The sequence below is a fragment of the Streptococcus sp. HSISS3 genome (assembly GCF_000448605.1).
GTDB lineage: Bacteria > Bacillota > Bacilli > Lactobacillales > Streptococcaceae > Streptococcus > Streptococcus raffinosi.
Genome location: NZ_CM002130.1, coordinates 635,073 through 682,176, shown reverse-complemented (window position 1 = coordinate 682,176; position 47,104 = coordinate 635,073). Strand labels below are relative to the sequence as shown.

36 protein-coding genes and 7 pseudogenes are annotated in these 47,104 nt (G+C 39.4%); 8 read left to right on the top strand and 35 right to left on the bottom strand.

Annotated features, from left to right (window positions below; translation table 11 throughout):
* Together HSISS3_RS03335 and HSISS3_RS03330 are read left to right on the top strand one after the other, a co-directional pair.
* Window positions 1-1,718: pseudogene (locus tag HSISS3_RS03335) on the top strand (glucosyl transferase); the annotation flags it as partial.
* A gap of 137 nt (window positions 1,719-1,855) precedes the next feature.
* Window positions 1,856-2,337, top strand: a pseudogene (locus tag HSISS3_RS03330) (glutathione peroxidase).
* A 104-nt stretch (window positions 2,338-2,441) separates the two neighbouring features.
* Here the strand turns inward: HSISS3_RS03330 and HSISS3_RS03325 are convergent.
* The 10 genes and pseudogenes from HSISS3_RS03325 to HSISS3_RS03280 all read right to left on the bottom strand — a co-directional run bounded on the left by HSISS3_RS03325 (window position 2,442) and on the right by HSISS3_RS03280 (window position 10,525).
* Entirely contained in the window at window positions 2,442-2,702 is a 261-nt protein-coding gene (locus HSISS3_RS03325) for a SemiSWEET family transporter (protein WP_002888017.1), read from the bottom strand.
* Between the two features lie 330 nt (window positions 2,703-3,032).
* Window positions 3,033-3,956, bottom strand: coding sequence for an aldo/keto reductase (locus HSISS3_RS03320; RefSeq protein ID WP_021151682.1), 924 nt, complete (start codon window positions 3,954-3,956; stop codon window positions 3,033-3,035).
* A gap of 266 nt (window positions 3,957-4,222) precedes the next feature.
* A complete protein-coding gene (locus HSISS3_RS03315; protein ID WP_002885273.1) occupies window positions 4,223-5,026 on the bottom strand; it encodes a DUF3169 family protein in 804 nt (267 codons plus the stop codon).
* The gene (locus tag HSISS3_RS03310) at window positions 5,023-5,232 is read right to left on the bottom strand and encodes a helix-turn-helix transcriptional regulator (protein ID WP_002885361.1); all 210 of its coding nucleotides are present in this window, start codon (window positions 5,230-5,232) and stop codon (window positions 5,023-5,025) included. The genes HSISS3_RS03315 and HSISS3_RS03310 overlap by 4 nt, the downstream gene beginning before the upstream one ends.
* A 5-nt stretch (window positions 5,233-5,237) precedes the next feature.
* Complete coding sequence (locus HSISS3_RS03305; RefSeq protein WP_042771794.1) at window positions 5,238-5,552, bottom strand: hypothetical protein; 315 nt, start codon at window positions 5,550-5,552, stop codon at window positions 5,238-5,240.
* A 490-nt stretch (window positions 5,553-6,042) separates the two neighbouring features.
* Window positions 6,043-6,645, bottom strand: coding sequence for a nitroreductase family protein (locus HSISS3_RS03300; protein ID WP_021147244.1), 603 nt, complete (start codon window positions 6,643-6,645; stop codon window positions 6,043-6,045).
* A 119-nt stretch (window positions 6,646-6,764) separates the two neighbouring features.
* A complete protein-coding gene (locus HSISS3_RS03295; protein ID WP_021151680.1) occupies window positions 6,765-7,625 on the bottom strand; it encodes a VOC family protein in 861 nt (286 codons plus the stop codon).
* Window positions 7,626-7,758: 133 nt separating this feature from the next.
* Entirely contained in the window at window positions 7,759-8,208 is a 450-nt protein-coding gene (locus tag HSISS3_RS03290; protein ID WP_021151679.1) for an Rrf2 family transcriptional regulator, read from the bottom strand.
* Between the two features lie 175 nt (window positions 8,209-8,383).
* Window positions 8,384-9,247, bottom strand: a complete 864-nt coding sequence (locus HSISS3_RS03285) for an alpha/beta hydrolase (protein ID WP_021151678.1) — start codon at window positions 9,245-9,247, stop codon at window positions 8,384-8,386.
* Window positions 9,234-10,525, bottom strand: a pseudogene (locus HSISS3_RS03280) (PTS sugar transporter subunit IIC). Before HSISS3_RS03280 ends, HSISS3_RS03285 begins: the two are co-directional and overlap by 14 nt.
* Before the next feature lie 249 nt (window positions 10,526-10,774).
* Between HSISS3_RS03280 and HSISS3_RS03275 the strand changes: the two are divergent.
* On the top strand, window positions 10,775-11,695 hold the full coding sequence (locus HSISS3_RS03275) for an ABC transporter ATP-binding protein (RefSeq protein ID WP_021151675.1): 921 nt from the start codon (window positions 10,775-10,777) through the stop codon (window positions 11,693-11,695).
* Between the two features lie 4 nt (window positions 11,696-11,699).
* Window positions 11,700-12,455: an ABC transporter permease gene (locus HSISS3_RS03270; protein WP_021151674.1), complete on the top strand. Its 756-nt coding sequence runs from the start codon at window positions 11,700-11,702 to the stop codon at window positions 12,453-12,455.
* A 46-nt stretch (window positions 12,456-12,501) separates the two neighbouring features.
* Here HSISS3_RS03270 and tnpA read toward each other — a convergent pair.
* The 17 genes and pseudogenes from tnpA to HSISS3_RS03190 all read right to left on the bottom strand — a co-directional run.
* A pseudogene (gene tnpA / locus HSISS3_RS03265) lies at window positions 12,502-12,834 on the bottom strand (IS200/IS605 family transposase); the annotation flags it as partial.
* Between the two features lie 284 nt (window positions 12,835-13,118).
* Complete coding sequence (locus tag HSISS3_RS12285; protein WP_021151673.1) at window positions 13,119-13,832, bottom strand: Spy0128 family protein; 714 nt, start codon at window positions 13,830-13,832, stop codon at window positions 13,119-13,121.
* A 36-nt stretch (window positions 13,833-13,868) separates the two neighbouring features.
* Window positions 13,869-16,586 (bottom strand): Spy0128 family protein, encoded by a 2,718-nt coding sequence (locus HSISS3_RS03260; protein ID WP_021151672.1) that lies wholly within the window; start codon window positions 16,584-16,586, stop codon window positions 13,869-13,871.
* 1,070 nt (window positions 16,587-17,656) lie between these two features.
* On the bottom strand, window positions 17,657-18,532 hold the full coding sequence (locus tag HSISS3_RS03255; RefSeq protein ID WP_021151671.1) for a sensor histidine kinase: 876 nt from the start codon (window positions 18,530-18,532) through the stop codon (window positions 17,657-17,659).
* Window positions 18,532-19,215, bottom strand: coding sequence for a response regulator transcription factor (locus HSISS3_RS03250; RefSeq protein ID WP_021151670.1), 684 nt, complete (start codon window positions 19,213-19,215; stop codon window positions 18,532-18,534). The genes HSISS3_RS03255 and HSISS3_RS03250 overlap by 1 nt, the downstream gene beginning before the upstream one ends.
* 163 nt (window positions 19,216-19,378) lie before the next feature.
* Window positions 19,379-20,010: pseudogene (locus HSISS3_RS03245) on the bottom strand (nitroreductase family protein).
* Window positions 20,011-20,101: 91 nt separating this feature from the next.
* Window positions 20,102-20,787: pseudogene (locus HSISS3_RS03240) on the bottom strand (YoaK family protein).
* 139 nt (window positions 20,788-20,926) lie between these two features.
* The gene (locus tag HSISS3_RS03235) at window positions 20,927-21,181 is read right to left on the bottom strand and encodes a type II toxin-antitoxin system RelE family toxin (protein WP_021151667.1); all 255 of its coding nucleotides are present in this window, start codon (window positions 21,179-21,181) and stop codon (window positions 20,927-20,929) included.
* Complete coding sequence (locus tag HSISS3_RS03230) at window positions 21,171-21,386, bottom strand: type II toxin-antitoxin system RelB family antitoxin (protein WP_008535010.1); 216 nt, start codon at window positions 21,384-21,386, stop codon at window positions 21,171-21,173. Before HSISS3_RS03230 ends, HSISS3_RS03235 begins: the two co-directional genes overlap by 11 nt.
* 134 nt (window positions 21,387-21,520) lie before the next feature.
* Entirely contained in the window at window positions 21,521-22,363 is an 843-nt protein-coding gene (locus tag HSISS3_RS03225) for an aldo/keto reductase (RefSeq protein ID WP_021151666.1), read from the bottom strand.
* Between the two features lie 93 nt (window positions 22,364-22,456).
* A complete protein-coding gene (locus HSISS3_RS03220) occupies window positions 22,457-23,623 on the bottom strand; it encodes a hypothetical protein (RefSeq protein WP_021151665.1) in 1,167 nt (388 codons plus the stop codon).
* Between the two features lie 492 nt (window positions 23,624-24,115).
* Window positions 24,116-27,133, bottom strand: a complete 3,018-nt coding sequence (locus HSISS3_RS03215; protein ID WP_021151664.1) for a glycoside hydrolase family 2 TIM barrel-domain containing protein — start codon at window positions 27,131-27,133, stop codon at window positions 24,116-24,118.
* A gap of 3 nt (window positions 27,134-27,136) precedes the next feature.
* Window positions 27,137-29,041 (bottom strand): PTS sugar transporter subunit IIA, encoded by a 1,905-nt coding sequence (locus tag HSISS3_RS03210; protein ID WP_021151663.1) that lies wholly within the window; start codon window positions 29,039-29,041, stop codon window positions 27,137-27,139.
* Window positions 29,042-29,152: 111 nt separating this feature from the next.
* Complete coding sequence (locus HSISS3_RS03205) at window positions 29,153-30,199, bottom strand: aldose epimerase family protein (RefSeq protein WP_021151662.1); 1,047 nt, start codon at window positions 30,197-30,199, stop codon at window positions 29,153-29,155.
* Window positions 30,200-30,267: 68 nt separating this feature from the next.
* A complete protein-coding gene (galE, locus tag HSISS3_RS03200) occupies window positions 30,268-31,269 on the bottom strand; it encodes a UDP-glucose 4-epimerase GalE (RefSeq protein ID WP_002888050.1) in 1,002 nt (333 codons plus the stop codon).
* Between the two features lie 29 nt (window positions 31,270-31,298).
* A complete protein-coding gene (gene galT, locus HSISS3_RS03195) occupies window positions 31,299-32,780 on the bottom strand; it encodes a UDP-glucose--hexose-1-phosphate uridylyltransferase (RefSeq protein WP_042771791.1) in 1,482 nt (493 codons plus the stop codon).
* Between the two features lie 19 nt (window positions 32,781-32,799).
* The gene (locus HSISS3_RS03190; protein ID WP_014634733.1) at window positions 32,800-33,966 is read right to left on the bottom strand and encodes a galactokinase; all 1,167 of its coding nucleotides are present in this window, start codon (window positions 33,964-33,966) and stop codon (window positions 32,800-32,802) included.
* Window positions 33,967-34,105: 139 nt separating this feature from the next.
* Here HSISS3_RS03190 and HSISS3_RS03185 point away from each other — a divergent pair, with 139 nt between their 5' ends.
* Window positions 34,106-35,101, top strand: coding sequence for a LacI family DNA-binding transcriptional regulator (locus tag HSISS3_RS03185; protein ID WP_014634734.1), 996 nt, complete (start codon window positions 34,106-34,108; stop codon window positions 35,099-35,101).
* Window positions 35,102-35,333: 232 nt separating this feature from the next.
* Here HSISS3_RS03185 and HSISS3_RS03180 read toward each other — a convergent pair whose 3' ends face one another.
* Window positions 35,334-37,499, bottom strand: a complete 2,166-nt coding sequence (locus HSISS3_RS03180; RefSeq protein WP_021151660.1) for an alpha-galactosidase — start codon at window positions 37,497-37,499, stop codon at window positions 35,334-35,336.
* A gap of 105 nt (window positions 37,500-37,604) precedes the next feature.
* Between HSISS3_RS03180 and HSISS3_RS03175 the strand changes: the two genes are divergently transcribed.
* Window positions 37,605-38,426 (top strand): AraC family transcriptional regulator, encoded by an 822-nt coding sequence (locus HSISS3_RS03175; RefSeq protein WP_021151659.1) that lies wholly within the window; start codon window positions 37,605-37,607, stop codon window positions 38,424-38,426.
* A gap of 233 nt (window positions 38,427-38,659) precedes the next feature.
* Complete coding sequence (locus tag HSISS3_RS03170; protein WP_021151658.1) at window positions 38,660-40,144, top strand: DUF1846 domain-containing protein; 1,485 nt, start codon at window positions 38,660-38,662, stop codon at window positions 40,142-40,144.
* 225 nt (window positions 40,145-40,369) lie between these two features.
* On the opposite strand, the gene HSISS3_RS03165 is transcribed toward HSISS3_RS03170, so the two are convergent.
* The 6 genes from HSISS3_RS03165 to dhaK form a co-directional block, all read right to left on the bottom strand.
* The gene (locus HSISS3_RS03165; protein ID WP_021151656.1) at window positions 40,370-40,714 is read right to left on the bottom strand and encodes a hypothetical protein; all 345 of its coding nucleotides are present in this window, start codon (window positions 40,712-40,714) and stop codon (window positions 40,370-40,372) included.
* A 302-nt stretch (window positions 40,715-41,016) separates the two neighbouring features.
* The gene (locus HSISS3_RS03160) at window positions 41,017-42,108 is read right to left on the bottom strand and encodes a glycerol dehydrogenase (protein WP_021143902.1); all 1,092 of its coding nucleotides are present in this window, start codon (window positions 42,106-42,108) and stop codon (window positions 41,017-41,019) included.
* A 143-nt stretch (window positions 42,109-42,251) separates the two neighbouring features.
* Window positions 42,252-43,235 carry a Gfo/Idh/MocA family protein gene (locus HSISS3_RS03155; RefSeq protein ID WP_021151655.1) on the bottom strand — a complete coding sequence of 328 codons (984 nt, stop codon included), beginning with the start codon at window positions 43,233-43,235 and terminating at the stop codon, window positions 42,252-42,254.
* Between the two features lie 14 nt (window positions 43,236-43,249).
* Complete coding sequence (gene dhaM / locus HSISS3_RS03150; RefSeq protein WP_002885319.1) at window positions 43,250-43,624, bottom strand: dihydroxyacetone kinase phosphoryl donor subunit DhaM; 375 nt, start codon at window positions 43,622-43,624, stop codon at window positions 43,250-43,252.
* Window positions 43,625-43,627: 3 nt separating this feature from the next.
* Entirely contained in the window at window positions 43,628-44,203 is a 576-nt protein-coding gene (gene dhaL, locus HSISS3_RS03145) for a dihydroxyacetone kinase subunit DhaL (protein WP_002885240.1), read from the bottom strand.
* A gap of 31 nt (window positions 44,204-44,234) precedes the next feature.
* Entirely contained in the window at window positions 44,235-45,224 is a 990-nt protein-coding gene (gene dhaK, locus HSISS3_RS03140) for a dihydroxyacetone kinase subunit DhaK (protein WP_021151654.1), read from the bottom strand.
* A 328-nt stretch (window positions 45,225-45,552) separates the two neighbouring features.
* Here dhaK and HSISS3_RS03135 point away from each other — a divergent pair, with 328 nt between their 5' ends.
* Window positions 45,553-46,812 (top strand): threonine/serine exporter family protein, encoded by a 1,260-nt coding sequence (locus tag HSISS3_RS03135; RefSeq protein WP_021151653.1) that lies wholly within the window; start codon window positions 45,553-45,555, stop codon window positions 46,810-46,812.
* Here HSISS3_RS03135 and HSISS3_RS03130 read toward each other — a convergent pair.
* Window positions 46,778-47,104 (bottom strand): annotated as a pseudogene (locus tag HSISS3_RS03130) (hypothetical protein); the annotation flags it as partial. The gene HSISS3_RS03135 and the pseudogene HSISS3_RS03130 sit on opposite strands and share 35 nt — an antisense overlap.

Here is a 47,104-nt window from a genome sequence, read left to right as displayed (position 1 = left end):
ATAGAGACGATGCTTGGTACTATTTCGGAGCTGATGGTAAAGCCGTGTCTGGTTTCCAAACCATTAACGGACAGAACCTATATTTCTACGAATATGGTGTCCAAGCCAAGGGACAACTGGTTACTGTTGACGGCAAAACCTACTACTTCGACCCAAATACAGGTGAAAAGTGGGTTAATCGTTCACTTACCTTAAACGGTACGGTCTATAACTTTGACAATAATGGTGTGGCGACGACTAAAGCTGACCAAACCACAAATCGAAACCAATTTGTTAAAGGTACCGATCAAGAATGGTACTACTACGATGCTAATGGTAAAAAAGTCACTGGTTTCCAAACTATTAACAAGGACCTCTACTTCTTTAACGAGAAAGGCCAACAAGTTCGAGGAGGTATTTTCAACCTAGGTGATAACTACTACGTCGCCAACAAAGATACTGGTGCTATCCTTCGCAATGCCTTTTATCACGATACATCAACTGGACCTTATGGCAACTTCTCTGAAAACATCTACTACGCTGGCAATGATGGTGCCTTCAAGACAGGCTGGTTAGAAGTCAACGGTAATCGTTACTACGCTAGCGACTATTCTGATGACGACACCCCTAAAGGAAACCTCTACACAGGAGTTATCAACTCTCAACTATTTAGCCCAGATGGGAAACTCTTGACAAACGGTCTCTATCCTGAGTTCAAGCGTACTGGTGAAAATGCTTATGACCTTGAAGGTGTCTATGTCACAGATACTGACGGTAATATCAAAGAAGGTCCTTATCAGTATGATGGCAAGATTCTTGGATCAAAATATAGTAGCGTCCGCCAATCACAATGGTCAACTTTTGACGAATGGGATATTCTTAATGGACACCTCTACCATTTCGACTCAACACCTATGACCTTCACAGCACCAAATGGTCAAAAAGTGACCACAAACGTTGCCATTGCAACAACCAACAAGTCCCTTACCTATCGTGGTGTAACCTTTAATTTTGATGCCAAGGGTATTGACGCGACAAAAGAAAAAGCCATCCACTTTGACCAATTGCAGACAGATCCTAGCGGCACAAGTTATCTCTATGAAAATGGCCAAAAGGTCACTGGCTTGAAGACCTTTGATGACGTCTGTTACTATTTCTATGACGATGGCCATCAAGCCAAAGGTACTGAGGTCGCAATCAACAATAATGTTTACCAATTTGACCAATTGACTGGTATCATGACACGCAACGCCTTTTCAAAATCATACAACTACGAAGGTTCTCCACGTTTTCCATACTACCCAACACGCTACTATGGCAATGACGGAGCTGCTCTGACAGGTTGGCAAACCATCAACGGCAAGGACTACTACTTCCGAGATAGCGGAAACCTTGAAACAGGACGTTTTATCATCGGGGACAGAGCTTATAATGCTGATGACAATGGCGTGGTTGCTGATCGCAAGGGTGAACCAGCTTATCGCAATCGTATTGTCTACGATAAGGGCGACAACTATTATTACAATGACAAAGGTGAGAAAGTTACCGGCTTCCAAGAAGTTGACGGCAAGGTCCTCTACTTCGACGCTGAAGGCAAACAAGTCCTAGGACGCTTTGTCACAGTTGATAATTACACCTACTATTTAGACCCTAAAACAGGTGAAAGATACACTAACCGCTCTGTCCTCATCGACGGTAAACTCTATACCTTCGATAAAGATGGACATGTGGTGTCTTAAGATGAGATGAAACCTGAAACCGAGACGAAAGTCTTGGTTTTTTGGTGGGGAAATGCTAAAAGCTCTACTGTAAGAGTACATTTCTTATGTCTCTATTTTTGCTATAATAGTCTCAAACAAATAAAAGGAGATTTTCTATGACATCCTTATACGATTTTACAGTTTCAGATCAAGCTGACCAACCCGTGTCTCTCAAAGACTATAAGGGCAAGGTCGTCTTAATCGTCAATACAGCAACAGGATGTGGTTTGACGCCACAATATCAGGGCTTGCAGGAACTTTATGACAAATACAAAGACCAAGGATTCGAGATTCTTGATTTTCCTTGTAATCAGTTTATGGGTCAGGCACCAGGTAGTGCTGAAGAAATCAATAGCTTTTGCACCCTCAATTACCAGACGACTTTTCCCCGTTTTGCCAAAATCAAGGTCAATGGTAAGGAAGCTGAGCCACTTTTTGAGTGGCTTAAAAAGAAAAATCTGGACCACTTGGAGCTAGAATTGAATGGAACTTTGCTAAGTTTCTGATTAACCGTGAAGGACAAGTCGTCGAACGCTTTTCTTCCAAAACAGACCCTCTAAAAATGGAAGATGCTATCAAAGTTCTTCTTAATAACTAAACAAAAAACGAGAGTAAAACCAAACGACAATCACTGACTGTCGCTAGTTCTGCTCTCGTTTTCTGCGTTAAGAAAAATAGTATAAAAAGAAATTTCGCTTTATTTTAGAACAAAGCTGTCAATGCTGTAATCAATCCAAAGATGATACCTGGCGCATTCGCAGCAGCAAGGGGAAGGTCACGTTCTTTTTTAAAGAGACCATAGTAAACCCAAAGGCTACAGTTGATTGCAGCTACCAAAGGTTGGATAAAGTTTCCTTTATGACCAGACAAATTGTCCATGATTTGTGGCACGTAAGATACGTACATCATTACTGACATAAAGGTTGCCACCCAACCAAGGGTTTTCATTTGTTTATCTGACATTTTGATTCTCCTCTTTCATAAAAAATTCACTCTGTCCTTTAGACCTGTGAGAATGGTCTCAGGACGTGTTTCAATCCTTTAAAATTAAAACATGGTCTATCTTACGCTACCAGAGCAGAGAATGCAAGGATTATGGGACAATGTTAATAAGATGTAAACTATCACAAGATTGTGATTGGTCACAATCTTGTGATAGTGGATCTGGTCTCTTATGTAGCGTTTGCATAAAAAAAGACCTCAAAAAGTAAGTCTTGTCAAGAAAAAACTGAAGACCACAAAACAAAAAACCAGACTACCGATAAGAGTGTAATCTGGTTTGATAACAAGATTCTAAGGCAAATCATTTCCTGCAGCTAGGTAGATTTGGTACCATTCCTTGCGCGTTAGGGTAACTTCTGCTGCTTTCCCTGCTTCAAGGACATGTTGTGGCTTGGTCGTTCCAATGACTGCCTGCATCTTACCTGGATAGCGAAGGACCCAAGCAAGGGCGATAGCTGTCGGAGTGACTTGGTATTTTTTCGCCAAGTCTTTGAGGACGTGATTGAGGTCCGCAAACTCTTCATTGCCGACAAAATTTCCCTTGAAATAGCCATGCTGGAGGACAGACCAGGCCTGAATCACCGTATCGTATAAGCGACAATACTCAAAGACACTGCCATCTCTCACGGCTGCTTTTGACCCTTCCATATTGACATGAAAACCAGCTTCAAAGCTCGGTGTAAAGGCTGCACTCAACTGCAACTGGTTGATCTTGAGAGGGTGTTTGACTGCCGTTTTGAGCAATTCCATCATCATAGGATTTTGATTGGATACCCCAAAATGACGGACCTTGCCAGCTTGCTCCAAGTGATTAAAGGCTTCTGCCACTTCTTCAGGCTCCATGAGGGCATCCGGTCGGTGAAGGAGAAGACTATCTAAGCGTTCAATCTGCAAACGCTCGAGGATGCCATCAACGGAGTCCAAAATATAGTCCTTAGAAAAATCAAAATAGGTAAAGCCATCTTTTCGAATTCCACACTTAGACTGGATCCACATCTGGTCCCGAAGATCAGGACGACGTTTGAGGACCTTACCAAGGAGCTGCTCACACTTACCATTTCCATAAATATCCGCCAGATCAAATGTGTTAATTCCAATCGACAGGGCTGCCTCTACCAAGGCCTCCACCTCATCTTCGCTCAATTCGCTAATACGCATCATCCCAAGGATAATCGTTGACAAACGCTCATTTTCAGCAAAATCAATATACTTCATCTCTGCCTCCTTTTCTGTATCTCTATTGTAGTGAAAAGGGTTTCAAAAATCAATTGAGAATTAAAAGGCCCTCAGCATCAACTGAGGGCTTAGATAATAAACGATTGCTAAGGGAAAGTTTGATAATCTCCCATAATACCTAAGATTAAAGACTGATAACACACCCATTGATTCTATATAAGGAAATGAAAGATAAGATTTTCAATAAGAAGAGCTCTCTATCACTTCCAAAAGCTTTTTCCAAATTTTTAACATTGATGACTCTTCTACTCTTTATAATAACGTTTGGTAATCTTGTATTGTGAAATAAGTATATAAATATAGATGATGGATACAACACTCAAAGCCAAGAGGATATCCGTCTGGAAGGCAATCCCAATGATTAAAATTCCAATTAGCATGATAGGTAAGATATAATTGCTTAACTTGACCACCACTTCGAAATTTTCTTCGTAGCTAATCTGCTTTTCTGCTTCATCCATCATACTCATCATAAATTCACGCACTTCCTTGGCATTGGCATTGCGAGGAATTGGTTTTCCATAAATCAGATGAAAGGTCTTACGATAGAAGAAATCCACTAGGATAAATAGAACAAACAAGACAAGAAGAAGATAGAGCATGGTAAAAGTTCCAAAGATAAAAGACAAGTTTCCTGTTCCAGGTCTATCCATAGACATCAATTGACTATAAAATATGACGACTAAAAAGTATGGTAAGATCAAGATTCCTTTAACAATGGTTGCTAAACCATAAAGTTTTTTCTTTTGAACGTCATAGTGATATGCCTCATCTTCATCTTCTATTTGAAGCATCTTTTGATGGACTTTTCTTCCCCACATCAGTAAGCCCATCGTAATCATAAACACAATCAGGAATAAAACTACAGATCCCAAATAGAGTACTTCTTTACTAAAGAAAGATTGAATTTCAATTGGCTTTTCTGATCCGAACATCCCTGTCAAAACTCCAAGACCTCCTCCAATCAAGCCAGCAGCAGTCATCAAACCTACTTTTCTCCAAAAACGGTAACGTGGGGATCTTTTTTGTGGTTGCTTTTTCATAATCATTCCTCTTCCTCTACAAGACTAAAAACATTTTCCACAGGCTCTTTGAAAACTTGAGCGATGGTAATAGCAATGATAACTGAAGGGGTATATTCCCCTCGCTCCAAGAGACTGATGGACTGGCGTGAGACCCCTGCTAGCTTGGCTAGCTCAGATTGGTTGAGCCCATCACGCGCTCTCAACTCTTTCAGACGATTTTTTAATCTCATGATGACTACCTCAATTGCTGAATTAATTCAACATCTTCAATACGAACTAATTTTGTCACCCTATGTTGTTTAATGCCCTCACGGCTTAATTTAACCCAATCTTCATCACAATCAACAATTTCCCAATTACTTCCAAAACCATTTAGTCTAATACTGACCGTTTGCCCTTTCAATTCTTCTAAAAGTCTAGACATTTCTTGATTTCCTTTCAATTGTTTTTCCAACCCTTTGATACGTTTGTTCAATCTTTTTATCTTCTCCTCTGAGCTCGTATAAATCAGAAACAGAAGTGGAATAAAAGATAGCCAAATAAATTCCATCGTAATTTCTCTCCTTTCTTCGTCTAAAACTATTGTAACGCTTCTTTTTATTTTTGACAAGCATCTTTGTCAAAAATAAAAAGAACATTGTCAAAATTGTTGGAAATAAGATATTAGTAGCTCACCTTTTCATACCTTTTAATGTATCTCTCCTTCGATAAACGTCTTGGAAAAATTGATGTGAAAGATACCGCTAAGAAAGTACCTAAAACCAAATAATTTCAAATACTCAGAAGTTTGGAGAACTGTCTTAACCTGAGCCTAAAAATTAAAAGTCGAGGGCTCAAACTTTACTCATGAAACTTCGGAGAAGATCGCTGACATTTGCTATCACCTAAGGAAAGTTTCAAAATTCAAGCTATACATTTTCTTGGGCATTACTAGTTTTAAAATAGAAAAACTAGCAAGATTCTTCAATCCTGCTAGTCATTTGTCTTATCATTATGATTTTGTTCAGTCAGTACATAACCGACTGACTAAGTTAAGGTGATTATTTGTCGCCAAAAACTTTGAAACGGCCTTCTGTTTGGATGTCCTTATCTCCTGCTGGTGCGACGATTTGACCAAATGGTGCTTGGGCACGGAGCTTCCAGTTCGCTGGGATATCATATTTTTCAGCCAATTGGGCATCAACAAGTGGGTTATAGTGTTGCACGTTCATGCCGATATTCTTCTCAGCCAAAGCCAACCATGTTGCATAAAGAGCTATTCCGTGACCTTGTTCTGACCAAATTGGGAAGTTATCTGCATAAAGTGGGAATTGCTCTTGAAGGCCTTTCACCACATCTTGATCTTCATAGAAGAGGATTGTTCCCTTAGCTTGGGCAAAACCTTTCAAACGTTCTTTTGTTCCCTCGAAGGCTTCTGCAGGTGTCACTTTTTCAAGCTCTGAATAAGCAATCTCATTCCAGAAGGCATCTGATTCTTCATCCAGCAAGATAACCACACGTGATGTTTGTGAGTTAAAAGCAGTTGGTGTGTTAAGAACCGCTTCTTGGATAGTATCAATCAATTCTTGATTTGAAAGTTCCACATCTTTTCCCAATGCATAGATAGAACGACGTTTTGTTTGTAAATCTGTAAAGTTTGTCATCGTTATTTCCTCTTTATTTGTGATATATGTTAAATGTTAAGTTTATTTGTAACAACTTTGATTACAATAACCATTATAGCCGTTTGAAATGTAATGTCAATAGTTACGACCCAAAATCACTAATTATTGATATTTTTTCTTACCCGTGTCAAAATACCATCATTGTCCTCGAATGTTAAGGCATTAGAAGATAACCATTTGACCTCGGCTCCACGATTATTAGCACGCTCTGCAATAGCAATCAAATCTTCCTTAACTTCAACTTCAACGACGTAATAGGCAAGACCAGGCATATTTTCTTCACGTTTGGCCAAGTCTTTTCCACCCCATTCATTGACCGCTAGGTGATGATGGTAATCACCTGAAGCAATCCAACTAGCACTTGGAATGGTAAACTTATCTGCCAGCTCCAAAACCTCCTGATAGAAAGATGAAGCTAGCTGACTATCCTTGACTGATAAATGAATATGCCCTATGCGAGTATCCTTAGCTATCAAAAATGGCTCAACTTTGCGTCCCATCTCGTATATTTCTTGAGCTGATAGTTCTTCTGTTACCCCAACGATGCGACCATCCTCACGAATATCCCATTCAGCAACAGGCTTGTCTCGATAGAGCTCAATGCCATTACCCTCAAGATCCTCCAAATAAAGGGCTTCGCTATAACCATGGTCAGCGGCACCAACAAAAGGATAGTCCAGCTCGGCGATATGTTTGAAAACATCAGCTAGATCCTCGCGAGAAGGTAATAAAATCGCCATATGGTAAAGGCCATAACTGGACTTGACCGCCTCCTCACGATTGGTTTCAATCAAATGGAGCAAAGGCTTGTTCCCAGCTCCCAAGATAACCTCTTTTTCCGTTTTGGAGAGGATTTCAAGACCTATAATCTGTGAATAAAAGGCTGTCCGACCAGCCAAATCCTTAACATTTAGCACTGCCTCTGCTAAATAGATCTTACTATTATAATCGTATGTCATCTGATTTTCTCCTTTGTTGTAATCTTTTGTATGACAATATTATACTTGGTTAGATTGTAATGTCAATTATTACAACCTATAAATAAAAAAGAAACCGAAAAACTTTCGATTTCTTGGAGTCTCATGTTTAAAATCAATCCCCTGCTTCCTTCCAATGAGTCTTGGCATCCTCTAAAATACCAGCTAGGGTTTTCTTTTTCAGTTCTTTTTCCATTGCCATTTGAACGTCTTCTAGACTCTGGTCCAAAATGCCATGAATATTACGTCCTACAGGACAGGCTGGATTTGGATGGTCATGGAAGCTAAAAAGCTGACCGCTTGGTCCGATACTATCAACAGCACGGTAAACCTGTAGAAGGTTAATCTCGTCTGGTGATTTGACTAGTGTGGCCCCACCTGTGCCTCTTTGAACTGAAATCAAGTCTGCTTTCTTAAGTTGCGATAAGGTTTTGCGGATAATAACTGGATTGACACCTACACTACTTGCCATTAAATCACTGGTTAGCTTAGTTTCATTTCCCTTATTTTGTGCTATAAGGGTCAAAATATGGACAGCAATGGTAAAGCGACTTGGTATTTGCATATCAGGGACCTCTCATTCTTCTTTGTTATTTTACTTGATTATAACAAAAAGAAAGTTGTAAATCAATAAGTTACAACAACTTATTGAATCAATCTTAGGACTAAAAAAGATAGAGCCATCATAGACTCTATCTGATTGTGACTTATAAAAATGGACCAATCCATCCTATACTAGCTTACTGTGGCTCTAGCTTAGTCTTTTGCTTCTTACGGACACCTTGCCCTTCGATATGTTGTTTGACAAGTTCTACAACTTCATCATTGGTTGGTAAGTCCGAGTGCTGAGCATCTTCGCCCGTAACAGTGATTTCAGTATAGCTTTTTGCTTGATTCTGATAGATGTACTTCCCAGCTGAAACACTGGCATCAGGAACCAACTCGTCCGAGTCATAGGTGATAGTCCCTGCCACCGAATAGACATGTAAGGTTGATGGGATATTTTTCTTGGCCGCTATGAAATCCGCCAGCATGACCGATTTATTTTTGATATTAGTTTCAGTGAAATTATAAGGTGTCCCGATGGTCATCAGCGAATTAATCTTGACGTCATAGTCATCCAGATAATTTTCAATAAAGGCCGTATAAATCAAACCACCATTTGAATGTGCTAGGCCTTTGAAATTATTAAAATTATATTTATTTTGCAGGGCTTCAAAGGCCTGATTCATCATTTTGGCTTGTTTTTTGATATTGCTGTAGCCGTCGTTGTTATTTTCAAAGCCGACAACAATAATAGGTTCATTGTCATTTTTCTTGATTTTTCCTTCAAAGGTAATACGCCCATTATTCCAAACCTTGACCTTGAGGAGGCTATGCTTAGTCCCACGACGGTCTTGATTTAGCTTACGTACCAGACCATCAAAACGATTTTCCGTAGCGGAACTCCCCGGAATCATGATAATAGGAGACAATTTCGAGTTGTAGAAAGTCTCAATTTCCTTGACATTTTTTTTGGTCCAGCTATAAGAAGGCACCGCTAAGCCGATGAGAAAGACAGCAACCAAAAAAAAGACCAACTTCATTTTTTTATTGAGCTTCATTAGTTTCTCCTTCCTCTTTTAAACCGTGTTGTACCTTATTAGAAAGTCTTACGAAAGGAATAAAGATAGCGACATCAACTGCAAAACAAAACAGACTAACAGCCAAGGCACGAAGGCTACCACCAGTACCAATGAAAGCATAGAGCAGGCTAGGGGTACCATCTGGTACAGGATAAACTGCCGCCGGCATAAGACGAAGCACCAAAGCAATTGCTGCTATTCCCATGTTGACCATTGGTGCTAACAGAAAGGGAACAAGATAGACCAGATTAAGCAAAACTGGTACACCCACCATCAAGGGAGCACCATTATTAAAGAGACTAGGGAAAACGCTGAGAAGACTGACTTTCTTATCCTTATAACTGGTTGAGGTTAAAAGAAGGGCTACCAAGAGAGCCAAGACTGATCCAACGCCAGCAACCAAACCATAACTGTGATAAAGATTTGTCAGAGTAAAAAGATGGGGAAGCCCTGTCGTCGTATGATGGGAAACCGCATAAGTCAGATTCTCCAAAGCAAAGCTATCTTCAGCTATAGAATTGAGAGCGAAGGCTTGACTATTCCCAATCCAAGCAGAAAAAGTACTCAAAAGGCCCATCATAAAGGTTGAGAAAAGATGATTACCAGTGACGGTAATGGTCGATGTAAACTGTCTAATAGACTGAAAGATATTTTCCCGTTCACCAATAACAAATAGAATATTAAGCCCAATTGCCAAAATTAAAGACAAAAAATAGGACGAACCGTCTTAGGCTGATAAATATAGTCCTTATCTACAATTTGGTCATCACTGGCTCTTGAAAATCGGAAGATCTGACCAACCAGATAGCCCACGAATATAGCCAGCATAATATTAATCGAAGCCGGTAAATTGATACGCGTCAAATCGCCATCGTTAAGTGGAGACATTAGTAACTCTTGCGATCCTATAATCAAACTGACCAAAAGGGAAGTCACACCAGCCGTACCAGTACTTCTACCATAGTGGCCAGCTGTGTATTTTCCAGCGAAATAAGTCGATAAGGGACCTGCTAATCCACCTAGAAAACTAGAAAGATTAATAAGCACCTGACCTGAAGTTTTAAAGGCCGGCAGCCAATCAGAAACTGAAAAAAGTTGGTTAATATAACCCATCTCCGAAAAAACAGATAGTGAAATCACCCGAATAATCCCCGAAAATAGGAAAAAGGGAAAAAGCGAAACCAAAGTTTTCTGCGTAATTTGAACAAAACCACGCTCACGAAACCAGAGAAAACTTCGGATCAAATAGTTTGTCATAAAAGACTCCTAGAAAATGGCCATACTCGGCCCTGTATTAAACATTCACTATCATTATAGCACAAAGGAAAGGGACTTACCTTAACCGTGGGTTAAAGCACACACTCTCAGAATGTAGTCACCACCATTTTCATGATTTCTTGAAAAATTTAAGAAATATTTGAGAATTTCTTGATGTTCATTTAATGACTTTATACTACAATAAAAATGAAAAGAAAGCGGTATCAAATAAGCGAAAGGAGGCTTATCATGAAAAAGGTACTTGAGGTCAGACATCTGACTAAACGTTACGGCCAACATCTAGCTCTAGACAATGTAAACCTGACCTTAGAAAAGGGTGAGGTCTATGGCCTTATCGGAAGAAATGGGGCAGGTAAGACGACACTGATTAAGGTCATCACCAAACTCATCCGTCCAAGTCAAGGTAGTGTTTCCCTCTTTCACTCTACTTCCAAATCAGAGTGGACCCACGCACTGAAACGTGTCGGTTCTGTGATTGAAACACCCGTCGCCCTTAATCATCTCAACGCACGTCAAAACCTACGTTACTACTGCAAGATTCATCACGTTCCAAATCCTGACAAGGTCATTGATGAAATCCTTGATACAGTTGGACTTGGACACACTGGCAAGAAAAAATTTCGTAGTTTCTCATTGGGTATGAAGCAACGCCTAGGTATCGCTATTGCACTGATTGCAAAACCAGACCTACTCATTTTAGATGAACCGATTAATGGTCTCGACCCGGTAGCTATCAAAGAATTCCGCCAAATGATTAAAAAATTGAGTGAAGAGCAAGGTATGACAGTTCTCATCTCTAGCCACATCTTGTCTGAACTCTATCAGGTTTCAACCCGCTTTGGCATTATTGATCACGGTCACATCATCCGTGAAATTACTAAGGACGAATTCGAACATCTCAGCGAAGACTATATCGTTCTCAAGACCAACCAATTAGCCCTAGCTAGTCGCATTCTCCAAGACCAACTCCATCAACACTTCAAGGTTGTTAACAGCGACAATGAAATTCATATTTTCGATAAATCCCATGTGATTAAAGCAATTGTTAAAGAGCTGGTTAAACAAGAAGTTGACATCGATGAAATTTACTACAAACGTCAAGACTTAGAAAACTACTTCACACAACTGGTTGATTCAGAAAGGAGGTAGAGCCATGTTACACACTATTCACGCCGATTTCTATCGACTCTTCCGTTCTAAAGGATTTTGGATTTCTGAAATTATCCTAGCCCTAAACATTATTTCTGGTGTCCTATTGGGAGGTACAGGGCATGTAGGCGTAGAAACTGGGGCAAAACAAGCCGTTAAAAGCGCCTCTTCATGGACTGGTGTCGGATCACTGATTAATTATTCTAGTAGTATCTCTATGACAGTCCTTTTCACTTTGATTGTTGTCTCTATTATTTTGGGCGTTGACCTTGCGCAAAAGTTATATAAGAATAATCTCACCTCTGGTATTTCACGGAGCGGGTTCTTCTTCGCCAAGGCAACCGTCATTGTAGCGATTACTTTAGGACAACTCCTCTTGTCTTACGGTCTTGCCTTCGTCCTTGGTACACTTTGCCATGGTCTCGGAACTGTACCTGATCACTTTGTTAGAAACTTTGCCTTAACTTTCCTTCTCCAATTCTTGTGTAATTTGGCTTGGGTAAGTCTGACCACGGTTGCCCTCTACCTCACACATTCCATCGTGACAACCTTTGTGACCTACACCCTTGGTTTAGTAGCTTTAACCGTACCAGCAGCAATCTTCCCTAAAGTAGAAATTTTGAAATACTTGTCACTCAACTTTAATTACGCCCTGACCGCAGATAAAACTATCATTCAAAATACTGCGATCGTGGCAGTAGGATTTATCTTAGCATTCACAGCTTTAGGCTTGATTACTTTTGAAAAACAAGATTTGTGAAAACATTCAAAACTATCCATGTGACGAGGAACTGAAAAATCGGTTAAAAGCCTCGACACCAAAATTTGCGATTCCCATATTTATACTTTAAATTTGCGTGTCGATCAAATATCATTAAGCTACTTTTGCCCTTTAAATATCCCATAAATGAAGAAATACTTAGTTTCGGTGGTATACTCACTAACATGTGAATATGATCTGGGCAAGCTTCTGCTTCATGAATTTCAACACCTTTTCTTTCACATAATAATCGTAAGATTTGACCAATACTTGCTTTGTATTTCCCATAGATTATCTGACGTCTATATTTTGGGGCGAAAACAATATGATACTTACAATTCCATGTAGTATGTGCTAAACTATTATTATCCTGTCTCATCAGGGGTCCTCCTTTAGTATATTAGTTAGTGGTCGGGAAACCTTATCTAATATAACACTTTAGGGGGACTTTTTTGATACATCGCTAAAAGCCTTTCAGAACCACTAGCACAGCTAGTGGTTCTCGAGAAACAAAAAGACAAACATCGCTTTTGATGTTTGTCTTTATTCTGATACAAAACTAATCTTGCGTTTTTACTACCTATTTATGGATAAGTTAATAAATAATTAAAGTTTGAAATCAACTTAGCATAAACATATTGAATTATTCACCAATCCTCTATTTTATGAATTGTTCTTCCGTTTTCTTGATAAGACCAATCCAACTAATGTGAGAAGGCCTCCAACCTCTATTGCGACTTCAGACTTATTGTCACCAGTTTTAGGAAGTTCTTGTTCTTTTACATCCTCATAAACTACTGGAGTAAGCGAAGTGACTGATTTCACTGTTTGAACTTCTGGAGTCGGTGGGATAGGAGGTGTTACCGGTGGAACTATTGGTGTTGGTGGAGTTGGTGGGGTTACTGGCGGAACAACAGGTGTTGGTGGAGTTGGTGGGGTTACTTTATTGTTAAATTCTGTATCTGCTGGTAATTCAGTAGTAGCGATTAACACTCTTCCATCTTTCTTCACTTTGATTCCAACAGTAGCAATCATGTGGTCATACTCGATACCAGCTTCGGTACCTTTTACTTCTTCTACATGATAGATGTAAGTCCCTTCTTCACCATTTTTAAATGTAAGTGCTGAAAATTTAATCTTACCAGATGCATCATTCGCTACTGTTTCGATTACATTTCCTTTTTCATCCTTCAAAACAAAGCTAAATTCTCCAGCTTTCAACTCACGACCCTCTAATTTCTTAGTGAAGTTGAACTGTACTGTCACTGGCGCTACCGCATAGTTGTTAAACTCGCTATCCGCTGGCATTACAACATTGGCTGTCAAGATACCAGTTGTGGCGTCTTTTGTGACCTTAACTGTCACTTCGGCGTTCATAGTATCGTAGTCAATATCTGTATCTGTGCCGGCTACTTAACGAACAGTGTAGGTATGTGTACCTTCTTTATCATATGAAATAGCGTCAAATTGGATCGTGCCGTCTGCCCCATTCTTCTTCGTTTGGAGAACTTGACCGTTTTCAAGCAACTCGAAGCTGAAAGCATCTGCCTCTAGGGCTTTGCCTTCAAGTTTCTTCGTGAACTTGAATTGGGCACTGGTTGCCGCCGGTGTGAAAGCATTATTGAACTCGGTATCTGTTGGAAGAGCTTTGGTCGCTGTAAGGGTATGACCATCTTTCGTGACAGTAACTGTTACCTCTGCCTTCATTGGGTCATAACTCATTCCGGCTTCTGAACCTGCGACTTCTTCTACAGTGTACTTATGCACGCCAACTTCATTATTCTTATAAGTGAGTGCATCGAAGGCTACTTTTCCTGAAGCATCATTGGTCTTCGTTTGAAGTACTTTACCAGTCGCATCTTTCAAGACAAAACTGAACTCGCCATCTTTTAGAGTGCGTCCGGAAAGAACTTTACTAAAGTCAAATTGCGCTGTCACTGGCGCTACCGCATAGTTGTTAAAGGTCTTGTCATCTGTACCAGTTGCTTCGCCACCTGTTGATGTCATTTCTGTTTTTGCTGTTAACAGACCTGTTTCCTCATCTTTCGATACAGTTACTTTCACTGCAATCGTCATATCATCGTAGTCTACATCTGGTTTATCACCCTTCACCTCTTTTACTGTGTAGTTGAAAACACCAACATGATCAAATGATAAGTCACTGAAAGTAATTTTCCCATCAGCTTTGTTAGTAACAGTTTCATTAACATTGTTATCACCAGTCAGTATAAAGCTGAAATCACCCGCATTTAGACTACCATTAGAAAAGACTTTGTTAAATTCTAGACCTACTTTTACTGGGGAAGGAGTATAAGTGTTATTGAATTCAGTATCCGTTGGCATAACTGTGTGTGCTATATACGAATTACCATCTTCATCTACTGTGATACTCACTTCTGCTTTCATTGCATCGTAGTTAATTCCTGCTTCCGTACCTGGCACTTCTTCAACCGTATAGTGATAAACACCAGCATGGTTAAATAACTGTGGAATGAAGGTAATATGTCCAAAACTATCATTCTTTTGTGTATCAACCACATTACCACTTTGGTCAACTAGATTAAAGGTGAACTCACCAGCCGTTAACTTTCTTCCTTCAAGACGTTTTGTAAACGCTAAATCAACCCTTGCTGGTTGTTTTGCCTTTGAAGCTGAACCTGAACCACCTGCTTTAAATGCAAAAGTTGCTTGGTAACTTTGTTCTTCACCAGAGTTGTAAGTGATTTTGATATTATTACCGTGTTTTTCTTGTAACTCCTCATTGGTATCAGGTACATTTTTTAATCGCGTCATATAGCGAACATAAACAAGCTCATTCAATTGCGCTATCTTGAAAGAAAAACCAGTTGGGCTTTCTTTGATATTTTCCAATAATTGAATCGCATTACCTTTGGAAACCCATGGAGAAATTGACTGAACTCTTTCAGCTCTAAGAGCTTTACCGTTCCATAAATCTACATTATCTGAAGGAATAGATGTCGCATGTCCTAAACGCCACGTTTCTTTCGTTTTAGTATCAAATTCATCCAAAACAGGATCCCCATCTTGTACTAGGACTTGGTCATCTGGAAGCGTATCAATTAGTTGGTAATTTGTCAAAACTTGAGGAGCTACCAAACTACCTGAGTTTAGACGGATAGTCCATCTGATTAGTTCAGGATGACCAGTTACCGCTTCACCATATTTTGTTACCTTTGTTTTTTCTACCGGTACAGGAGCACTCTCCGGACCTACTGTTACTGTAATTTTTCGTCCACTAAAATTGAGTTCTGTTGGAACATTTGGTCTAACATATGATTTCCAACCGGTACTAAAGGTTAAGGTAAATTGTTTTGCAATTTTGTTTTTCTCATAGTAATCTGTAAAAGTAGTTATCACTTTATTACTAATTGAATCTAGAAAAGCATTACCTATTATTTCACCACTAGGACCAGTTACATCATAATGCAAACTTGTAGGAATTCTAATTGCATCGGGAATATCGACAACGATTTTATCATTTTGTTTTATCTCTAATTCATCAGGTAATTCCATATGAATGACTGTTTCCGCAGGAGCATATAAACTGTTCCCATTTGGAAAATTGACTTCAACATTAGGATTTTTCACAGTAATTGTGTCACCTGTTTTGGAAAAGGTTGTTTTACTTTCTTCAGTTGATGAGGTAGCTTCCCTTTTAGCTCTGCGTCGTTCATTTGAAGGGTGGTTATCAACTTTCTCTTCTTCAATCACTTGCGAAGAATTTGTTGTCACCGGTTCCGAAGTTACTGAATTCAACTCCTTTATTTGAACACCTTCTTCATTTTTGGCCACCGGAGTATTTTGTTGAATGTCATTTACTTCTACTTTAGCATTACTATTAGTAGGTGCTACTGTTGCGTTATTTTGTTGACCTTCATTAGACTCTACTTTTGAGATGTTATTCTGTTCAACGTTACTTTCTTGAACACTGTTTACTTGGTTTTCATTTAATTTCGCCGTAAAAGAAGATTGAACCTCAGTGGTAGCGCTTACTTCATCTGCCTGAACACTGGTTGCTCCCATCACAAAAATGGCTGTTCCCAGAAGCACAGAAGCAACCCCAAAGTTAAACTTCCTGATTGAGAAACGTTGTGATTCTTTTTTTCCCATAATACAAATTTCCTTTTAATATATTCTTAACACCTAAATTCTAGCACTTTTAACTTTTCTGTCAATAGAATATTCTGAATTATTTATTGTTTTTACACTTATTTTCTTTATGTAAAATATATTATAATAAAGCATTAATTCTAAAGCCATATATATGGATATTATTAACATTATCTTTTCTTATAATATAATTTTAAACAAATATATTAGAAATGCGAGGGTGGAAATAAGAATGCTAAGGTTTTATAATCTAAATTTTACTCTGAAAGCTAATCATTTTTTATAGCAAACTAGTATGAAGAGTAAAGCTAGCAATACTCTTCTCTAAATTTTAATAGAGTTCAACTTTTTTCTTTCCCCAAACTAACCCCATGAAAATATACGAATTTTGACATAAGAAAAAACGCAAGAGTAGCTCCTGCGTTTTTCTGCATTAATATTCCACAGTTTACCCATCTACCTTGGGAGATGATACATAGATAAACTATCTAAGAAGTAATATAGCACAATATAATCTAAATGACAATCGTCATACAATCTAATTCTATTATTTTCTCCTATGCATAGTAATTATTTAGCCACTTAAATTTAATTATCAATTCATCATCGGAATCTTAAATGTTGTTAGATTACTAAATACGAACAGCTTTGAGGCATCCCTAATTACAATTTTACTTGTCTCAGAAAAATATTTTGGCTTAATCTGAAATGTTATCTTACCTCAGTTGAGAATTTGACTTTTAACAAAACTTGTTGCAAAATTCTAATCACACTGTTATAATCTCAGTAGTAGACACATACATCAAACTATGAATTAATCTTCCCTTCGTCTCTAATTAACTTCTGTCATAGAGACTTCACTCTAACATTCTTTTATTTACATAATACTCCTGTATGAACGTCTACTGCTAACTAGGGTTTCCCCCTAGTTTTTTTAGTTACTACATGTACATTTCAAACACCTTTTATAGATTCTGACTACCAACATCTCACATATTGATCATTAAATTAAACTATAGTGATACTCTAGTCAATGTTATTTTTTCTTTTCAAATATATAACTTCAAAATTCATAATCTCACTGTTAAATAAAACCATTCATTCTCATAGTCCAGATGTAGCTCACCCTCTAAGACTTGGACTAAGTGTTCGGTGATATAAAGCCCAAGTCCAGAGGAATCCTCGGTGTCTGACAGGTTTTCAGAGTAAAAGCGGGTCGTTAGTTGGTCCAGATGCTGTATCGGCTGTTGAACCATATTACTAACTGACAAATAAATGCCATCATCCACTTTCTCTAGTGTCAGTTGAGCTTGAGTCTTACCATGTTTTAGAACGTTACTGATAATATTCTGAAATAGACGTTCAAAAATATCTGGATCCATTTCGCATTGGATATCAGGTGTTACTTGAATATCTAGTGTAATCCCTGTCTCTTGAAACATGTCATAGTAAGGCAGGATAGACTTAACCACAAGTTGAGAAAAGTCCACATCTTGAAATTGTGGTTGGATGGCCCCCTCTGTTAATCGTCGATATTCCAACAAGGCTTCCAAACGCTTTGAAACAGTCAGTAGATTTTTAGAAATCTTCTCCATAGCCATGTCATTTTCACTACTACTTCGAAGACTTTGCTGAGCATAGCCGCTCGCTACTGTCAGTGGTGTTCGTATATCATGGGCAATATTACTGATAGCCATGTCCATGGTTTTCTTTTCTTGGAGAGCGACAAGCTTAGTCTTTTCAATTTGGGTAAAGAGAGACTCAACCTGATTCGTTAGGGTAACTAAAGATTTTGGTTGGTTTTTCAGAGTAATCCGTCTATGGCTTTCTTCAACTAGCTTTTCTTCAATCTGCTTTGAGAGAGATTTTACAGCCAAATAGTAACGGACTAGATAGATAGTCACTCCCAGCAGGAGTACAGTCAATACAATAAGTAGTCCATCCATCAGTCATCTCCTTTAAGTCGCACACCTAAGCCCCAAATCGTTTCGATATACTCCGTACCCGCATCCACTTGGGCTAGTTTCTTACGTAGATTACTCAACTGTGCATTCAATGTATTATCACATGATAGATAAGGGGCTTCCCAAACCGTCTCATAAAGGTCCTCTTTAGTAAAAATTTTCTTTGGATTTTGAAGGAGTGTGTGGAAAATTTGAAACTCTTTCTTACCCAAACGAATGACTTTGCCCTGACAGGAGACTTCAAAACTGTCTGGGTTTATCGTGATATTTTTGACTTGATAGATGTTATCAGGCCTACCACTTCCCTTGCTGTGTTCACGTAGTTGAACCGAGACACGCGCATAAACTTCTTCAAGATCAAAGGGCTTAACGATATAATCATTTGCACCATCAAGTAAGTACTGGCTAATCAAGTGCTTGTCACCCAAGGCTGTCAACATAATGACAGGTACAGAGCTTCTTTGCCTGATAAACTTAAGCACCTCTTCGCCACCCTTACCCGGTAACATGATATCTAGGAGAACCAAATCAATCTCTTGACTTTGAAACAAAAGCTCTCCTTCGGTCCCAGAGTAGGCTTGGATAATATAATGTTCTTCAGAAAACAAGTTAAAAAGAATATTCTGGATATCCTCATTGTCTTCAATCTGTAAAATACGTGCCATGTTTTAATCCTCCAATGATACTACCAATTGTATACGCTCACTTTTTCTTTCATCTTAACAAAAAGCCAAATTAATGACAAGGTGCATTATGAGTTATTGATAGCATAAAAGGAAAAATAAAAACCATAAGCCTCCACTTTCGAGACTTACGGTCAATTATTTATTAAGCAAAAGTCGTCACATCAGAAGCATTCAAACGAACAGACTCGAAACCTTCTTCATTGGACTTACCAAGGGCAATGAGCAAGATTGGTACATGACGATCAGCGTCCAGTCCGAAGGCTTTGGCGAGACCTTCTTTTTATAGCCACCAATGGCATTAGTATCGTAACCATAAGAACGAGCGACCAACATCAACTGCATGGCAGCTAAACTAGCATCAATATGAACAATTTCATTCATCATTTCACGAGGAGCATTTTCATACATTGGTACAATGCTTGATAGTTGTTTTTCCTTGACCTCTTCGGGCATTTTTCCTTGCGCAACGGCCTTTCCATAGATTTCTTCAGCTCTTTCTTGGCTCTTCAAATCTGCAAAAATGAGAACCATGGCTGATGACGTTTCATTTTGTAATCCATTGTAGCTGACAAAGGGTTCCAATTTTTCCTTGCCTTCCTCACTCTCCACGACGACAAAACGCCAAGGCTGCATGTTGACTGATGATGGTGCTGTAACAGTCTTGTCTAGGATTTCCAACAGTTCTTCTCTCGGAATCTTAACAGATGGATCAAAGTTACGAATGGAACGACGGTTATAAACGATATCTGAAAAATCATTGCTTACTACAGGCATCTTATGTCTCCTTTTTTGATTAAATGAAAATAATATAATCAAAATTATAACACAAGACAATTGTTATCAAAAATAATTACTACAAAAATGCCTAAAGATTAGTTTCCTTGAGTCCCAGACGTTTCACCTCTGATGAATAGTAAACCATAATCGTAATCAAGCTAATCGTAATTAGCCAGATGGACTTAATATGAATAAAATGCATCAGAAGAGCTGATACAACTGCACCAACCACAAAACTACCTACGATAAAACCATAATTGACCGCCTGGCGACGATATTCTTTCTGATCCTCGCTCCCCTGAATAACATAGTAAAGTGCCGTCAGCATCCTTCGATAATTGCCTGAAGTCATAAAAATCACAAAGGGGTGATTTTCAATCTGACTACCAGTAAAAGTCTTCATCATGACACCTGCAGAAAAAGCAATAATCGGAAGCTCTAATAGAGCATTTGGTGTTAAGAATGGTAAAATGGCAGTCATCACACACAGAGGAAGTAGACCATAAACACGCCAGTAAGCATTCTTACGATGATCTTTAAACCACATGCCAAAAAGAAACCTAAGGAAAAGAAAAGTATGGAAAAGCATCGTAACATATTATGGTACATGCTACTACTACGCCAGTCAGCAACTAACAGGAGAATATTCCCTGTCTGAGTGGCAACCAAACTATGGTAATACATATGACAAAAGACATCCAAAGCTCCTCCTGAAAAACTGAGCAAATTGGCCATCATACGTGTATTCTGAGGCAAAAGATTTCGAGACTCCATTACGTAACTCCCATCTATAAATAAACAAATGACAGTTTCATTATAGCAAATCAAAAGAAACAAGCAAAAAGCAACCCTCACGAGTTGCTTGCAATCCTATTAAAAATTTACTGAATCGGGGTCATCCTGAGTCTTGATTCTAATAAATATCACGTCTATGACCGACTTCGAGGGCAAGTATGATTAGTTCATTGTCCTGAATATTGACAATAACACGATAGGCACCAATACGATAGCGCCATTGTCCAGTGCGATTGGCAACCAAGGCCTTACCCTTGGCTCTTGGATTCTCTGTCACGAGATTGAGATAAGCCTTAATTTGTTTTCTAACAAAAGGATCCAACTTTTTAAAACTTTTGGCAAATTTAGGGGTTGGTACTATCTTATAGGTCATCCCAATTGAGCACCTCCCCACCGTTTTCTAGATACTCTTCATATTCTGCTAAGGCCAAATCAGCGACTCTAGCATCGTATTCATCCTCAATAGCTTCTAAAGTTTTGGTACGAATTAATTCTGACAAGGATACCCCTTCAAATTTCGCAATTGCCTGCATGAACTTCTTATCTGCTTCTGAAACTTTCAATGTAATTGTTGTCATGTCCTTAACCTCGTTCTCTTTTGTAACACCATTGTATTACCACTCCTCCATTTTGTCAATTTCGATGATAGATTCACACTTTTATTCGTAAAACAGAAGAAAAAAGCAACCCTCACGAGTTGCTTGCAATCCTATTAAAAATCTACTGAATCGGGGTCATCCTGAGTCTTGCTGCCTTGAATCTTATTCAAGACTGCCATGTCTTCCGATGACAAATCAAAGTCAAAGATATCTAGGTTGCCTTCAATATTTTTGGGTGTCACAGACTTAGGTAATGGTAAGAAACCTTTTTGAAGGCTCCAACGCAGAGCAACTTGAGCAACAGATTTTCCGTTTCGTTCAGCCACTGCTTCTACGTCATCATTTCCAAAAATACTACCAGTACCAAGTGGGCTATAAGCTTCAAGAAGAATATCACGCTCTTGGCAATAGGCAACCAACTCTTCTTGGGCACAACCTGGAGCCAAGAGAATTTGGTTAACCTGTGGAACAATCTCAGCCGTTTCAAGGAGGGCTTCAAGGTGATGTTGCATAAAGTTAGAGACACCAATGGCACGAACTTTACCATCTTTATAGGCTTCTTCCATTGCCTTCCATGCCCCTGCATTACCAGCCTTCCATTCATCATTCTCACGAAGAGCCTTTGGATTTGGCCAGTGGATGAGCAACAGATCCAAATAATCCACACCTAGTCTTTCGAGTGACTCGTCGATAGAGGCTTTAGCCAAGTCATAATCGTGCTTATCATTCCAAAGTTTGGTTGTTAGGAAAATATCTTCACGTGCCAAATCACTATCAGCAATCGCCTTACCTACAGAAACCTCGTTACCGTAGATTTGTGCTGTATCAATATGTGTGTAACCCGCCTTAAGTGCGAAACTAACACTGTTATAAGCTTCTTCCCCTTCTGGAATCTGCCAAGTCCCAAAACCAATTTTAGGAATCGTAACGCCATTTGAAAGTGTATATGTTTCCATCCTGTTCTCCTTTTCAAGTTGTAATAGAATTATCTTAAAGGATATAAGATAAAATTGCAAAAATTTGCTACGGCTTGTTTGATGAATAGTTCCTTACTTCTTTTTCCGCTTCTTTTTAAAGACAACACCATTTTCTTTAAGGATTTGCATGCTCACCTTTCCAACTCCTCTAATCGCTGCTACTTCCTCTTCTGTTTTCTTTTTAAAATCTTTAAATTCTATTAAGCCATGTTGACGAAGTATACGCTCCACACTTATTGAAAGACCTTGGAGGGCTTTACTCGGCTCTATATTTTTTTCCAATTCTCTAATTAATTTGTGCAATTCTGGATTTTTCTTTTTCGCAACATGTCTTTGTGGACGTTTTGCACGATATTTTTCGATTAACCAAGTAAAATAATATTCTGACTGGGACAGATCAACGACTTGATTAAAAACCATCAAAAGACTTTGCATACTATTGGCTTCAAATAAGATAGGATTGACTTTAAGCGTTTCGGCAACTAGACGCTCTTCATCACCTTGTTCAATCATTTTTAAATAATTTTCGAACTCTGGATTTTTTGCATAAAGTAGTTCAAAATAGAAATCCGCATCCTCAATATGTCCTGTCATTAGAGAGACCGTCATCATAGGTACTATCATCAAATCTTCTTCGTGATATTCCATTTGCTCACATTCGAAAAAGCTTTTAGCCTTATCAAACTCCTCCAGATTACAATAGGTAGCCATCAATTCGTAACGCACTCCCATGTGATCTTGAACATCTATCTCTAGAATCTCTTCAAATTCCTTAATAGCAAACCGATTCATACTGTTGCTTAAATAAAATTTAGCAAGATTATACTTCAAAGACAAATAAGGACGCTCGTCAAGATTAGCCCAGCCCATTTTTGGACCTTGCTCCCACTTGGACCTTTGCTCTTTTTCTAAAGCAATTAGGCCTTTTAGATGTTCAAGTGGACTTTGAAAAGTTAAGAGCATCTGCTTAGCATCAAGATTTTCAGGATCTAGTTTTAAAGCTTCTGTCAAAAATTCCTGACTTCTTGAAGGATCGTCCTCATAATAATGATAAGCCTCTTCAATGAGTTTCCAAGCTCTCTCCTGCTTTGAATCAGGGGAAGTGATCTCATCAAAAAGCCCTTGGTTGTATTGTCTTGCAAAATCTTCAAGAGCCATGTCCACACTGAGATACTCTGTAATATGTTCTTCTAAGAATGCTTCTGCTTTTTTTGTGAAGTCTTCAAAAGATGATGTCATCAATCTTCTCCAATCTATGTTTATTTCTCTAACTACTATTGTACACGTTTTCATAGAACATTACTATATTCTAAGTGAAATCAACAACCTCTTAAATTTTTATTGACAAAAATAGTTGCCGAACGCAAATCAGCCAAGAAAACAAAGAGCCTTCTTTTTGGACATCTAAATTCAAAGTTGTATACTTATATTAGATAGAGTGCCATTGGACGATTAAGGTCAAGGCATAATCTTCAAGTTTCATTTAAAGCTACAAAAAATCATTAACGTCTTGGGAGTGGTTTAGTCCCTTTTCTTAATCAATAACTTTAACTCACTTTTTCATAATTTTACTAAACCACTCCCATTTTTAAGGGAATTGAAAACTGAGTTATATCTTAAAAGGAAACACTGTTCTGTTTCCTTTTTTTCTTACTTCAAACCATGACAAAAGGAAACCCTTTCGAGTTTCCTTTATAAAATATATCGTTGGAGGCAAAGTCCAATAATACTTTAGTTGAGTGGTTCAATCATGAAGCTCAATTGATAGCTATCTGCTGAGCTAAGCAAGAATTCGTCATGAACTGGAGCACCCCATGAGTCGTCACCACCGACACCCATTTGAGCAGCAAGAACTTTAATCCATGTAGCATCAGATTGTTGCAACTCATATTGATGACGAGCATTTTCAATTTGTTCAGTACTGTTACGCAAAGCACTGAATTCGAACGCCTTATTAAGTGCGGTGAATTTAAGACCATTATGGTTATCATCAGATACTGTAAATTCACGAGTACCATAGTGATTACCAGATTCTTGTGGCATTAGATATGGAGCAAATGTCTTTTCAACAGAAGTTTCATATCGACCAAGATAGGCACCAGGAAGTTTATCAAGGTAACTTTCTTCTGCACCGTATCCATAATAGCTAAGGTTTGTAAATTGTGAACCAATAGCAAATTCTAAACCAAATTCAGGGAAGTTTGGCAAACCTGCTTTACCATTGTAGTTTGCAGTAACAAAGATTCTACCCTTGTAGTCAACTTGGTAAGTTACCTTAACTTCGACATCTGACAAGCCTGGCAATTCATGAACATAAGTCACTTTGACAGAGTCATCTTCGATTTGAATTTGAGTATCTGTCACCTTGCTATAGTTTCCAGCAACTTTCCAGCCTGCCATTTCGAATGGATATCCAGCACCACGATCGTTGTCAGTGTAAGCACGAGTAAAGTTAAGTTTAGGACCTTTCTCAATGAATTCAACACCGTTATACTTAGCAGATACTAGCGTATTTTGTGCACGTGAAAGCAAGATAGAGAAGTTTTGTCCTTGAATTCCGATGTTGAAGTCGCCTTCAACAACATTCAAAGGTGCTTTAACTGGTGTTTCAGTGCTAATCTTTTCAGCAACATATTGACCACGAACAATTTCATGTCCTTTTGGAGCCCATTCAGTTGCTTCCTTCTGAACACAAGCAACTTCATAAATTCGTTCAGCATTTGAAGTTCCAACAGCGAATTCTACTGGGAATGTTGCTTCTTCACCTGGTTTAACATCAAAGTGATATTCACTTTCGCTAACTTTTCTACCATCTTCGTAAACTCTAGCTAGGAAAGTATAAGCAGAAAGATCTTCAAAGACATTATCATTCTTGATAGTTACTGATTTTTCATCAACAGCAATCTTAATATTAGAGTAAAGATGTTTAACTGTTTGAAGTTTTGGAGTTAGGGTACGATCTGCGAAGACAATACCATTTCCACAAAATTCGTAGTCAGAAGGTCTATCATGCCAGTCACCACCATATGATAGGAATTCGCTACCATTTGGAAGTGGTTTGTAAATAGCTTGGTCAATGAAGTCCCAAATAAATCCACCTTGGTATTCTGGATATTTCTCTAAGTCAGTGTAGAGTTTCAATCCACCACCAGAGTTACCCATTGTGTGCATGTATTCACATGAAATATAAGGTTTTTGAGGATTGTTAGTGAGGTATTCTTCGATATCAGCTGGTTTCGCATACATACGACTTTCGATGTCTGTAATGTAATCAAATTCACGACACCATGTAACACCTTCATAGTGAACTGGACGAGTATTGTCAACACTACGGAAGTAATCAGCCATGTCAGCAATATCTTTACCAGCATATGATTCATTACCACAAGACCAAATGATAACACTAGCATGGTTCTTATCACGTTGGAACATGTTATTGGCACGATCCAAACAAGCAGGCAACCATTCTGGTTCACTAGCTGGGATATTCCATGAAGGTTCGCTTAGACCAAGTTTTTGCCATGTACCGTGTGTTTCAAGGTTGGCTTCATCAATAACATAAAGTCCATATTCATCACACAATTCATACCAACGTGTTTGGTTAGGATAGTGAGACGTACGAACAGCATTGATGTTATGTTGTTTCATCACTTTGATATCCCAAAGCATATCTTCTTCAGTGATACAACGTCCTGTTCTAGCGTTAAATTCGTGTCTGTTAACCCCTTTAAAGACAATTCTCTTACCATTCAAAAGCAGGAGTTTATCTTTAATTTCGAAGTGTCTAAATCCAACTTTAACTGGAACGACTTCAACAACTTGGTCATCATCCAAAACATGAAGGGTCAAATTGTAAAGTTTAGGACTTTCAGCACTCCAAGGTTTAATTTTCAGATTTTCAAGACTTACAGATAGTTCACCGTCACCATTAACAGATGCATCACCTTCTGTAACGATGCCTTCATAATCTGAAAGAACATATTTAATCTTCTTATCTTCATAATCACCAACAGTCTTCAAATCAATATCCAATTGACCTGCTTTTGTTTGGTAATCATAATCTCCCTTAACAAAGAGATCTTGAACGTGAACTTTTGGAATAGCATACAAGTAAACATCTCTGAAAATACCGTAAAGTCTCCAGAAGTCTTGGTCTTCCAACCAGCTTGCTGTAGAGTAACGATAAACAGCTACCGCCAACTTGTTATCACCTTCAACAAGGTAATCACTAATTTCAAATTCACTAGGTGTAAATGAATCTTCACTGTATCCTACAAAGTTACCATTGACCCATACAAAGATGGAAGTGGCAACCCCTTGGAATGAGATAAATACTTTTTTATCTTTTAATGCATCATTCAAGGTAAAATGTTTAACGTATGATGCAACAGCATTTGATTCTTGAGGAACTTGAGGTGGACGAAGGAATTCTTTACCATCCCAAGGATATTGGGTATTCACATATTGTGGAGAACCAAAACCTTGAAGCTCTAAATGACCTGGTACATTGATGAAATTCAAATCAGTTTCATCAAACTCTGTTTTATAAAAGTCTTTTAAAACCTGATTTGTATTCTGAGCATAGTGAATTTTCCATTTTCCATTAAGAGATTGTCTTAACTTCATCTCTCCTTCAGAAAATTCTGCAAGAGATTCAAAATACTTATGATCTGAGTGAGCGTCAACAGTATTAACGCTAACAATCTTTGGATCGTTTAAGTAAGTTTGAATTTTTTCAGTCGTGTTCATAGATTACTCTCCTTTTTTGAAAGTAATAACTTCAGACAAAGCTTCTACCTTTTCTCCAACTTCTTTTTCAAGATGGAAAGCACTGAATTTTTCTGAATTAGTTACAGTGACAAGTACTGTGTCATCAAGACCATTTTTCTCAATAATTGGTGGCCAGAACTCAAGAAGTTTATCTCCAACTTCAACATGTTGACCTTGTTCTACGTAACTAATGAATCCTTCACCTTTAAGTTTAACTGTTCCGATACCAACGTGGATAAGAACAACGACACCATCTTCACTTTCAATACCAACTGCATGGCGAGTAGGAAGAACTTGGCGAATGGTACCACTAATTGGTGCAAAGACAGCTCCATCAGTAGGTTTAATGGCGAAACCTTTACCCATGCTACCTGAAGCAAAGTGTTCATCATTAACACTTGAGAGGTCAACCAATTGACCAGTTGTAGGGTTTACAAGAGATACGACGTTAGCTTTAACTTCATTTTCAGAAGTTGCTGCGCTAAAGCGATGTTCCAATTCTTCGACGATTTCAGCGTGACGTGCTTCAGTCAAAGTGATCTTACGAGCAATAATGAAGGCACCGATAAGCATAGCTGCTGCTGGGAAACCAAACATGCTAAGTTTAAAGACAACTTGTTGATGAACTGTAATATCAGCTGCTTTAGCACCAGTTGTCATACCTGCGGCAACGGCAATCAAAGATACAAGCCAGTTTGACATTGCTCCACCAAGTTTATCAACAAGTGGACGAACTGACAAAGTAAGAGATTCATCACGGTGTCCCAATTTCCATTGACCATATTCTACTGAGTCAGAGATAATCATAAGGATAACAAGGAACACAAGAGGTTGTGGAATGAAGAAGAGTTCAGCTGCAGTCAAAATCAATGGAAGTGATGTACCTGCAATACTAAAGATTCCGATACCACCGAGCATTACTGCAATACATCCATAGAACAAACGTTTACGGTTGAATTTACCAGCAAGACTAGGGAAGAGTGAAACTGAAACCAAACCAACAATAGTGTTTAATCCGTAAAGGATTGAGTATTTACCTGAATCACCAAGGATGAATGTGAAATAGTAAAGTTGTAGGGCATTAAGTGAGTTAATACCAAGACCGTAGAACCAATATCCGAGAGACAACCACATCAATTGGTCGTTTTTACCAAGAACCTTAAAGACTTGTTTAAGGCTAGTTTTTTCTTTATTATCACGAAGTTTAGATTCAACTTCACGAGTACCAATACCAACAGCGATTGATGTGATCACACCAATAAGAGCAACGATGAAGGCAAACCAGAACCAACCAGTTTTATCTCCTGAACCACCAGTTTTAGTCATTGAGAAGAACAAAACAATTGGCATGATGGCAACACCGACAATGTTAGCACCGATTGTAGAACCGATACGGGCAAAAGTTGCCATTTTTTCACGTTCGTGACTGTCAAGAGACAAGGCAGGAATCATTGACCAGAAACCGATATCTTTAATTGAGTAGAAGACATCCATTACAAGGTAGATAATTCCGAAAAGTACAAGGTACAAGAAAGGATTTGTTTTATTCAAACCACCTAAATCGGTGAAGAGAAGCAACAAGGCGATAGAACTGATGATACCACCACCAACTACCCATGGTTTGAATTTACCATACTTAGTATGAGTGTTATCAATCATGTTACCAATCAATGGATCGATAAATACTTCCAAGATACGCAAAATAGCGATGATGTTAGTAATTAATAGTACGTAGTGACTATTTTGCTTTGGATCACCTGTGTTAAACAAGTGAGTTGTCACAAACATGATAAAGTATGTTGACAACGTTGCATAGAAGACGTCGTTACCAAAAGCACCAGCTGTATAGGATAGACGAGACTTCATCTGACCGTTAGATTTTCCCATTACGAAAACCTCCTGTTAGTTGTTTTTTGAATACGCTTACATTATATAAGTATTAGTTTAAATTGTCAATAGTTTTAGTGATTTTTTTACTAAACTTTTACTAAAACATGATTATTTTGATGAATTAAAATATTGGAAACCGATTTCATAGCTTACACTATGCCCCTCCTCCAAGAGGATATCTCCAAAATCTGTATGATTAACGGCATCTGGGAGTGTTTGAGCTTCCATAGCTATAGCTTCTCGTCCTTTTGCAATTGTTCCTCGATCTCTCGCAAAGTAAATATTATCCTCTATAATATCCATAGTATAAATAACTAAACCATTTCTGTTAGAGAAGATTTCAATACCATCTCCGCTTTCTTTGTCATGCAAAATAGCTACTTCTTTCACATGATCACAAGTTTCCCCTCCAACTACAAAGGAATCATCAAAACCATTATTTGCTTCAATTCGAGGTAGCAAGTCAGTTGTCTTTCTGAAATCATAATTCGTTCCATCTACATTAATTTTTTGTCCTGTTGGAATTAACTCAGAATCCAACTCTAAACGATAGTCTGAATAGATTTGTAACTCATGACTTGATAAATCCTGTTTGTCGCTAAGATTAAAGTAAACATGGTTTGTCGGATTAAAGACTGTTGACTCTGTAACATCGAAGGCTTCAAAGAGTATTGTTAAGCGGTTATTATTGTTAAGTCTATAACTAATAGAGACTGTAACATCACCAGGAAAGCCATCTACACTTGAATAAAGTCTTCTAACAAACTTTGTCTCAACATATTCATCATTCAGGTTTGTGACATAGTTCCAATTTTGAACCTGCATTCCCTTTGGACCGCCATGTAAACAGTTTTCTCCCTCATTCTTAGGAAGGCTATAAAGAACCATATTATGAGTATACGAAGCTTTCCCAATTCTTCCAGCAACCCTACCAATAGACTGGCAGGCACATAAATTATTCTTATAGTAATCCTCGTAATCACTGAAACCAAGTACTATATTTTTAAGAGCACCAGTTTCTGTTGGAACCAAAAACTCCTGAAGTGTAGCACCTGTTGTGAGTGTGGAAATGACAACACCATTATTATTTTCCATTGAAATTTTACTGACATCGCCTGAATCAACTTTTCCAATAATTTCGCAGTTTATTTTCATACTATTTCCTCAAAAAACAAAGAGTACAATAATTATATATACTCTTTGACCTTTTTTTATTATTTTAATTATCCTCGATCATCGTACCCTTTTGGATGGCTAGAATGCCATGCCCAAGCACTTGCGATGATTTTTTCGATGTTATCAAATTGTGGTTTCCATCCAAGAACTGTACGTGCTTTTTCAGATGAAGCAATCAATGTATCAGGATCACCAGGACGACGATCAGCTTTCTCAGCTGGGATTTCTTTACCAGTTACCTTACGAGCGGCTTCAAGAATTTGAAGGTTTGAGAATCCCGTTGATGAACCTAAGTTAAAGGCTGTAGATTCATTACCTTTACGAAGATATTCAACAGCAAGGAGGTGAGCATCAGCCAAGTCAAATGGGTGAACATAGTCACGAACATTTGTACCATCAGGAGTGTTGTAGTCATCACCAAAAATCATGATTTTTTCACGAACACCTTGAGCTACTTGAAGGATAATTGGGAGAAGGTGAGTTTCTGGACCATGGTCTTCACCGATAGATCCATCAGGTTTTGCACCAGCAACGTTGAAGTAACGAAGTGGCACATATTTAATACCATAAGCTTTATCAGACCACTTCATGATAGTTTCCATCATCAACTTACTTTCACCATATGGGTTGATAGGATTTTGTGGTGTTGTTTCAAGAATTGGAATTTCTTCTGGGATACCGTAAGTTGCTGCTGTTGATGAGAAGACAATGTATTTAACACCGCATTCGTTCATAACTTCAAGCAATTTAACCATTCCAGCTGTATTGTTATCAAAATATTTGAGTGGTTTTTCCATTGATTCACCAACCAATGAATAGGCCGCAAAGTGAATAACGGCATCAACATCAGGATTTTCTTTGAAGACCTTTCTCATAAAATCTTGATCAGAGAGATCGCCTTGGTAGAAAATAGCATCTGGATGTACGGCAGCACGGTGACCGGTTACCAAACTATCTACTACTACTACTTTTTCTTGACCTTTTTCAACTAAGCGATCAACCATGTGAGAACCGATATAACCAGCTCCACCTAATACTAAAATTGCCATTTCTTATCTCCTTTCTTCAGAAAAAACAATTAATCAGCTAAATTTACAAAATCTACAAATGCTTTAAACTGATCTAAGCCTTCACTATTAGTCTTATAAACACCTGCATCTTCTAGTACACGAGCAAAGATATCTGCAACAGATTGTCGAACAACTTCTGTCACTTCCTCAGCCGTAACATTCGGATTTTGAGCTTTGAGTTCATCTGCCCATTCTTGGTGAATTGGAGCTACTTGATTGCCTTGACCCAATAGATAGTCTTCAACATCTTTAAGTTCTGTTTTCAAACGAGGTGGAAGAATGGCCAATCCCATAACTTCAATCAAACCAATGTTTTCTTTCTTAATGTGTTGAACATCTTTATGTGGGTGGTAGATACCGTCTGGATGTTCTTCAGAAGTTTGATTGTCACGAAGAACCAAATCCAATTCAAATTTGCCGTCTTTTCTACGAGCAATTGGGGTAATGGTGTGGTGAGGTTGTCCATCAGACTCAGCCAAGACACCAGCTTTTTCGTCTGAATAACCACGCCAACAATTTAAAATTTTGGTTGCAAGAGCAATAAGTCTTTCCTTGTCTTCACTTCTAAGACGAAGAACAGACATAGGCCAATTAACGATACCAGTCTCAACATCAGAGTATCCATCAAAGCTAACTTTTTCTTTAATGCCTGCTACTTCCATTGGGAAAGTGTGGCGACCACCTTGATAGTGTTCGTGTGTAAGAATTGAACCACCTACAATTGGAAGATCGGCATTTGAACCTGCGAAGTAACCAGGAAATGCTTCAACAATTGATAGGAGACGACCAAACGTCAATGGACTGATGTGCATTGGTTCGTGCTTACCATAAAAGAAGATAGAATGTTCATTAAAGTAAGCATATGGTGAATATTGGAAGCCCCAATCATTTCCTTCCATTTGGAAACGAATAACACGGTGATTACTACGAGCTGGGTGATTGATGCGACCAAGATAACCTTCATTTTCCATACAAAGTTGGCATTTTGGATAATCAGAAGCTACCGCATTTTTAGCTGCAGCGATGGCTTTTGGATCTTTTTCAGGTTTTGAAAGGTTAATCGTAATTTCCAAGTCACCGTATTTAGTAGGTGCTTTATAAGCAATATTTTGTGCAATGGCTTTGACTTTCACATAATCATTGCGTTTACTTTGTGCATAAAAGTCAGCAATTGCTTGCTCTGGGGCAGATTTATAAGTATCCCAGAAGTTACGATTGACAGCACTAGGGCTTGGTGTAATCAAGTCCATGAGTTGAGCTCCAATGATATCTTGCTCTTCATTAAGATCACCTACAGAACCAGCTTTAACACCTGCTTGAAGCAACTGGTCTTTAAGGTCAATCAATTCAGAGCTATCTGTTTCAACATCAGCAACTCCTTCTCCAACCAAAGCAAAAACTTTGTTTGTCAAATAGATACGGTCCAATTCCTCATAATCACTATTTTCAATAACCAGAGTTACAAAAGTGTTTACTAAATTTTCAGCCATAATCTCTACTTCTTTCTCATTAATCAAGTACTCGTGAACCGCCAGCTACTTCAGCAATATAGAAGCTTGGTGCATAACCAACGACTTCTTCATAACGTTGACCAACTGCTTTTTTGAAATCTTCAACTTTATCTTTGTTTACTAACGCGATGGCACATCCACCAAATCCCGCTCCTGTCATACGAGCTCCAAGAACACCTTCTTGTTCCCATGCTGTGTGTGCCAAAGTATCAAGCTCAAGACCTGTAACTTCGTAATCATGTTCCAATGACACGTGAGAAGCATTCATAAGACGACCAAATCCTTCCAAATCACCTGATTCAAGTGCTTTACGAGCTTGAAGTGTACGTTGATTTTCAAGAACCGCATGACGGGCACGTTTGATACGGTTTTCATCTTTAATCAAGTAGCTGTATGCATCAAATGTCCAAAGGTCCAATTCACCAAGTGTTTGGATATCAAGTTTTTCTTGAAGTTCAGATACAGCTGCTTCACATTCAGCACGACGTTCATTGTATTTAGAATCAGCCAATTCACGACGTTTGTTAGTGTTCATGATAACAACAACATTGTCTTTAAGGTCAAGTGGTACCAAGTCATACTCTAAAGTATTTGTATCCAAGTAAATCGCACGTTGATCAGCTCCCATACCAATAGCGAATTGGTCCATGATACCAGAGTTAACGCCGATAAAGTCATTTTCAGTTTGCTTACCGATTTTAACCAAGTCAAGGCGTTCCAATTTAAGGTCATAAAGTTTTTCAGCAATAACACCAATCAACAATTCCAAAGATGATGATGATGACAAGCCTGATCCATTTGGAATGTTACCATAGATGTAAATATCCATACCTGAATCAATCGTATGACCAGCCTCTTGCAAGAAATGAAGAACACCTTTTGGATAGTTTGTCCAGTTGTGTTCTTTTTCAAAACGAAGATTTTCAAGTGGTACTTCGATGATGCCTTTATCCTCAAAGTTACCTGAGAAGAAACGCAAAACTTTGTCATCACGTTTGCGGGCCGCTCCGTAAGTACCTAGGGTAATGGCTGCTGGAAATACATGACCACCGTTGTAGTCCGTATGCTCACCAATCAAATTAATACGACCTGGAGAAAAGAAAGTATGTTCTGCTTCTACACCAAAAACTTCTTTAAACTTTTCTCTTAACTGTGATGTCTTCATAGGATGTACCTCGCTTATTCTTTTTTACACTAACAGTGTAACCCCTTTCACAAGGAAAATCAATATTTTTACTGTTTTTTAGTAAAAAATAGGTAAAATTTTAGAATTTATGATATACTTTGGATGAAAGGAGAACAATATGGCTACATTAAAAGATATCGCAAAATTGGCTGATGTATCAATCGCAACTGTTTCACGTGTTCTCAACCAAGATGAAAACCTCTCCGTTACTGAAGAAACCAGGCACCGTATTTTAACTGCGGCAGATGAAATCGGATATACCAAACATAAGAAAATCGGAACCTTGAAAAAAGAAAAACATCAAGTGGCAATTATCCAATGGGTAAGTGAGGAAGATGAGTTAGACGATCTCTACTACTACAACATTCGGCTTGGAATTGAAACAAGAGCCCATGAGCTAGACTACGAGATGCTTCGTTATTTCAATGACATTCCTTTTAGTCTCGCTGAAGAAGTCATAGGTATACTTTGTATCGGAAAGTTTAGTCGTGAACAGATTACTGAATTGGAATCATTGGGTAGATCACTGGTCTTTGTAGATAGTGATACCCTACTTCAGGGACATCCTTGTGTGACAACTGACTTTGAAAATGCTGTTCAAACGGCACTAAGTTATCTCACTGAGCAAGGGTGTAAGAGCATCGGTCTTTTAACAGGGCAAGAAAAAACAACGGATTCAACTGAAATCGTTCCGGAGCCTCGTTTACGTTCTTATCGTAACTACTGTATTGAAAAGAGCATCTATGACCCTCTTTTGATTCTTTCAGGTAATTTTACAGTTCGATCTGGCTATGACCTTTTAGCCTCTAAAATAGCAAGTGGTACACCCCTACCAGATGCCTACTTTGCAGCTAGTGACAGTCTGGCTATCGGTGCTCTTAGAGCCCTTCAGGAAAATGGCATTAATGTCCCAGAAGATATCCAGATTATCTCCTTTAATGACACCAGTCTAGCCAAACAAGTTTATCCGCCACTTTCTAGTGTTACTGTTTATACCGAAGAAATGGGACGAACGGCCATGGATGTCCTCAATAAACAAGTCTTGGCTCCAAGAGAAATCCCGACACTTACTATGTTGGGCACTAAACTGACTCTGAGAGAAAGTACGAAATAATTTCTTACTATTAAATATCTTCTAAAATTGAAAACGCAAAAAGAGACTGGAATTTCTTCCAGTCTCTTCTATTGTTCTCTCTTAGAAAACAGCTTAAATGTCAAATCTATAAAAATTCATACCACCCTGACAACAAGGCTAATTTATTAAAGAACCTTGTTAAAGTTTACAAACATTTTTGCACACCTTAGTTCAAATTAACATCCAGATAAACACCTATACCACTAAACACTTAATCTACTTTGACAAAATAAAATTGTTTACTGAGGAAGTCTCCCTGTGGAAGAACGACTGTGATTCCTGCATACATCAGTTCAGCACCAGAATAAACTTGGCCTGTTCCTTGTAACATGTAGTTAGCATCTTGATCGAGATTTTTTAGTTTGAGAGTCGTTTCAACCGTCTCAACCGTTGAAAGAACTCGGACATAGGTTGCTAGAACCTTATTTTCATAATTAAATTGAACAGCTGCTTCATTGCTTCCAGCTTCAGGATTTATGAGGCGGTATTGCTGACCAAATTGAACCACTGGACGAATGTCCTTATAATGAGTAATTTGTGTAGCAATGCCATCTTTTTCTTCCTGAGTCAAACTCGTCAAATCAAGTTCGTAGCCTAAATTACCCATCATAGCTACATCACCACGCGTTTCCAGAGGTGTCGTGCGTCCCATTTGGTGATTAGGGACAGCTGACACATGGGCTCCCATAGAAATGGTTGGGTAAAGATAGCTTGAACCATATTGAATCGGTAATCTTGCAATGGCATCAGTATTATCACTCGCCCAAACTTGTGGGAAGTAACGCATCATACCGAGGTCGTTTCGACCTCCTCCACCTGAACATGATTCAAAGAGAATATTCTCATGCTTGCTTGTCAGAAATTCTACCAAGTCATATAGCCCTAACATGTATTGATGACTCTGCATCTGGCTTTCAAGGTAGTTTGCACCATTTCCGATGTTAGTCATGTTACGGTTATAATCCCATTTAACATAATCAATAGCATTATCTGTCAGAATCTTATCCAAGACATCTTTCAAGTAAGCCACCACATCTGGATTGGCCAAGTTCAACATAAGTTGGTTGCGTGAGTAAGTATGATCATAATTAGGCACCTGAATGGCCCAGTCTGGATGTTTTCGATAAAGATCACTATCCACCGAAATCATTTCAGGCTCAAACCAAAGACCAAACCTAAGCCCCTTGGCATGAACCTTTTCAATCAGGTCTTGAAGCGGTCCACCAAGTTTTTCTTCATTGACAAACCAATCTCCTAGAGCACGGTTGTCGTCGAAACGATTTCCAAACCAACCATCATCCAAGACAAAGAGTTCAACACCTACTTGTTTAGCATCTTCTGCTAACTCAAGCAGTTTTTCTTTCTCAAAATCAAAGTAGGTTGCCTCCCAGTTATTAAGAAGAATTGGACGCTCCTCATGGGCAAACTGCTTAGGAATGATGTAGTCTGTAACAAAGGCCTGACTTTCTTGACTAACACCAGTTAAACCTTGGTGAGAGTAAGTAATGAGGGCAACTGGTGTTTCAAAACTTTCATTTGAAGCAAGTTCCCAGTCAAAGTTCTCATCCTCAATTCCGATAGCTACACGCACCTCATTGATTTGACTCTTTTGAACAAATGTTTGGAAGTTACCGCTATACATGAGTTGGAAGGCCAAAGCCTCGCCTGCCCCCTCGCTTGCTTCGTGATCACAAAGAATTAAAGCTGGTGTCTGAGCATGACCTGAGGCACCACGGTTAGAAGCGACTTTAAAGATACCTTGCTCAACTCTTTGGCGACGAACCGTTTTCTCACGAGCGTAAGCACCTTGGAGAGTGACCACATCATAGTCACGAGCAGGTATATCAGCCATAGCGCTGAGCGCTCGGTGGATTACCACGGCTTGTTCAGAACGGTTGATGACTTCGCTATAAGTTACAATTGTGTTGTTATCTTCCACTACTGTATAGTAGAGTTTCAATTCCAAGTTAGCGACTTTATCGACTAAGGTGAAAATAAGTGTTTCTGCATTTTCCAAAGAATGTGGATATGGAAGTTTGCTTTCTAGTGAAATCCCTTTGACCACTTCTGCTTTTGAAAATTCAAAGCGTGTCACATCTGAGACACCATGCTGGATTTTCAAAGACGGTTGACGAAAATCCCCCAAACCATGCAGGCCTACCACTTGACGTTGTGTATCATAACTATAGGTTCTGACGTCTGGATTGAGCTGTCCTGAAAAAGCATGATCTCTTTCATTTACAGCATTTGAGCCATGGTAGCGATTTACCTTTCGACCTAAGTGTCTTAGCAAAAGATCCCCGTCATGTTCTTCAATAATGAGCGACAAATCTTTGCTAGTGATGTAATAATAATTTTTGTTAACAACAATGCTCATAGTGTTCTCCTTATTTACAAGCTTTATTATAGATGATGTATGCGCTTTCTAAAATGGAATTTTGTTGCAAATATATGGTAAAATGTTAGGTAAGGAGGTTGTGCTATGATTATTTTTTCAGAACTTGAAACAGGAACCTTAGATTTACGTCTTGATTTTTACGGCTATGAGGATTGTTTACCAGACCAGTTCTTTGGTCCTGCCATTCGGGAAAATTACGTTCTCCATTACATCACTGAAGGCAAAGGCTGCCTTGAATACAAGGACCAAAAAATCCCCCTTCAAAAGGGAGATATTTTTTTACTCATACCAGGTGAAGTTACCTACTATTTTGCGGATAATCAGACTCCTTGGTCCTACTATTGGCTAGGGATTAGTGGTATCAAAGCTCAGGAGTACTTTCACCTCTCACAAATCCACGAAACAGCCTATCTTAGGTCGTCCCCTCACACCGAAGCATTAGGTAACTTCATAGAGACTATTGTCAAAGATGCAGAAAGGCTCGACGAAAGTAAGTCCTCGCAACTGCATGTTATCAGTCAACTCTATGAACTCATGCACCGATTAAATGACCTCTCACCTAACCTTGATCAAGAAACCATCTCGCCCAGTTGCAAACTCTATCGTGAAGCCAAACACCTCATCGATATAGGTTATAACTCACAAGACATTAGTATCCAAGAGATTGCCGATAAGCTAGGCGTTCATCGTTCCTATTTGTCCTCCATCTTCAAAGACTTCCACAAGATTTCTCCCAAAGAATACCTGCTTGAGGTACGCATGAATCGAGCTAATGAACTCTTGAAAACCACTGATCAACCTATAAAAATTATCGCCTATTCAGTGGGTTACCTAGACCCTTTGCACTTTTCAAAAGCATTTCGGAAGTATTATAACTGCTCACCAAGTCAATATCGTAAAAAATAAAGAAGTAGACAGCTCACCAGTAAGGATTGTGGCCTTGCTGTTTATCATTTTACGTCATTTTTTCAAAGTATTTAAAGCTAACCTTATATTTTATTAATACTTCCCAAAAATTTGTAGTGACATAAATGTCACTATCAATGAATTCTCACTCTTCCTTCTCCCAAAAATCGTCTTTCGCTAATAGCATTTACCTCAGGCATTTGATATAATTTTTCTCAGAGGTATTTTTATTTATGAAGAAACAAGCTTTTAGTTCTGAACAGTATTTGAATCTGCAACGTGACCATATTTTGGAGCGTATTAACCAGTTTGACGGCAAGCTCTACTTGGAGTTTGGTGGCAAGATGTTGGAGGATTTCCACGCTGCTCGTGTCCTTCCTGGTTATGAACCTGACAATAAAATCAAGCTCCTTCAAGAGCTTAAAGATCAGGTTGAAGTGGTCATCGCCATTAATGCTAGCAATATCGAGCACTCTAAGGCTCGTGGTGACCTTGGTATTTCCTACGACCAAGAGGTGCTTCGTCTGATTGATACATTCAACGAGCTCAATATTTATGTGGGTTCTGTTGTCATCACACAGTATTCAGGTCAACCTGCGGCTGATGCCTTCCGTAACCAACTGGAAAAAAATGGCATCACGTCTTACATCCATTACCCTATTAAGGGTTATCCAACGGATATGAACCATATCATTTCTCCTGAAGGTATGGGAAAAAATGACTATATCAAGACCAGCCGTAACCTAATCGTTGTCACTGCTCCTGGTCCAGGTTCTGGTAAATTGGCGACATGTATGTCTAACATGTACCACGACCAAATCAATGGCATCAAATCTGGTTATGCCAAATTTGAAACCTTCCCAGTTTGGAATTTGCCACTTCATCACCCAGTCAACTTGGCCTATGAAGCTGCCACTGCCGACCTTGATGATGTCAATATGATTGACCCATTCCACTTGGAAACTTATGGCAAAACTACGGTAAACTACAACCGTGACATCGAAATTTTCCCAGTTCTCAAACGTATGCTTGAACGTATCCTTGGCGATTCTCCTTATGCTTCGCCTACAGATATGGGTGTTAACATGGTTGGTTTCGCTATTACCGATGATGAGGCTGCTAAAGAAGCTTCTAAACAAGAAATCATCCGTCGCTACTATCAAACCGTTCTTGATTTTAAAAATGAACGTGTACCTGAAACTGCCGTTAAGAAAATCGAACTGCTCATGAACGATCTTGGTATCACGCCTGAAGACCGTAAAGTCGTTGTAGCAGCACGTGCTAAAGCTGAAGAAACCGGTAGTTCTGCTCTTGCGCTTGAATTACCAAATGGCCAAATCGTCACTGGTAAAAATTCAGAACTCTTTGGTCCTACTGCCGCTGCTTTGATTAATGCTATCAAGACTTCTGCTGGCATTGCCAAAGAAACCAAACTCATCGAGCCTGAGGTGGTTAAACCCATCCAAGGTCTGAAAATCAACCATTTGGGTAGCCGTAATCCTCGTCTCCACTCAAATGAAATTCTCATTGCCTTGGCTATCACTGCCGCTAACAATGCGGATGCGGCCCGTGCCATGAAGGAACTTGGTAACCTCAAGGGATCTGAAGCCCACTCAACCATCATCCTTACTGATGAAGATAAAAATGTCCTCCGTAAGCTTGGTATCAATGTGACCTTCGATCCTTACTATCAATACGACAAATTATATCGTAAGTAATCTATCACTAGAAACATCAAAGACCTCAGTTTTACCAACTGGGGTCTTTTCAAAATGGACAAGGGAACTGGCTTAATAAAAAAAGGAGAACTCTATCAAGTTCCCTTTTTGACAACCCACTTTCTCGTCTCAACCTTTTCTCAAAAAATGGAGAGCAGCCTAGCATTTTTATGAAAAAGTGAGTTAAAAGTATCAAACAGAGGGCTAGGCCACTCCCGATTCTAATTAGTCTACAATTTCTAACTTGAGAAAGGGTAAGCTAAAAAGCAAAATTATAGTAGATAGAACAGCAATGAGTGGGAGGTAACGACCTCCAATAAAGTATAGAAACAATGGTGCTACCGCTATGAGGCGATTTATAAAATTACCTGTAACCCGAACAGTTTGACCATCCTCAACAGTAATCGTATTGGACTTATAGCCCCATTTACCTACACTTAGACGAGCTTTCGATGAAGGTAGGGAGACTGTCACATCTTCAACCCCAGAAACCGTTCCCACAAGACTAGTATCAACCCTAATAGGACTCTTTCTAGCCACCTTGCTCGCTTCAATTGTAATACTAGACACTAGCCATCTCCTTTTCCTATCTTTCTACTTATAGTATACACTTTTTGAAACGCTTACACAAGCGTAATGACTGTTAAATCAGGATTTCTTGAAAATGTTTTATGTTTTCAAAAGTTCTTAAACTGCTTTGAGGAACTTTGAAATTATTGGTTTTTAAATAGTAAAAAGGGCTCAGTCCTATCTAATACAGAACTGAACCCTTTCCTATAACAATTTGTCTATCCTGTTGGGATAAGTGCCTGAGGGGGATAATATTCCTATACGGGAATGGTGGCACTTTCCCTACAAAAGACCAAATTTACTTAGGCTAATCCATGAACATAAGCATCTACAGCAACGATGGCTTGCGCAATATCAGAGGCTTTCACTTCAAATGGCATTTGATGGATAGTTTCTCCTTCAATAGTCGCTTGTTGACCAACCTTGAGAAGATCTTCATAGCTTGCATTTTCAAGATGCATTTCTTTAAGAGTAGTTGGCATGCCAATTTGTTGATAGAAGCGAATGTATTTATCCAAAACTTCTTTTGGACGATTTTCTAAGAACAATTGCACAAGAGTTCCGTAGGCTACTTTTTCACCATGAGTCAAATGGTGAATATCGCCAGTGAGAGCTGTGAAACCATTATGGATGGCATGAGCAGCAGCCAAACCACCACTTTCAAATCCAATACCACTAAGAAGGGTATTAGCTTCAATAATATTTTCTAGGGCAGGCGTTACCACTTTAGCTTCACAAGCGGCCATGGCTTGTAGACCATCTGCAAAAAGAATCTCTTCACAGCGTTCAGCAATGGCAACCCCTGCTAGAGTTTGGTGTTTACCTAGCATAGTTTTTCCGTTGGCTTGCATAACTGCTCGAGCTTCTACCCAAGTTGCTAAGCCATCTGCAATACCAGATGCTAACAAACGTTTTGGTGCTTGAGAGATCACTTTACTATCCACCAAAACCAACTCTGGGTTCTTAGAATAGAAGATATAGCGCTCAAAGGCACCCTCGTCAGTATAGATAACAGACAAAGCTGAAACTGGAGCATCTGTAGATGCGATAGTTGGGGCAATAACAACTGACGATTGTAGAAGGTCTGCAATAGCTTTAGCACTATCGATAGTCTTACCACCACCGAGTCCAATAACTAAATCACAGTCTTCTTCTTTGGCTAGGCTGACCACACGATTAATTTCATTATCCGATGCTTCTCCATTAAAGAAGACTGGTACAACTGTGAGTCCATTTTGAACAAGGTATTCTTCGAAACGTTTACCTACAATATCATAAACTACTGAGTCACATAGTAAAACAGGATGAGTTCCCAATTCTGAAATGGCTTTTGCATTTTCAAATAAGGCATTTTCACCTTGAATGTAACGTGACGGACTTGCAAAATTTCTCATGTCTTTCTCCTTTGACATAAATGTATTTATATAGAATCGGTTAAATGGACCTATTCCTATCTTATGCAGGGCTAAATCCTTTTAAGAGACTGTCTATCTTTTGTAGTCAGTACATTATACTGGTCTTGTTTATCATCTAATCGCTACTCTTCTTCTGGGTAGACCAAGCCCCAGTCTTTGCGGAGTTGGGTCATGAGCTCCATGACATCTCGGCTGTAATTGAGGTAGGTATGATCATCCTTACCTGCAACGGCTGCTTCCATGTCTAGGACTTCATACTGAAGGGCTTTGGCAGTTTCTCCTGCCTCGATGACTTCTTGTGAGCCATCTTCCGTATAGGTGATGACCGCCTTTTGCCCACGTGGGTACTCATAAAGTTCGATGTAGCCCTTGTCATAAGCGATGGTGCCACGCTTAGGTTGTTTGGCATGAAGACTCAATGTCACCGTCGCCATTTCCCCTTCTGCATTGGTAAGAAGAATACCCGCTTGCTCATCAACGCCAGTCGGAGCTAATTTGACCTGTGAAACCATCTCTGTCGGTTGTGAGGTCATAAACCAACGCACGAAAGATAGGGCATAGACACCGATATCAAGTAGGGCACCACCAGCCAGATTACGATTGAAAAAGCGGTTGGTCATGTCATAATCTTTGTAAGAACCGAAGTTCATCTGGATAACCTTAAGAGGTCCCAACTTACCACTTTCCACGATTTCAGAGAGTTTTCGATAGATAGGCATATGGAAAATGGTCATGGCTTCTGCCAGTTTAACATGATTTTCTTCGGCGAGTTGAATAGCTTCTGCCAATTCCTCACTATTTAGGGTGATAGATTTTTCACAGAGGACGTGCTTGCCAGCTGCTAAGGCCTTGCGAAGGTAATTAATATGCGTATTGTGAGGCGTTGAGATATAGATAATATCCACTTCAGGATCTTCAAATACTTGGTCAATCTCTTCATAAACCTTTTCAATGCCATATTTTTCAGCGAAGGCTACACCCTTGTCATAGGTACGATTGGCAACGGAATAGAGTTTCCCTCCAAGAGCTTCCAAGGCTTGTGCCAATTCGTTGGCAATTACGCCAGTTCCAAGACTAGCCCAGTTGTACTTAATTTGATTTGTCATAGTTTTCCTTTATTCTATTTTTGAATAGTCAATTCATTAATCTGAGATAAGATTTCAACCTCACTCGCTCCTGCCTGAAGCAAGGCTGCAGCCGCATAGGCCCCCTCAATGAGAGGTACCTGTTGAATAAGGATTTCCTTGTCTGAAAATTCCTCAAGCATTTCCAAATTCATACGGGAACTGCCTAGGTCGTAAAAGGCCAAGAGTCGGTTGGCGGGCTGACTTTCCACAGCCACTTGGACATGGTCAAAACTAGATCCCAAGCCACCATCTTCCAGACCACCTGTAGCCGTCAAAGGGATATCTGGAGCGACTTCACGAATCAGGCTCACCAAACCTTTAGCAATATCCGCAGAGTGGGACACAATCACAATTCCAAGTTCTGGCATATCCTAGCCCTCCGCTTCTAGCAAGGCTTTGAAGAGTAGACCAGACGAATAAGAGCCTGGATCAATGTGACCAATAGAACGCTCACCTACATAAGAGGCACGCCCCTTGGTAGCCACAACTTCCTTGGTTGAAAGAACAGCTTGATCAATAAGGTCATTGGTTAATTGACCTTGTTTGACAGCTTCAACAACTGGGTGCCAAACATCCACCATGGTCTTTTCACCAACTTGTGCATGACCACGTTTTTTAATCATCTCGAGACCTGCCTCAAGCACTCCTGCCAAATCTTGACCAGCTTGTTCAGCCTTCATCATGCCCATAAAGGCAGACCCATAAAGCGGACCTGAAGCACCACCAACCTTACTAATCAAGGCCATAGACACTGCCTTAAAAACTTCTGCCGTACTTTGTGGTTCAGTACTGTTAATAGCCTCAATGGCTGCCGCCATACCACGTGCCAAGTTAGCACCATGATCACCATCTCCAATAGGACCGTCTAATTCAGACAAGTGGTCTTTTTCTGCTTCAACCCTTTGATCAAAGCATTGCATCCATTTTACTGCAACTGTTTTATCCATAATATACCTAATTTCTAGTTTTCATGTCAGACTACCAAGCAATGGTCTTAACAGGACTCTCAAGGGCCTCAAGCCAAGCGTCTTCTGCAATCTTCATGAGCGTCAATGAGAGACCTGCCATATCAATCGATGTCATGTAGTTACCTAATTTTTTAAAGGCTACATCAAGTCCAGCATCTCCAAGAATGCTTGCTACATCGTTAGTAAAGACATACTGCTCCATGAGAGGTGTCGCACCCATACCATTGATGAGAAGGGCATAGCGTTCACCTGCCTTAGCCTCAAAGGCTTCAAGGAGTTTCCCTGTCAATTCTTCAGCTAACTGGCGAGATGGCTGCATAGACTCCTTGCGATAACCTGGTTCACCGTGGATACCAATACCATATTCGATTTCATCCTCTGCTAGGACAAAACCGGGCTTGCCAACCTCAGGAACTGTCGCACCGCTAAGGGCTAAACCAATGGTATGGATATTAGGGACAATCTTGTCAGCCAAGTCTTTGATTTCAGCCAGGGACTTACCTTCACGAGCCGCATGACCTAAGATTTTATGTACGAAAATAGTTCCTGCAACCCCACGACGACCTTGTGTATAGAGACTATTTTCCACAGCGATATCGTCGTCCACAACAACACTGGCAACCTCGATACCTTCCATCTCAGCCAATTCTTGAGCCATCTCAAAATTCATGATGTCGCCTGAATAATTTTTAACAACCATGAAGACACCAGCCCCTTGGTCCGCTTCCTTGATAGCTTCCAAAATTTGATCAGGCGTTGGCGACGTGAAGACTGCACCTGCAATAGCTGCTGAAAGCATACCATCACCCACAAAACCAGCGTGGGCTGGCTCGTGACCACTTCCGCCACCAGAAATGAGACCAACCTGACCAGAAGCCTGCTCATTTCTTACAATGATGTCAAAGCCGTCAACACGATGCACCAAATCACTATGAACATAAGCCAAGCCATCTAACATCTCAGTGACAACATTTTCAGGATTATTGATAATTTTTTTCATGGAATTGCCTCCTTTTCAAAGGTATCATTTTTTTACACTTACATACGCTTCCTTCTGTAATTGCTCATTTCCCTATAAATAAAGGACTATAACGCTTTTTGAGAAAGGCAGCGCAAAAATATGTAAACGCATACATTTTATGATTTAATTGTAGCATTTGCCTCAATCATTAGCAAGGCAAAAGGGTAGGCGACCGCCTTTAAAAAGTACAGGATTAGTGTCAAAAAATATTCTCATAAAAAGACGCATTTTAGTCGCCCAAGCTATTGAAAAACCACCATTCAAGCCTTATAATGGAATGACGAATTAACAGATAAGGAGGGGTCACATGACTATCGATTTTCCAAATGAATCAGAGCCTCAAAACGAAATGGATGCGGTCCTTCAAGCAGGCCGTCTCCTCATGGAGAGCGGTGCTGAGATTTACCGCATTGAAGACACCATGGGGCATATGGCCAAATCTCTGGGCATTAGGGACTTTTCTTCTTATGTGGTCAATCGGGGAGTCATGATTTCTGGACTCAACCGTTCAGGGCTTAAAGAATCTCGTATTCTAGCTACCTCAGCTCCCTCCATCCATCTAGGCAAACTCGAAGAGGTTAACCGCTTATCACGAGAACTGACGGAGCAACCAAATCCAGCTCTTTCCAGTATTTTCCAAAAACTGAGAACCATTGAACACAAGACCTTCTATCGTCCTTTAGAGGATATTATAGCCTGTGTCATTGGTGCAGGGAGCTTCTCGCTAGCCCTTGGAAGTAGCTGGATTGATGGGACTGCTGCGGCTATCTCTGGACTCTTTGTGGGGATTGGCATGCAGCTCTTTTCCCGTTTTATTCATACCAGTTTTTTGCAGATTATCCTCTCTAGTGCCATTGCCGCTTTATCAGCTAATATCCTCTATACTCTGGGCATTGGACAACATCGTAGTGTCATTATCCTAGGGACCTTGATGATTTTGATTCCTGGGGCCTACTTTGTCAATGCCATCCGAGAATTCACCCAGAACAACTACTATAGTGGTCTGGCCTTGATGCTGTCGGGAGTCTCCACTTGTCTATCGATCTCTGTCGGTGTCCTTGCCATGATTTCCATTCTCCCCTTTGCGGAGCAACTATCAGGCGTCTTTTCAACACCGTCTACCTCCTGGCTAGAAGTCCTGACTCAAACTGTCATGGCAGGAGTAGGGACAGCAGCCTTCTCCGTGCTTTATCGAGTTCCCAAAAAATACTTTTTTGACCTTGGAACCCTAGGTGCCGGCTCATGGCTCCTCTACCTCTTGATTTGGAACAATACCCATCACGAAGTCTTAGCCATCCTCTTCCCAGCCCTATTAGTCACTATCACCTCACGCTTTTTGGCCCACTACCGTAGATGTCCAGCCACAGTCTTCCTAGCCTCAAGCATGTTCCCACTCATTCCAGGAATGAGCTTCTACCGTGCCATCTACTTTCTCTTGATTGGAAATGAAAACCTAGGCCTCAGCTTCCTACGAGCTTGTTTCTTGGCCTCATTTACCATTGCTATCGCCGTCAGTCTGACACAACAAATCCCTAGCCGTTATTTTGTCCTAGGGAAGAAGAAATAAATTGTTGAAAGCCATTGGTTTTGATACGTACCGTGTCAAGTAGACAATTGAAATAAATAAAATGTGAGGAACCAGGTTGCTTTGGGTTAAGCAGTCTGGTTTTTCTTATCGGCAATAGTTTTCCAGTAATCTCTATATTTTTAGATTGTTTAATTGGATAATATGGAGCTTGTTCTGGATTTTCTTGTGCTTCAGCTCTCACTTGAGCTGGTGTTTTCCCATTGAATCTCTCTTGGGGATCATGATATAGGTAATAGTGAATGGTCTTTTCGTAAGCCTCTTTCATCTCTTC

What these genes read in the sequence shown, in the direction of transcription:
- HSISS3_RS03275 (WP_021151675.1), top strand. Translation starts at nt 10,775, where the DNA reads ATGAAAAAGGTACTTGAGGTCAGACATCTGACTAAACGTTACGGCCAA.
- HSISS3_RS03250 (WP_021151670.1), bottom strand. Translation starts at nt 19,215, where the DNA reads ATGGCACGTATTTTACAGATTGAAGACAATGAGGATATCCAGAATATT.
- dhaM (WP_002885319.1), bottom strand. Translation starts at nt 43,624, where the DNA reads ATGCCAGAACTTGGAATTGTGATTGTGTCCCACTCTGCGGATATTGCT.
- HSISS3_RS03310 (WP_002885361.1), bottom strand. Translation starts at nt 5,232, where the DNA reads ATGAGATTAAAAAATCGTCTGAAAGAGTTGAGAGCGCGTGATGGGCTC.
- HSISS3_RS03220 (WP_021151665.1), bottom strand. Translation starts at nt 23,623, where the DNA reads ATGACATCATCTTTTGAAGACTTCACAAAAAAAGCAGAAGCATTCTTA.
- dhaL (WP_002885240.1), bottom strand. Translation starts at nt 44,203, where the DNA reads ATGGATAAAACAGTTGCAGTAAAATGGATGCAATGCTTTGATCAAAGG.
- HSISS3_RS12285 (WP_021151673.1), bottom strand. Translation starts at nt 13,832, where the DNA reads ATGAACGCCGAAGTGACAGTTAAGGTCACAAAAGACGCCACAACTGGT.
- HSISS3_RS03255 (WP_021151671.1), bottom strand. Translation starts at nt 18,532, where the DNA reads ATGGATGGACTACTTATTGTATTGACTGTACTCCTGCTGGGAGTGACT.
- galE (WP_002888050.1), bottom strand. Translation starts at nt 31,269, where the DNA reads ATGGCAATTTTAGTATTAGGTGGAGCTGGTTATATCGGTTCTCACATG.
- HSISS3_RS03135 (WP_021151653.1), top strand. Translation starts at nt 45,553, where the DNA reads ATGACTATCGATTTTCCAAATGAATCAGAGCCTCAAAACGAAATGGAT.
- dhaK (WP_021151654.1), bottom strand. Translation starts at nt 45,224, where the DNA reads ATGAAAAAAATTATCAATAATCCTGAAAATGTTGTCACTGAGATGTTA.
- HSISS3_RS03170 (WP_021151658.1), top strand. Translation starts at nt 38,660, where the DNA reads ATGAAGAAACAAGCTTTTAGTTCTGAACAGTATTTGAATCTGCAACGT.
- HSISS3_RS03215 (WP_021151664.1), bottom strand. Translation starts at nt 27,133, where the DNA reads ATGAACACGACTGAAAAAATTCAAACTTACTTAAACGATCCAAAGATT.
- HSISS3_RS03180 (WP_021151660.1), bottom strand. Translation starts at nt 37,499, where the DNA reads ATGAGCATTGTTGTTAACAAAAATTATTATTACATCACTAGCAAAGAT.
- HSISS3_RS03225 (WP_021151666.1), bottom strand. Translation starts at nt 22,363, where the DNA reads ATGGAAACATATACACTTTCAAATGGCGTTACGATTCCTAAAATTGGT.
- HSISS3_RS03325 (WP_002888017.1), bottom strand. Translation starts at nt 2,702, where the DNA reads ATGTCAGATAAACAAATGAAAACCCTTGGTTGGGTGGCAACCTTTATG.
- HSISS3_RS03155 (WP_021151655.1), bottom strand. Translation starts at nt 43,235, where the DNA reads ATGACAAATCAAATTAAGTACAACTGGGCTAGTCTTGGAACTGGCGTA.
- HSISS3_RS03235 (WP_021151667.1), bottom strand. Translation starts at nt 21,181, where the DNA reads ATGACCTATAAGATAGTACCAACCCCTAAATTTGCCAAAAGTTTTAAA.
- HSISS3_RS03320 (WP_021151682.1), bottom strand. Translation starts at nt 3,956, where the DNA reads ATGAAGTATATTGATTTTGCTGAAAATGAGCGTTTGTCAACGATTATC.
- HSISS3_RS03295 (WP_021151680.1), bottom strand. Translation starts at nt 7,625, where the DNA reads ATGACATACGATTATAATAGTAAGATCTATTTAGCAGAGGCAGTGCTA.
- HSISS3_RS03185 (WP_014634734.1), top strand. Translation starts at nt 34,106, where the DNA reads ATGGCTACATTAAAAGATATCGCAAAATTGGCTGATGTATCAATCGCA.
- galT (WP_042771791.1), bottom strand. Translation starts at nt 32,780, where the DNA reads ATGGCTGAAAATTTAGTAAACACTTTTGTAACTCTGGTTATTGAAAAT.
- HSISS3_RS03285 (WP_021151678.1), bottom strand. Translation starts at nt 9,247, where the DNA reads ATGAAGCTCAATAAAAAAATGAAGTTGGTCTTTTTTTTGGTTGCTGTC.
- HSISS3_RS03260 (WP_021151672.1), bottom strand. Translation starts at nt 16,586, where the DNA reads ATGGGAAAAAAAGAATCACAACGTTTCTCAATCAGGAAGTTTAACTTT.
- HSISS3_RS03160 (WP_021143902.1), bottom strand. Translation starts at nt 42,108, where the DNA reads ATGAGAAATTTTGCAAGTCCGTCACGTTACATTCAAGGTGAAAATGCC.
- HSISS3_RS03315 (WP_002885273.1), bottom strand. Translation starts at nt 5,026, where the DNA reads ATGATTATGAAAAAGCAACCACAAAAAAGATCCCCACGTTACCGTTTT.
- HSISS3_RS03210 (WP_021151663.1), bottom strand. Translation starts at nt 29,041, where the DNA reads ATGGGAAAATCTAACGGTCAGATGAAGTCTCGTCTATCCTATACAGCT.
- HSISS3_RS03205 (WP_021151662.1), bottom strand. Translation starts at nt 30,199, where the DNA reads ATGAAAATAAACTGCGAAATTATTGGAAAAGTTGATTCAGGCGATGTC.
- HSISS3_RS03175 (WP_021151659.1), top strand. Translation starts at nt 37,605, where the DNA reads ATGATTATTTTTTCAGAACTTGAAACAGGAACCTTAGATTTACGTCTT.
- HSISS3_RS03305 (WP_042771794.1), bottom strand. Translation starts at nt 5,552, where the DNA reads ATGGAATTTATTTGGCTATCTTTTATTCCACTTCTGTTTCTGATTTAT.
- HSISS3_RS03300 (WP_021147244.1), bottom strand. Translation starts at nt 6,645, where the DNA reads ATGACAAACTTTACAGATTTACAAACAAAACGTCGTTCTATCTATGCA.
- HSISS3_RS03270 (WP_021151674.1), top strand. Translation starts at nt 11,700, where the DNA reads ATGTTACACACTATTCACGCCGATTTCTATCGACTCTTCCGTTCTAAA.
- HSISS3_RS03190 (WP_014634733.1), bottom strand. Translation starts at nt 33,966, where the DNA reads ATGAAGACATCACAGTTAAGAGAAAAGTTTAAAGAAGTTTTTGGTGTA.
- HSISS3_RS03290 (WP_021151679.1), bottom strand. Translation starts at nt 8,208, where the DNA reads ATGCAAATACCAAGTCGCTTTACCATTGCTGTCCATATTTTGACCCTT.
- HSISS3_RS03230 (WP_008535010.1), bottom strand. Translation starts at nt 21,386, where the DNA reads ATGACAACAATTACATTGAAAGTTTCAGAAGCAGATAAGAAGTTCATG.